42 protein-coding genes (1 of these 42 only partly in view) are annotated in these 42,003 nt (G+C 50.8%); 14 read left to right on the forward strand and 28 right to left on the reverse strand.

What is annotated here, in order from left to right:
- The 3 genes in view from BLQ16_RS01520 to BLQ16_RS01530 are tightly spaced (at most 14 nt apart) and all read left to right on the forward strand, a layout consistent with a single transcriptional unit that may run on beyond the window.
- On the forward strand, window positions 1-1,459 hold the 3' portion of the coding sequence (locus BLQ16_RS01520) for an Rqc2 family fibronectin-binding protein (RefSeq protein ID WP_159427935.1). Its footprint begins 320 nt before the window's first position; the window shows 1,459 of its 1,779 coding nt (coding positions 321-1,779); its start codon lies off the left edge, out of view; its stop codon occupies window positions 1,457-1,459.
- A 6-nt stretch (window positions 1,460-1,465) separates the two neighbouring features.
- On the forward strand, window positions 1,466-1,945 hold the full coding sequence (gene rlmH / locus BLQ16_RS01525) for a 23S rRNA (pseudouridine(1915)-N(3))-methyltransferase RlmH (RefSeq protein ID WP_091790986.1): 480 nt from the start codon (window positions 1,466-1,468) through the stop codon (window positions 1,943-1,945).
- Window positions 1,946-1,959: 14 nt separating this feature from the next.
- Window positions 1,960-2,610: a DsbA family oxidoreductase gene (locus BLQ16_RS01530; RefSeq protein WP_091790987.1), complete on the forward strand. Its 651-nt coding sequence runs from the start codon at window positions 1,960-1,962 to the stop codon at window positions 2,608-2,610.
- An 80-nt stretch (window positions 2,611-2,690) separates the two neighbouring features.
- Here the strand turns inward: BLQ16_RS01530 and BLQ16_RS01535 are convergent, their stop codons facing one another.
- From BLQ16_RS01535 to BLQ16_RS01565, 7 genes are all read right to left on the reverse strand, one after another.
- Window positions 2,691-4,112 (reverse strand): DASS family sodium-coupled anion symporter, encoded by a 1,422-nt coding sequence (locus tag BLQ16_RS01535; protein ID WP_091790988.1) that lies wholly within the window; start codon window positions 4,110-4,112, stop codon window positions 2,691-2,693.
- On the reverse strand, window positions 4,099-4,485 hold the full coding sequence (locus BLQ16_RS01540; RefSeq protein ID WP_091790989.1) for a PaaI family thioesterase: 387 nt from the start codon (window positions 4,483-4,485) through the stop codon (window positions 4,099-4,101). The genes BLQ16_RS01535 and BLQ16_RS01540 overlap by 14 nt, the downstream gene beginning before the upstream one ends.
- A gap of 49 nt (window positions 4,486-4,534) precedes the next feature.
- Window positions 4,535-6,022 carry an o-succinylbenzoate--CoA ligase gene (gene menE / locus BLQ16_RS01545; protein ID WP_091790990.1) on the reverse strand — a complete coding sequence of 496 codons (1,488 nt, stop codon included), beginning with the start codon at window positions 6,020-6,022 and terminating at the stop codon, window positions 4,535-4,537.
- A gap of 11 nt (window positions 6,023-6,033) precedes the next feature.
- On the reverse strand, window positions 6,034-6,852 hold the full coding sequence (menB, locus tag BLQ16_RS01550) for a 1,4-dihydroxy-2-naphthoyl-CoA synthase (RefSeq protein WP_200781852.1): 819 nt from the start codon (window positions 6,850-6,852) through the stop codon (window positions 6,034-6,036).
- 159 nt (window positions 6,853-7,011) lie between these two features.
- The gene (locus BLQ16_RS01555) at window positions 7,012-8,220 is read right to left on the reverse strand and encodes a cofactor-independent phosphoglycerate mutase (protein WP_091790992.1); all 1,209 of its coding nucleotides are present in this window, start codon (window positions 8,218-8,220) and stop codon (window positions 7,012-7,014) included.
- A gap of 80 nt (window positions 8,221-8,300) precedes the next feature.
- Window positions 8,301-8,957 (reverse strand): HAD family hydrolase, encoded by a 657-nt coding sequence (locus BLQ16_RS01560; protein WP_091790993.1) that lies wholly within the window; start codon window positions 8,955-8,957, stop codon window positions 8,301-8,303.
- 13 nt (window positions 8,958-8,970) lie between these two features.
- Window positions 8,971-9,978, reverse strand: coding sequence for a type IV pilus twitching motility protein PilT (locus BLQ16_RS01565; protein WP_091790994.1), 1,008 nt, complete (start codon window positions 9,976-9,978; stop codon window positions 8,971-8,973).
- 32 nt (window positions 9,979-10,010) lie between these two features.
- On the opposite strand from BLQ16_RS01565, the gene BLQ16_RS01570 reads away from it, so the two are divergent.
- Window positions 10,011-10,655 carry a hypothetical protein gene (locus BLQ16_RS01570; protein WP_091790995.1) on the forward strand — a complete coding sequence of 215 codons (645 nt, stop codon included), beginning with the start codon at window positions 10,011-10,013 and terminating at the stop codon, window positions 10,653-10,655.
- Here BLQ16_RS01570 and BLQ16_RS01575 read toward each other — a convergent pair.
- The 5 genes from BLQ16_RS01575 to dnaB all read right to left on the reverse strand — a co-directional run bounded on the left by BLQ16_RS01575 (window position 10,652) and on the right by dnaB (window position 16,725).
- Window positions 10,652-11,521 carry a ComEC/Rec2 family competence protein gene (locus BLQ16_RS01575; protein WP_091790996.1) on the reverse strand — a complete coding sequence of 290 codons (870 nt, stop codon included), beginning with the start codon at window positions 11,519-11,521 and terminating at the stop codon, window positions 10,652-10,654. The genes BLQ16_RS01570 and BLQ16_RS01575 overlap by 4 nt on opposite strands.
- A 92-nt stretch (window positions 11,522-11,613) precedes the next feature.
- The gene (locus BLQ16_RS01580) at window positions 11,614-12,813 is read right to left on the reverse strand and encodes a pyridoxal phosphate-dependent aminotransferase (protein ID WP_091790997.1); all 1,200 of its coding nucleotides are present in this window, start codon (window positions 12,811-12,813) and stop codon (window positions 11,614-11,616) included.
- 199 nt (window positions 12,814-13,012) lie between these two features.
- Window positions 13,013-13,672 (reverse strand): Crp/Fnr family transcriptional regulator, encoded by a 660-nt coding sequence (locus tag BLQ16_RS01585; protein ID WP_091790998.1) that lies wholly within the window; start codon window positions 13,670-13,672, stop codon window positions 13,013-13,015.
- A 33-nt stretch (window positions 13,673-13,705) separates the two neighbouring features.
- Window positions 13,706-15,265 carry a bifunctional metallophosphatase/5'-nucleotidase gene (locus BLQ16_RS01590; protein ID WP_159427936.1) on the reverse strand — a complete coding sequence of 520 codons (1,560 nt, stop codon included), beginning with the start codon at window positions 15,263-15,265 and terminating at the stop codon, window positions 13,706-13,708.
- Window positions 15,266-15,363: 98 nt separating this feature from the next.
- Complete coding sequence (gene dnaB / locus BLQ16_RS01595) at window positions 15,364-16,725, reverse strand: replicative DNA helicase (protein ID WP_091791000.1); 1,362 nt, start codon at window positions 16,723-16,725, stop codon at window positions 15,364-15,366.
- A gap of 129 nt (window positions 16,726-16,854) precedes the next feature.
- On the opposite strand from dnaB, the gene BLQ16_RS01600 reads away from it, so the two are divergent.
- Window positions 16,855-17,238, forward strand: coding sequence for a VOC family protein (locus BLQ16_RS01600; RefSeq protein ID WP_091791001.1), 384 nt, complete (start codon window positions 16,855-16,857; stop codon window positions 17,236-17,238).
- A gap of 20 nt (window positions 17,239-17,258) precedes the next feature.
- Window positions 17,259-18,773: an IMP dehydrogenase gene (locus tag BLQ16_RS01605; RefSeq protein ID WP_091791002.1), complete on the forward strand. Its 1,515-nt coding sequence runs from the start codon at window positions 17,259-17,261 to the stop codon at window positions 18,771-18,773.
- An 87-nt stretch (window positions 18,774-18,860) separates the two neighbouring features.
- On the opposite strand, the gene BLQ16_RS01610 is transcribed toward BLQ16_RS01605, so the two are convergent.
- From BLQ16_RS01610 to BLQ16_RS01625, 4 genes are all read right to left on the reverse strand, one after another.
- Window positions 18,861-20,597, reverse strand: a complete 1,737-nt coding sequence (locus BLQ16_RS01610; protein WP_091791003.1) for an aryl-sulfate sulfotransferase — start codon at window positions 20,595-20,597, stop codon at window positions 18,861-18,863.
- Window positions 20,598-20,599: 2 nt separating this feature from the next.
- Window positions 20,600-21,166, reverse strand: a complete 567-nt coding sequence (locus BLQ16_RS01615; RefSeq protein ID WP_091791004.1) for a DUF3783 domain-containing protein — start codon at window positions 21,164-21,166, stop codon at window positions 20,600-20,602.
- A 79-nt stretch (window positions 21,167-21,245) separates the two neighbouring features.
- Complete coding sequence (locus BLQ16_RS01620) at window positions 21,246-21,926, reverse strand: thiamine diphosphokinase (protein ID WP_091791005.1); 681 nt, start codon at window positions 21,924-21,926, stop codon at window positions 21,246-21,248.
- Window positions 21,923-22,312, reverse strand: a complete 390-nt coding sequence (locus BLQ16_RS01625; RefSeq protein WP_091791006.1) for a hypothetical protein — start codon at window positions 22,310-22,312, stop codon at window positions 21,923-21,925. Before BLQ16_RS01625 ends, BLQ16_RS01620 begins: the two co-directional genes overlap by 4 nt.
- Window positions 22,313-22,443: 131 nt before the next feature.
- Here BLQ16_RS01625 and BLQ16_RS01630 point away from each other — a divergent pair, with 131 nt between their 5' ends.
- Together BLQ16_RS01630 and BLQ16_RS01635 are read left to right on the forward strand one after the other, a co-directional pair.
- Complete coding sequence (locus BLQ16_RS01630; protein WP_159427937.1) at window positions 22,444-23,109, forward strand: HAD family hydrolase; 666 nt, start codon at window positions 22,444-22,446, stop codon at window positions 23,107-23,109.
- Complete coding sequence (locus BLQ16_RS01635) at window positions 23,102-23,353, forward strand: hypothetical protein (RefSeq protein ID WP_091791008.1); 252 nt, start codon at window positions 23,102-23,104, stop codon at window positions 23,351-23,353. The genes BLQ16_RS01630 and BLQ16_RS01635 overlap by 8 nt, the downstream gene beginning before the upstream one ends.
- 61 nt (window positions 23,354-23,414) lie before the next feature.
- Here the strand turns inward: BLQ16_RS01635 and BLQ16_RS01640 are convergent, their stop codons facing one another.
- Entirely contained in the window at window positions 23,415-24,062 is a 648-nt protein-coding gene (locus tag BLQ16_RS01640) for a C39 family peptidase (RefSeq protein WP_159427938.1), read from the reverse strand.
- Between the two features lie 125 nt (window positions 24,063-24,187).
- Here BLQ16_RS01640 and BLQ16_RS01645 point away from each other — a divergent pair, with 125 nt between their 5' ends.
- Window positions 24,188-24,931 (forward strand): SanA/YdcF family protein, encoded by a 744-nt coding sequence (locus BLQ16_RS01645; protein WP_159427939.1) that lies wholly within the window; start codon window positions 24,188-24,190, stop codon window positions 24,929-24,931.
- 73 nt (window positions 24,932-25,004) lie between these two features.
- Here the strand turns inward: BLQ16_RS01645 and BLQ16_RS01650 are convergent, their stop codons facing one another.
- From BLQ16_RS01650 to BLQ16_RS01660, 3 genes are all read right to left on the reverse strand, one after another.
- Window positions 25,005-25,679 (reverse strand): DUF554 domain-containing protein, encoded by a 675-nt coding sequence (locus BLQ16_RS01650; RefSeq protein ID WP_091791011.1) that lies wholly within the window; start codon window positions 25,677-25,679, stop codon window positions 25,005-25,007.
- Window positions 25,680-25,750: 71 nt separating this feature from the next.
- The gene (locus BLQ16_RS01655; protein WP_091791012.1) at window positions 25,751-26,410 is read right to left on the reverse strand and encodes an epoxyqueuosine reductase QueH; all 660 of its coding nucleotides are present in this window, start codon (window positions 26,408-26,410) and stop codon (window positions 25,751-25,753) included.
- Window positions 26,411-26,413: 3 nt separating this feature from the next.
- The gene (locus BLQ16_RS01660) at window positions 26,414-26,839 is read right to left on the reverse strand and encodes a GNAT family N-acetyltransferase (protein ID WP_091791013.1); all 426 of its coding nucleotides are present in this window, start codon (window positions 26,837-26,839) and stop codon (window positions 26,414-26,416) included.
- A gap of 157 nt (window positions 26,840-26,996) precedes the next feature.
- On the opposite strand from BLQ16_RS01660, the gene BLQ16_RS01665 reads away from it, so the two are divergent.
- Window positions 26,997-28,379 (forward strand): citrate synthase, encoded by a 1,383-nt coding sequence (locus BLQ16_RS01665; protein WP_091791014.1) that lies wholly within the window; start codon window positions 26,997-26,999, stop codon window positions 28,377-28,379.
- An 88-nt stretch (window positions 28,380-28,467) separates the two neighbouring features.
- Here BLQ16_RS01665 and BLQ16_RS01670 read toward each other — a convergent pair whose 3' ends face one another.
- The 7 genes from BLQ16_RS01670 to BLQ16_RS01700 all read right to left on the reverse strand — a co-directional run bounded on the left by BLQ16_RS01670 (window position 28,468) and on the right by BLQ16_RS01700 (window position 35,286).
- Window positions 28,468-29,301 carry an Mrp/NBP35 family ATP-binding protein gene (locus tag BLQ16_RS01670; protein ID WP_091791015.1) on the reverse strand — a complete coding sequence of 278 codons (834 nt, stop codon included), beginning with the start codon at window positions 29,299-29,301 and terminating at the stop codon, window positions 28,468-28,470.
- Window positions 29,294-29,704, reverse strand: a complete 411-nt coding sequence (locus BLQ16_RS01675) for a NifB/NifX family molybdenum-iron cluster-binding protein (RefSeq protein ID WP_091791016.1) — start codon at window positions 29,702-29,704, stop codon at window positions 29,294-29,296. The genes BLQ16_RS01670 and BLQ16_RS01675 overlap by 8 nt, the downstream gene beginning before the upstream one ends.
- 184 nt (window positions 29,705-29,888) lie before the next feature.
- On the reverse strand, window positions 29,889-31,373 hold the full coding sequence (locus BLQ16_RS01680; RefSeq protein ID WP_242868925.1) for an SLC13 family permease: 1,485 nt from the start codon (window positions 31,371-31,373) through the stop codon (window positions 29,889-29,891).
- Window positions 31,374-31,500: 127 nt separating this feature from the next.
- The gene (locus BLQ16_RS01685) at window positions 31,501-32,079 is read right to left on the reverse strand and encodes a FumA C-terminus/TtdB family hydratase beta subunit (protein WP_091791017.1); all 579 of its coding nucleotides are present in this window, start codon (window positions 32,077-32,079) and stop codon (window positions 31,501-31,503) included.
- A complete protein-coding gene (locus BLQ16_RS01690) occupies window positions 32,072-32,947 on the reverse strand; it encodes a fumarate hydratase (protein ID WP_091791018.1) in 876 nt (291 codons plus the stop codon). Before BLQ16_RS01690 ends, BLQ16_RS01685 begins: the two co-directional genes overlap by 8 nt.
- Complete coding sequence (locus BLQ16_RS01695; RefSeq protein ID WP_091791019.1) at window positions 32,944-33,873, reverse strand: manganese-dependent inorganic pyrophosphatase; 930 nt, start codon at window positions 33,871-33,873, stop codon at window positions 32,944-32,946. The genes BLQ16_RS01690 and BLQ16_RS01695 overlap by 4 nt, the downstream gene beginning before the upstream one ends.
- Window positions 33,874-33,900: 27 nt before the next feature.
- On the reverse strand, window positions 33,901-35,286 hold the full coding sequence (locus BLQ16_RS01700; protein WP_200781853.1) for a chloride channel protein: 1,386 nt from the start codon (window positions 35,284-35,286) through the stop codon (window positions 33,901-33,903).
- Window positions 35,287-35,527: 241 nt separating this feature from the next.
- Here BLQ16_RS01700 and BLQ16_RS01705 point away from each other — a divergent pair, with 241 nt between their 5' ends.
- The 4 genes from BLQ16_RS01705 to BLQ16_RS01720 all read left to right on the forward strand — a co-directional run bounded on the left by BLQ16_RS01705 (window position 35,528) and on the right by BLQ16_RS01720 (window position 40,876).
- Window positions 35,528-36,871 carry a hemolysin family protein gene (locus BLQ16_RS01705; RefSeq protein ID WP_091791021.1) on the forward strand — a complete coding sequence of 448 codons (1,344 nt, stop codon included), beginning with the start codon at window positions 35,528-35,530 and terminating at the stop codon, window positions 36,869-36,871.
- Window positions 36,872-36,969: 98 nt separating this feature from the next.
- Window positions 36,970-38,280: a replication-associated recombination protein A gene (locus BLQ16_RS01710; protein WP_091791022.1), complete on the forward strand. Its 1,311-nt coding sequence runs from the start codon at window positions 36,970-36,972 to the stop codon at window positions 38,278-38,280.
- On the forward strand, window positions 38,277-39,308 hold the full coding sequence (gene mnmA, locus BLQ16_RS01715) for a tRNA 2-thiouridine(34) synthase MnmA (protein WP_091791023.1): 1,032 nt from the start codon (window positions 38,277-38,279) through the stop codon (window positions 39,306-39,308). The genes BLQ16_RS01710 and mnmA overlap by 4 nt, the downstream gene beginning before the upstream one ends.
- A 32-nt stretch (window positions 39,309-39,340) precedes the next feature.
- Window positions 39,341-40,876 carry a DUF3825 domain-containing protein gene (locus BLQ16_RS01720; RefSeq protein ID WP_242868927.1) on the forward strand — a complete coding sequence of 512 codons (1,536 nt, stop codon included), beginning with the start codon at window positions 39,341-39,343 and terminating at the stop codon, window positions 40,874-40,876.
- 125 nt (window positions 40,877-41,001) lie between these two features.
- On the opposite strand, the gene BLQ16_RS01725 is transcribed toward BLQ16_RS01720, so the two are convergent.
- A partial coding sequence (locus BLQ16_RS01725) for an S-layer homology domain-containing protein (RefSeq protein ID WP_144019642.1) occupies window positions 41,002-42,003 on the reverse strand: 1,002 nt, incomplete at its 5' end.

Raw genomic sequence — 42,003 nt, forward strand, 5'->3', positions numbered from 1 at the left:
CAACGAAATCGGTGACGAAACACAGCTCACCCTCATTGCCGAATTAATGGGCCGCTCCAGCAATATCATCCTGGTCAATTCGGAGGGCCTTATTTTAGATGCCATGCGCCGAGTGGGCAGCGGCACCAACAAATACCGGCAGATCCAGCCCGGATTGGCCTACGTTCCGCCGCCAGCGCAAGATAAAAAAGCCATTGATGACCTGGCCGATGGCGACCTCAGCGCCCTTATTTTAGCAAACGAATCCAATAAAAATATGCGAAACCTGCTGGTCCAAACTTTGGCCGGCATCGGTCCGCAAACGGCTGAAGACTTGCTCCTAAAATCAAGCATCGATCCGGACGGCACCGCTGATTATTTGGGCGCCGTAGATTACGCCCGTTTGGAAGCGGCGGTGGGCAACCTGGCGGCCATGGCCCGCCAGAATAGCTGGACCCCGACCATCTTGTGGAATGGCGGAGAGCCGGTTGCTTTCGCCCCCTTCAGCTTAGCGGCAGACGGCGGCTTTAGCGAAAAAAAATACGACAGCATGAGCCAAGCCGTCGATCTGTTTTATACCTACAAAGTTCGCCACGAGCGTTTTTTACAAAAGCAGGGGAACTTATTGCGCACCGTGCAAAAAGAAACAGAGCGCTGTGAAAAAAAATTGTCGCTGCAACTGGAAAAATTGGATGAGGCCCAATACGCCGAACGTGACCGCCTCTACGGCGAGCTTTTAACGGCCCAACTCTACCGCTTAAAGCAAGGCTCTGAAGCCATTGTGCCGAATTTTTACGATCCGGAGCAAGCCAACATCACCATTCCCATGGACCCGACGAAATCGCCCAATGAAAATGCTCAGCGCTATTTCAAACGCTACAACCGCGCCAAAAGCGGCGCCGAAAAGGCCGCCGTCCAAGCCGAGCAAACGCGCCAGGAAATCGCCTATTTGGCAAGCATCCGTGAAAGTTTGGACTTGAGCGAGGAATTGGCACAAATCAAAGAAATCCGTTCTGAACTGGAAGATGCCGGTTACTTAAAGCGGCAAGCCCAAAAGAAAGGCAGCAAAGCAGAAGCGCCGGCACCACCTCTAACCGTCCAGTACAAGGGCTATACCATTATGATCGGCCGCAACAACAAGCAAAATGATCGGTTGACCTTGCGTACCGCCAACGGCGGCGACCTCTGGCTACATACCAAAGAGATTCATGGCGCACACGTCATCGTCCGCCATCAAAGAGAGGCCTCCTTTCCTGACGACGTGAAAACCAAGGCAGCAGAATTGGCCGCCTGGTTTTCAAAAGCCCGCTACAGTGCCCAAGTCCCTGTTGACGCCACCTTAAAAAAATACGTTCACAAACCCAAAGGCGCCAAACCGGGGATGGTAATTTACACCGACCAGGAAACCTTGTACGTCACCCCTGATGAAGGGGCCTTGAAACCACTCCTTACCGCTGCAGAAAAAGATAAGGAAGCGTAATGCCCTATGTATATTGATCTGATTGTGGTGGGCAAATTAAAAGAGCGCCATTGGCGGGAGGCCTGTAGCGAATATGAAAAACGCCTGTCGCGCTACCACCGTCTTCGCCTGATTGCCGTGGCCGATGAAAAAGACCCACCCGACCAAAGCGCCAAAGCCATTGGCCAAGTTTGCCAAAGGGAAGGCCTCCGTATTAAAGAAAAAATAGCCCCGCACACTTATGTCATTGCCTTAGCCGTTGACGGTAAGCGCTATTCATCGGAAACATTCGCCCGTCATTTGGCCGACCTGGACGGCCGCGGACACACCCACCTGACCCTCATCATTGGCGGCAGTCACGGTTTATCCGATGATATTTTACAAATGGCAGATGAGAAGCTTTCCTTTTCAGACTTCACTTTTCCCCACCAGCTTATGCGGGTAATTTTATTGGAGCAGCTTTATCGTGCCGCCAGGATCAACGCCGGCGAACCCTACCACAAATAGGAAAGAGGTATTGCATGAAAATAGAAATTTACAGTGATTTTGCCTGCCCCTACTGCTACATCGGCAAACGCCACCTGGAGCAGGCCCTTAAGGAAATGAACCTGACCGAGAAAACAACCGTCCTCCACCGGGCCTTTATCCTTGACCCCGGGAAAATCAGTCATCCGGAGCGTACCTTTAAAGAGGGCTTAAACCTTCAAACAGCGGAAGAGCAGAAACGGATCGATGACTTGTTTGCCAGTATTACAAAACTGGCAGCAGAAATCGGTCTTTCCTACCACATGGACGGCATAAAAGACATTGCCACAGAAAAGGCACAACGGTTAACCCTCTGGGTTCAGGACCTAGAACCTGCCCTAACCCAGCAAGTAATTGATGCCATATTCCATGCGCATTTTATTGACAACCGAGACATTTCCGATACAAGCGTCTTGCTGGATGTCATCAAAGACCTGCCGCTTGACAGCCAGGCCGCTCAAGGCATCTTAGATGACCCGAAAGCCTATTTGGATCAGCTTTTTGCCGATGATGAAAAGGCCCATGCCCTGGACGTGGATTACATTCCGTATTTTGTGGTGAACGATGACGATCGCATTAGCGGTGTGGTCAATACAGAAAAGCTGAAAAATATTCTTGCCAGAAATATCTCCTCTTCAGACCAATAGCAAAAAATCCGGTCCACAGATTAAAGGCCCCTGCGAATGCCATTACATTCGCAGGGGCCTTTATCTTAGGTAAAAACAAACTAGGCGCCTACAAGGAAAGATATCCATAAGTAACCGATGCCGGCAATGCAAATAATTTCCACAACAGAAACCCAGAAGCCTGTTGCCCACCATTGCTTTTGGGTCGTATAGCCAGCTGCGTAATAAATCGATGCGGTACCTGTTCCGTAATGAGTCGTTCCAGGCGATACACAAGTCAATAGGGCAAAAATCATCCCGATGACCAGGGGATCTTGACCAATGGCCACCAACAAACCGACGCAAGGCAAGAAAAATGCCTGCATGTGCACAAAAAGGCTTGTCAGAAGGTAGTGGACATAAAAATATGCCAACACCAATGCCAGGTAAACCAAGAGAACAGGTTGATCGGCGAGCAGTGTTTGCAGCAATTCAACCAACCAACTAATCACACCATTTTCGTTCAGATAGGCCGTTATGGCAATGAGCGGCGCCAGCCACAAAAGAATATCCCAGGCCTTGTACTCTCGCACAATATCCTGATAGGAAACAATCCGGGTCAACAGAAGCGCCACAACGCCCATTAGCGCAACAGTTGCTGCATGCATCTGAATCAAATTGCCGACGCCCCACAAAATAATCATCACCAAGAAAATCACCGACATCATTTTTTCCTGCACACTGACAGCACCCATCCGCTTCAATTCCTGTTTGGCAAAGTTCGGAGCAATCTTCATCTCTTCTGCCGTCATATCTGGTTTGTTCATAAAATAAACCACCCACGGCACCGTTACCAAGGTCAGGAGAACCGGCACAGCGGCATAGCTAAACCAATCGGTCCAGCTGATCTCAACCTTGAAGCTTTTGGCCAACATTTCCGTTGCCAAGGGGTTCGTAGACATGGCGGTCAAAAATAAGGCACCGATGATTAAGTTCAGCTGAAAACTTGCGATAAACAAAAATGTACCGATTTTTTTCTCCGTATGCTTCTCCGGTGAAGACCCCACCGCCTCTGCCAATGCCTTGGTAATCGGGTACAATATTCCCGCCCCTCTGGCATTAGTATTGGGAACAAAAGGAGCTATCAGGCAATCACAAAAGCTGATGGCATAGACCAAGGCCACCGGATGATGACCGGCTTTGGCAATAAACTGATAAGCAATCCGATGCCCTAAAGCTGTATTTTTAAAGCCAATGGCCGCAAAAAAAGCAAATAAAACCAGCCAAACTGCCGGATTCGCAAAACCATTCAACAAGTTTTCAATCGGCATGGCGCCACTGACCAAAAGCCCGCAGATTAAAATTAAGGCCAATTCACCGATGCTGCCCGCAGAAACCAGACAGGCTAAAATAAAGCCGACAAAAAAAGCAAATGTTTTCCAACCTTCAGGAGAAACACCAGCGGGTGGCGTCAAGAGGGCCATACCAAGGCTAATAAAAATAACGATAAGTAGCCGCGGTAGTTTTATGCTATTTGTCGTCATAAGTCATCTTCTTGATGTATATCGTTACGGTAGAAACATTAAAAAGTTCTTCTGTCGGTAGGATGCACTGCTCCACCCGCCAAACCTGAAGCTTACCGCCAACCGTTTCGGGCATCGCGCGGGTTTCGCATTGGCTGCCCATGGGCACTGCTTTTAAATGATGGGATTCAAGACTTGTACCGACAGCTGCATAACCTTCCTGAATAAGCTGTACCGCCCCCATACCGGCCCCCTGCTCGGCAATAGCGGCAGACAGTCCACCATGGAGAATGCCGTTAATTTGTGTCATATTTTCTTTAACAGTCCATTTCTGAACCGTCAGCTCGCTGCTGACCTCAGTAAAATGAACACCACATTGTTCAAGAACATTCATCACAATCACCTCTCAATCCTACTATTTTTTAATTTACTCCACCAGGAAGTCAATCGTCCATCAATTTAAATTTCTGGATTTTTCCCAGCGAAGTCTTGGGTAAGGCGTCAAGATAAATAAACCGTTTGGGAATTTTATAGCCGGCCAAATGAGCCCGACAATGGTCTACCAAGGCTTGCGCCGTTGGTAACGGCCTCGTCGCCTTCTCTTCCATGACAAGATAAGCCCAGGGCACGTAGCCCCATTGGGTATCTGCATGACCGACAACCGCCACTTCAGCAACCCCCGGGTAGGTCATCAGGCAGCGTTCAATTTCCACAGCATAGATATTTTCCCCACCGGAAATAATCACATCTGTTAACCGGCTTTTCACATAGAGGTATCCGTCGCTATCCATAAGCCCGATGTCACCCGTTTTATACCAACCGTCAGCCGTAAAAGAGCGGGCATATTTTTCAGGCTGGTTAAGATATCCGCCGCAAAGCGCCGGTGACTGTATTTGAATCTCACCTGGATGACCTGTCGGCAAGTTGCCCTCACCAATGCGCAGCCTGTTCGGTAAAAGTACAAGGCCTGATGCCTCCGGTTTTCGTTCCGTGTCCGATAGACGCGTTGCAATGATTTGTGAGCAGGTTTCCGTCATTCCAAATGAACGAATGACAGGAATGCCCCGTTCTGCACATGTTTGTAAGAGGCCTTTATCAAAAAATCCGCCGCCTAAAAGCATATAACGAAAAGTCGGCGGATAGCTGCCTTCAGCTAAGTTTTCCAGTAGCGCCGCCAGTGTATAAGCCACGACCGAAACAATTCGCCCAGCTCCGCTGCATAAAAGGTCGTTCACGCGCTCTGCATCAAACTTCCGCAACAAATAAACCGGACAACCGTATACCAAGCCCCTGATTAAAATAGACAGTCCGCTGATGTGAAATAGGGGCATCGTGCAAACCCAGGCATCGTCCTCAACCACACCTGTGTTAAGGGCACCGGCAAGGGCTGAAGCATAGTGATTTCCATACGTTTGCATTACCCCTTTGGGATGCCCGGTCGTACCTGACGTGTAAAGAATACTCATGACGCGTTCAAGATCATAGGTTGGAGTACCGCATCCGCTACCGACAGGCATCTCTTGCGCCTGTTTTCTGATTTCCTCCAGGCACAAAGGCAAGAGCACTGAACCTGCTCTTTGCTGCAAGCAGCTGACAGTTTCTGTAAAAGGGCCTTCATAAATCAAGACCTCTATCTCCGCATCTTGAATTTGATACTGCAGCTCTTCAGGGGACAGTCGCGTATTTAGCAACACCATTTCAACATCTGTTTGCATAAGCGCCAAAATCATCAGATAAAAATCATCCGAATTATTGGCCAAAAGCCCCATACGACGAGGAGCCAGATCTGCGGTATGGCTCATGAGTGCCTGAAGATACCGGCAGGCATCCTCATACAGGGCGGCAAAAGTCCAAGACCTGTCTTCAAAAACCAAGGCTAAGGCATCTGGTGTCTGCTGAGCGCGTTTCATTAACCAATTGTCATGTAGCATGTAACTGTTCCTCAAGGAAACTTGGGAAAGGCATCAAAATCCGGATCTCTTTTTTCTAAAAAGGCATTTTTCCCTTCCTTGCCTTCATCTGTGGTGTAATACAGCATGGTGCAGTCGCCACCCAATTGCTGAAGCCCAGCCAAGCCATCCGTATCTGCATTCATTGACGCTTTGATAAAACGTAAAGCCGTCGGCGACATCATAAGCATGCGTTCGCACCATTGCAGGGTCACATCTTCTACCTCCGCCAGAGGCACAACGGTATTGACCCAGCCCATTTGGCAAGCCTCTTCAGCTGTATACTGACGGCACATAAACCAAACTTCTTTAGCTTTTTTGTGACCAATCACTCTGGCCAAATAGCCGGAACCATAGCCGGCATCAAAAGAGCCGACTTTCGGACCGGTTTGCCCAAAACGGGCGTTATCCGCAGCAATGGTAATGTCACAAACCAGCTGTAAAATATTTCCGCCGCCGATGGACCAGCCTTTAACCATGGCAACAACCGGTTTCGGCAAAATACGAATCAAATGTTGCAAATCCAGCACGTTTAACCGGGCAATCCCATCTTGGCCCACATAGCCACCATTACCTCGGACTTTTTGATCACCGCCGGAACAAAAAGCTTTATCACCTGCCCCGGTTAGGATGACGATGCCGATGCTCGCATCATCACGACAAATGGTCATGGCCTCAATCATTTCCTGTATGGTGAGGGGCGTAAAGGCATTGTGGACCTCCGGCCGATTAATGGTAATCTTGGCAATTTTTCCGGCACGCTCAAAAACAATCTCTTGATAGCTCTTAATTTCCATCCACTGCTTGTCCATAAGGTCTCCTTTCATAGAAACAAAAAATGGCTCTTATTATAATAATCTAACCTATCGAAATTCTACCACAATTTTACTTAATATACACTGCAAAAAATATTTTTCATAAAAAAACAGAGGTCACCAAAAAATGGCAACCATCTGTTTATAATGGTTATTTTATTCTGCCAGCAGCAGGCGCATAAGCGTATGCCCTTCAGGCACAACCCAGCCCGTTTCCTGCGCATGTTTTTCAGTATAACCTTTTGCCGGATGTGTCGGTTCCTGGTTGGATCGGTACAGGGTAAAGGGAATTGGGTCTGCTGTATGGGTGCGTTCAACAATGGGGGTGGCATGGTCCGGCATAAGGAGCAAGTGATAGGGCTCACCGGCTTCTGCCAGGGCCGCCATCAGCGGTTGTAAAACACGCTGGTCCAACCGTTCTATGGCCGTTATTTTTTCCACCGGGTTCCCATGATGACCGGCTTCATCCGGTCCTTCAAAATGCAGGTAAACAAAGTCATTGTCCTTTAAAATGGTCAAGGCGGCCGCCAGTTTGCCTTCATAATTGGTATCCAGGGTTCCGGTGGCCCCTTCCACTTCCGGTGCCGTCAAACCTGCTGACAGCCCCAAGCCTTTCAGGAGGTCCACTGCGCTGACCACCCCGCCGGTTTTACCATATAATTCCTTAAAGGAGGTAAGCGCCGGGCTGGTGCCTTCTCCCCAGAACCAAGCCAAGTTTGCCGGTCGTTTGCCATCTGCAATACGCTTGCGATTAACCGGATGATCTTTTAAAATCGGCATAGACGCACGCATAAGTTGATTGAAATAGTCCGCTTGTACGCCTTTCGGCAGATAGGCGCCGATTTTTTGCTCTAAAATATCATGAGGCGGTGTTTGGTCGGCCCCTGTCTGCCCACCATGAACCACCAGGCAGTGCCGATAACTGGTGCCGGTATAAATTTCATTCTCGGCCAGGGGCAAGGCTTCGTTAAGGGCCTGAACCAAGGCATCCGCTTCAGCTGTGGTTATTTCACCGGCTGAATGATCCACCATGGTCAAGTCTTCAAAGGCCCCATCTTCCGTTACCGTCACCAAGTTCATGCGATAAGTCACATCATCAGCTGCCAAGGGCACCCCAATGCTGACCGCTTCCAGGGGCGAACGCCCGCTGTAAAATTGAACCGGGTCATAGCCCATAACACAAAGATTTGCCACGTCAGAACCGGGCGGAAACCCTTCCGGAATGGTATGCACCAAGCCTGTATCCCCTTCTTGGGCCAATTTATCAAAAGTCGGAATATGAGCCGCCTCCAAGGGCGTCTTGCCATCTAAATCCGGCACCGGATAGTCGGCCATGCCGTCACCTAAAAGAACGATGTATTTCATCGAATCACCACTTTCCATGAGATAGAATTATGCTACCATAGACCTGCGTCCATATCGAGGGGGCAGGTGTCCATGTCTTATCAATAAATTTTATCAGACAGTATTATTCCCTGGATCTCTGCCCATGAATATTGCGGGAAGCCGGCTGCCGAGTAAAGGTTTTTCATGTCGCCATTGCGCATATCCTGCAAGGCATAGGCGGTCATACCCGAAGCCCGCATGGCCTCTAAAGCCGACAGGTCATCGTCAAACCCGATGCAAGCAGCGGCCGGAATGGCCAATTCACGACAAACCGCATCGTATAGAAACCGATCTTTGCCCTGCTCATGGGCCTTGGGCACGGTCATTTTCAATTGAAAAAGGTCCAGGACGCCGTGACGTTTTAAGGCCGCTTCGTACAAGACAGCCGGTGATAAGGTCACCAGGGCCAAAGGGACCTGCGCCTCTGCAAGGGCGGTCAAGACCTCTCTGGCCCCTTCTTTCATGGGAATTTGCTGGGCGTAAGCCTCTAAAGACAAGGCTTCCCACTCTGCCATAATCTCTTGTGGGCTCATGTCCAAATGGTATTTTTCAGCGACAAAGACCGCAGAAGCGCTGTACTCCATTTGGGTCACTGCCCGTGTGTACTCTGCATCTTTGGTCAAATGATGGCGTGCTAAAAAAACGTCATCCACTTGTTTCCATACGCCATTGGAATCCAAGAGGGTTCCGTCTAAATCAAAAATCGCTCCCTGCATAACATCTCCTGGTTTATGACATGCCTAACAGTATCGTCAATCGCTCCGGATGGCGGGCCAATTGAAAGGCATCCGCCGCATCCAATAAACCCCTTTGAACGTGATTGGCCAAATGGGCTTCAAAGCTCAATCCGCCGCCCTGGTTTTCAAGACTTTGCGCAATCAGGGACCAGGCCCCGTCTCTAATTTGACGGGCCAGCCCTTCAGATTGAAGCAAGACTTCCGCAACCGGTAAGAGCCCGTCTGTCAGCGGACTGGATATCAAGGTTTGGGCAACGACACCACGCAATACTTCCGCTAAAATGCCTTGCCACAAGGGGCGCTCTTCGGCATCAATCAAGTGCACCAACCGCATCAGCGCCTGAACCACATCTGCACTGTGCAGGGTCGTCATCACCAGGTGCCCGGTTTCGGCCAAATACAAGACGCCCTTTGCCGCTTCTGCTGTGCGAATTTCGCCAACCATGATGACATCCGGATCCGCCCGCAAGGCAGCTGCCAACAGAGGGGCCAGGGCCTCATCTGCTGTCAGCTCAGTTTGCGTAATAAGCGCCTCATCCGACGCCAGCAAATACTCCACCGGCCGTTCAAAGGTCATCAGGTGACCGCCGGCAGCAGCCCGGTGCTTCAGCATCGCAGCCAAGCTGGTAGACTTGCCGCTGCCTGTCGGTCCGGTTAGTAAAATCAAACCGCTTTTTTCTGTGGCCAGTCGCGCCAGCTGATCCGGCAAATGAAGCTCTTGAATATCCGGCACCTGGCCGGGTAAAAATCGCAAGGCCCAAGCTGAGCCGTGGTAGGTTTGGTAGCGATGCACCCGGACCCGGCGGCCGAACAAGGAAACTGCAAAATCATCTTGAACGGCTAGGCCTTGATGCTGAAAAAAGGCCAACAGGTCAGCTGCTGTCCATTGGACACCAGCTACCTTGTCAAGCTTTCCGTTTTTTCTCACGTAAACGCCGTCATGGGTAAAGTGAACATCTGTAACGCCGCTCTCCATGGCAGCCTGCAAAAATTCATTCATGTTATACTCCCTATATTCCTGGAGGGTCTACCTTGTCCAATTCTACAAACACCTTACTCTTACCCCTTATTTTTTTATCCGTTTGGGCCGTCTGCAGCGGCTTGGCGCTTTTTGCCTTGCGGCGCAGGCAAGAGGCCATTGCCCTATCGGCCAAATATATCGTCCTGCCGGCCATCTTTCCCGCCTTTTGGTCCATCGCTATTTTTAGTCGCACAGCCGATGCCCGGTTGGCGGCCTGGTATGTCCTCTTGGGCTGCCTGCTCTTCCTGCTCGCTTATGATGATTTTGCCTATCGGTCCATCCTAACCGTTGATTTACTGGCCCTTGCCGGCTTAATTGGGGTAGAAGTCCTTGTCTGGCAGACGCCGATCATGACCTCACGGCTGATTATGGTTGCCCTCGCCCTTGTCATCATCTTACCCGTCCTATACTTCTATCCGCAAGGGTTTGGGGAGGGCGACGGATGGGTCATCGGCCTGTCCGCCTTCTTATGCGGTGCCGGTTTTTATCCGCGCATCTTCCTCATCAGCATTATTTTAGCGCTTCTACAAGGAATCATCGATAGCATCTGGGTCGGTGCCGTCAGCCGCAAACCGATCCCCCTGGTCTCCTGGTTGGCCATCGGTTTGCTGATTGGCCTGCTCATTTGGCCCGATGCCCTGCTAAATTTTATTTAGGCCGCCAAGGCTGTATTGGTTTTCTGGGTGGATAGGTACAAGTTTTGGCCGTCGCTTTCTAAGGCAATATGCCCGCTTTGCTCCGTACTATAAACCTCTGCACCAAGCTTTTGCCAGCGATGAATCACCAATTGATCCGGATGACCATAACTGTTTGCCCCAACAGAAATAACCGCCAGCTTGGGCTTTACCGCCTGGACAAATGCCGGCGAACTGGACGTGGTACTGCCGTGATGACCAACTTTAATCACCGTTGAACGAATACCCTTGCCATATTTCGCCAAAACATCATCCTCTTCAGCCTTTTCAGCATCGCCGGTAAACAGGAAGTGATGGCGCCCGTAAGTTATCCGCATGATAATGCTCGCACTATTTCCGTCAGCCCCGCTGGCATCTCTCGGCCCCACCACCTCACAGGCAAGGCCTTTGGAAAAATTAATCCGATCTCCAGCCTGCAAGGCAACCGGGGTCAATCCCTGGACTTGCGCAGCGCTTAAATACGCAGAAAATATCCGGCTATCCGAATAGCCATTGCCGTAAAGGGCGGTCACCTGATATTTATTTAAAATGCCTACCAGGCCACCCATATGGTCCTCGTGGGCATGCGTTGCCACCACCGCCTCAAGCTGCCGAACACCATAGGCCGACAAAACATTGTCAACCGTCTGAAAAGCGGAAGGAACGCCAGCATCAATCAGCATTGCCTTGCCATCAGGAGCGATGATTAATGCGCTGTCCCCTTCGCCAACGTCAATAAAAATAATTTTCAACAGGCCATCTGTAGCCGTCGGTGTTTCCTCTTCAGCCGGTGCACATCCACCGATAAAGCAGACCATAATAATCCATAAAGCAATAACTTTCTTCAATGATTGTTCCTCCTGTGCTAGCCTTAAAGGCCCCTCTATTATACAAAAAAATCGCCCAACATAAAATGTTGAGCGATTTTTTCCTGTTCAGGTTAAATGACCTGACGTCCGGGATAAGCTTTCAAGGCTTCTTCTAAAACTTTCATGGCTTTTTCCAGCTCGCCGGTTTCTAAAATATAAGCAATCCGGGCTTCGTTTTTCCCTAAGCCCTGACTTGCATAGAACCCTTCTAAAGGCGCCATCATAAGGGTCTCTCCCTGGTAGTCAAAATCGGAAAGCATCCAAATAATGAATTTTTCCGCATCATCAACCGGTAATTTAACGGCCACATAAAAAGCACCCTTCGGTTCTTCACAGATAACGCCATCCATTTTTTTCAGGGCGTTAAAGACCGTATCACGACGCTTACGGTATTCATCATTGACCTCTTTAAAGTAGTCAACCGGCGTCCGGTACAATTCTGTAGCACCAATCATTTCAATGGTCGGTACGCATAGACGTCCTTGGCAAAGTTTTAGGACACCGCCCATAAAGTCTTTATTTTTAGATGCCAGGCTCCCGATGCGCGCACCACAGGCACTGTAGCGCTTGGAGACCGAGTCAACAATCACAACGCGGTCCTCAGCTTCCGGGAAGTTACCGAAGCTCTTATAGTCTAAACCGTCATAGACAAATTCACGATACACCTCATCGGCCACAATAAAGATGTCTTTATCAATGGCAATGTCAACAATCATTTTAATTTCTTCAGCGGTATAGACCACCCCGGTCGGGTTGCCCGGGTTGTTTAAAATAAAGGCGCGTGTTTTGTCGTCCAGCACTTTTTCAATTTCTTCGCGGGCCGGAAAATGGAAGCCGTCTTCCGCTTTGGTGGTAATCCCACGCACTTCAACATTGACCGCAGAAGCAAAGCCGTTGTAGTTGGTATAGAAGGGCTCAGCCACCACAATATTGTCACCCGGATCACACAGGGTAATGATTGCAAAAAGCAAGGCTTCACTGCCGCCATTGGTGATGATGATTTCATCTTGGTCAAAATCCATATCATAGGTTTTATAGTAAGCCTGAATGGCCTCAATTAATGTCGCATCACCGGCAGAATCGGCATAAGCTAAAACTTCCAAATCAACATCACGAATGGCATTAAAAAAGCCTTTCGGGGTTTTAATGTCCGGTTGGCCGATATTTAAAGGATAAACTTTTTTGCCCGCTTTCCGTGCCGCATTAGCATAGGGCACCAGGCGACGAATCGGAGAAGATTGCATATGTGATACGCGACTAGACATTTCCATTTTTCTTGTCACACTCCATTTCAAAAAATCAAATAATACAAGCAATTCAAATTGCTACAATTGTCAGTAACATCATACCATGTCGAATATTAAAATACTATGATTTAAATGAACTACCTCTTTATAAACAAAGGCGACCTGGCTTGCAATCCCGCTTCTAGCAAGGGATTGCAAGGTCCAAGGTCGCCGATTAGCTTTTTTAATAGATGAGTTGGCGCCCATTCATAATATATTCCAGCATTAAATCCGTGTCCGTAATAAACACGCGACGCCCTTCCGTGACAATGGCACCTTGCTCACGAAGTGCCCGCATCATTTTTGAAATGGTGACCTTATGCACACCGAGTTTCTGGGACAAGCGAATAAAGCTGGAGTAATCCGGGCTAACGCGCCGCCGCCCCTCTTCCGTTAAGTAGGAATTAAAGTACAGAAGCTTGCACAATTGATTGGGAACGCGCCCTTCCTGGCGTGCTGCAAAGAGCCAGCTGATTTGCCGCTGTTTTTCAATGCTTACCGCTAATAAGCCTTTTAATAGGTCAGCGTCTTCACTGAAATAGGCCATGGCCACATCCACAGGAATGCGATAAGCACACACCGGCTCTGTGGCGATAAAGTTGCATTCACTGACCTGGTCATTTGAAAACATGGCCAAAACCCCAACCAGGGCATCATAAAATGAGCCGAAAGCGGTTTTAAAGTCAAAGAATACTTCATTGCCGCCTTCCGTCTTTGCGCCACGATAGCACCGTCCTGTTTCCAGATAATAAATATTATCTACCGGTTCGCCTTGACGAATGATATAATCGCCACGATAAAAAATAACGCGTTTGACACCACTGCGATTAAGTAAGTCTTCCATACTCTTTTACCTCTTTCATGATTCGTGACATGCTCAGTACAGTACTTGCAAGTTGTTGCTTTGCTGTGCTTTTATAACCGGATTGTGGACGATATATTCAACAATCAGGTCCGCCATATCCACCTGAATATCCTGAACGACCTTCTCTTTGCCGTACATTGGATATTCACCGCCGCCTACAGCCCGATAATTGTTCATAACAATTTTTAGCCGCTGGTCGGCATGCACAGGTTCACCGTGGTAGAGCAATTGAACAATCCGCTCACCCACCGGTTTACGTATATCCATGGTGTAGTCAATTCCTGAATACATATCGTAATTGTAGTATTGGATAAACGGCTTTGCAAAGGCATCGCTAATCCCCAATGAACCGCCTTCATTTATTTTATAAAAAGCTGCACATCTTTCAAGTGCTTTTTTTAAATCTTCACCACTAACGTCCAATACGGCAAGCGTATTGGCATAAACATAATTATTGACAATATTGCGCACCGTTACGGTTTCCGGCAAGCCCGAAGATTGGGCATTAAAAATAGCGGTACAGGAAATATCCACGCCGGACACCTGCATTTGCAGGCGGTTGACAAAGTCAACATAGGGGTGCATATGGCTGCGGGCAAAAATCGGATCGCGAATCTCCATATCGCCCTCGACCCTACCAATGGGCTGGTCCAGCCACTCTTCTACCTCTTGCGCCAAGGGCCCTATGGCCGCCATAATGTCGGGGTTGGGCTCCACATGACCGCTGTTTAACAAGCAAGCATCATGACAGGCCACCTGGTAGGAACCGTCTGCTCCCTTTTCCAGGCACAAATGAATGAGCCCCAGCGCTTCAGCCCGCCAACCGGGCATCACAAAGGGAACATTTTTATAAATTCCGCACATCTGACGGTGTTGATGACCGGTGATCAGGGCATCAATGCCCGGCACTTCATCCACCAGCGCGCAAGCCACATTTTCCCCTTTTTGTAAGCTGATGGACTCACCGGTTTCTGGATCTCGTTCAAATCCGCCATGATAGGAAACGATAACGATATCCGCTTTTTCTCGAATAATCGGCACCCACCGGGCCGCCGTTTCAATCGGGTTGGCAAAGCGCAAGCCCTTAATGTGTGCACTTTTTTCCCAGCGGGGAACGAACTCGGTCACAAGTCCTAAGACACCGATACGTATACCCTGCCGTTCAATAATGGCATAGGGTTGAAAAGCCGGCTCGCCTGTGCTTTCCTTTAATATATTTGCACCAAGGATTGGAAAGGTGGCATCGTGCAGGCCTTTATCCATATAGGCTCGGCCAAAGTTAAATTCATGGTTGCCGATAACGCCCACATCACAACCCATGCGGTTTAAGCAATCAACCAAGGCATGAGGGCCTTTTTCCGGATAATAGAGGGCAAGGTATTGTGCCAACGCCGATCCTTGAATCAGGTCGCCATTATCGATATAAATAACATGCTCATGCTGTTGACGCACAGATTCAATAACGCCGGCTGCTTTTGCCAGCCCTAGGTTCGTAGACTTGCTGTTGGCCAAATAATCCGTCGGACCAATATAGCCATGAACATCACTGGTCGCAAAGACATAAAGATCCATACACACCACCTTCTTGCAAAAGAATATCATATTAAAGTCCCTTAAACAACAAAAGATGGTTGAAATTCAAAAGTAAATGTTGAAATTCAAAAAGTAAATTATGAAAGGTCCCTTGGCGGTTCTGCGTATTGTGCCAGATTACCAAACTTGGTGAATTCCTTTTGAAAAGACAGGGCTACAGAGCCGGTTGCGCCATTTCTATGTTTGGCGATGATGATGTCTGCAATGCCTTGTCTTTCCGTTTCTTCAGGGAAATAATACTCTTCCCGGTAGATGAAGAGCACCAGGTCAGCATCTTGCTCCAAAGAACCGGATTCCCGTAAATGAGATAAGGCCGGGCGTTTATCCTGTGTGGCCTCTACAGAACGGGAAAGCTGGGATAGGGCGATCACCGGGACATCCAGCTCGCGGGCTAAGGCTTTTAGCGAACGGGATATCTCAGAAACTTCCTGCTGTCGGTTTTCGCTTTTACCGCTACCGCCCATCAGTTGCAGATAGTCAATGATGATCAGGCCCAAATCCGGGTGTTCCGCCTGTAACCGCCGGGCCTTGGCCCGCAATTCACGGATGCTGATGGCCGGTGTATCATCAATATAAATCGGCGCTTCAGCCAGGGGGCCTATGGCCGCCACCAAGGGCGCCCAGTCTTCTTCCGGCAATGAGCCAGTGCGCAAGTAAGATTGGTCCACCTGGGCGGTGGCTGAAATCAAGCGCTGAACCAATTGCTCTTTACTCATTTCCAAAGAAAAGATCGCCACCGGCACCCCCTTATCGCCCATGGCCGCATTTGACGCCATGTTCAAACAAAGGGCAGTTTTCCCCATGGCTGGCCGGGCTGCAATGATGATAAAATCACTCTTCTGCCAGCCGGATGTAATATGGTCTAAGTCTACGAAGCCTGAAGGGGTACCCGTCAAATCACCGGTCTGTTGGGAAAGTTTTTCCAACCGCTCCAAATTGGCATCGACAATTTCGCCAACCGGCACCAAACCGCCACGCGCCCGGTCCTGTGAAATATCCAGCACCAATTTTTCCGCTTCATCCAAAATTTCTTCCACCGGGTCTGCGTCCTCAAAGGACCGATCCGAAATGTGCCCGGTGGCATGGATCAATTTGCGCAAAACGCTTTTTTCACGAATAATTTTCGCGTAATGCGCACAGTTGTAAACAGAACCGATGGCACCAGCGACTTGTGCCACTCGCTTTAAACCGCCGGCTTTTTCCAGCAAGTTCATTTTACGAAGCCGTTCGGTAACGGTGATCAAGTCAATGGGCTCTGCGGCTTCATTCATCTCCACCATGACCCGAAACATAATACCGTTTTCAGGAAGGTAAAAATCCTCTTCTTTAATCAATTGCACAACTTCATGAATGCTGTCGCGCTCTCGAAACATCGCAGCCAATACGGCACTTTCCGCTTCTTCACTGTGTGGCGGCAAATTTTGCGCCCATTCGCTCATAACTTTCCCTCCTTCAGCTACAGTTATTATACCATACCCGGTCGACCTTTTGATGGATAAAAGAATGACCTCTGTTGAAATCGCACGGCTTGTGCTACAATTAGGAAAACCACTATGAGGAGGGCACTTATGCAATTTCGTTTTTTACACAACAACATCAATGTCACCGATTTGGAAAATTCGATGGCCTTCTACGAAACAACCCTGGGCCTTAAAGAGGTCCGCCGGATCAATTCTGATGACGGAAGTTTTACCATTGTTTATTTGGGCGATGGTGAAAGTCGCCACCAGCTTGAGTTAACATGGCTGCGGGACCACCCGGGTCCTTATGACTTAGGCGAAAATGAATTTCACTTGGCCTTTGAAGTAGACGATTTTGCTCGAGCTTACGTTTTACACAAGCAGCTGGATTGCATCGTTTTTGAAAATCCTGCCATGGGCATTTATTTCATTGCCGACCCGGACGGTTATTGGATCGAAATTTTACCGGAAAATCACGGTGTTGAACTTTAATTTTGAAAGGAGCGCATGATATGGCTTTTATTTACGATGAACCGTCTCATACTTTCAGTGAGTACTTACTCTTGCCCGGTTATACTTCAGCTGAACACATTCCAAATCAAGTATCCCTTAAAGCACCCCTGTGCCGTTTTAAAAAGGGCGACACCCCTAGACTGTCCGTCAATATTCCGCTGACATCTGCTGTAATGCAGGCGGTTTCAAACGATACCCTGGCCATCGCCCTGGCTCAAGAAGGGGGCATTTCTTTTATCTTCGGCTCCCAGTCTATTGAAAATCAGGCTGACATGGTCCGCCGGGTGAAGAAACATAAAGCCGGCTTCGTCACCAGCGATTCCAATTTGCGCCCGGAAGACACGCTGGCCCATGTGCTCTCCTTGCGGCAAAAAACCGGTCATTCAACCATGGCCGTAACCGATGACGGGGGACCGAACGGCAAGCTCCTGGGAATCGTAACCAGTCGTGACTACCGCCTTTCACGCACACCGCGCGATATGCAGGTCAAGGACTTCATGACCCCTTTTAAAGACTTAATCGTTGGCCGGGAAGATACAACGCTTCCGATGGCAAACGATTTGATTTGGAAACATAAATTAAACCAGCTGCCGATTATCGATAAAGACGGCCACCTCCTCTATTTGATTTTCCGTAAGGACTATGACACCAACAAGGATAATCCTTTAGAGCTTTTAGACGACCGTAAGCGCTATATTTGCGGCGCCGGTATCAACACCCGTGATTACGAAGACCGTATTCCGGCCTTGGTTGAAGCCGGAGCAGATGCGCTGGTCATCGACTCCTCTGAAGGGTTCAGCGAATGGCAGGCGCGTACGCTCCAATGGGCACGTGAACACTATGGGAACGATGTCATCATCGGTGCCGGCAATGTTGTTGACGCTGAAGGCTTTCGCTTCCTGGCAGATGCCGGCGCCGACTTTGTCAAAGTCGGGATTGGCGGCGGTTCCATCTGCATTACCCGGGAGCAAAAGGGCATTGGCCGGGGGCAAGCAACGGCGGTCATTGAGGTGGCAGAGGCGCGTCAAAAATACTACGAAGAAACGGGCATTTACATCCCCATTTGCTCAGATGGCGGAATTGTTTACGATTACCACATCACCCTGGCCTTGGCCATGGGCGCAGACTTCGTCATGTTGGGACGTTACTTTGCCCGCTTTGACGAAAGCCCGTCAAATAAGGTGCACATCGGCAACAGCTATATGAAAGAATATTGGGGAGAAGGGTCTGCCCGTGCGCGCAATTGGCAGCGCTACGACATGGGCGGCGACGGCAAGCTTTCATTCGAAGAAGGGGTTGACTCCTACGTTCCCTATGCCGGTGCCCTAAAAGATAATGTCCAGCTTTCCTTAAGCAAAATTCGCTCAACCATGTGCAATTGCGGCGCCATGTCCATTCAGGAATTACAGGACAAGGCCAAATTAACCTTGGTGAGCGCCACCTCTATCGTTGAAGGCGGCGCCCATGACGTCACCCTCCGCAATACAGACATGGATGGGTCTAACCACTTATAATCACTAGCCGCTCCATAATCTAAAATAGGCTTTGCGTGAAATCATCACGCAAAGCCTATTTTTATGAGCTTAACCGCTTAAAATGACTTAACCCTTACCCGGTGCCTCCGCATATAGGTCAATCGGCCTATCGTGGAGCAGGGTGCCGTCAACCCATAACGCCAGGGTCCAGCGGCCGGTTTTGTCTGCCAGGGGCACCCGCCAAATAATAGGGCGTTCAATCCCTTCATTCACGCTGTAGCGCCATTCGCTGCCATAAGGACGGCGATTGGTTGGCAGGTAATACCACTCTGTGTGGTCCTCTTGTGCCAATCGCAAGGCCACCGCCTCGCCTTGGTAAAAGCTGGCCTTAACATATAGGGCATCTCCGTATTGAAAAATCGTCCCATGACAGTCATCCAAGCCTTCTTCCTCAGCGCTGACCGGCAGGGCAACATCCACCTGAAGTGGCATTTGCCAGCTACCGAGTATGCCCACGGCCTCTTCATTCAGGGCTTTTAAGGTCATCGGTGCAAAGAGGCGCAGGTCAGCAGCGGCCTCTGCCAAGCTATATTCCAGCAGGACCTTTCCATCCGGCCTCATCAGGCAACCTTCACTGGTAACGGCTGCCTTCTCCATGGCCCGATAAATGGCCGGCGGATGATTGTCTTTTGCAACAGCCCCCAGGTGGACCAGAAAAGCGTCATCCACCGGGCGCAAACGGTTGAGAACCGGAGAACTGTTCTGACCCTGCCAAAGGGACTGACAGGTCAAGCCTGTGCAAAGACGCACCTCCGGCAAGCCCTGCCCCTCCGCCAAACGATGGGACAGCAAGTGTACCGTTCCGCTGGGCACCGGAAGCAAGGCCGCCGGGTCATATTCGTCGGCCGGGTAGGTTACCTGACAAAAAGCTGGCTCCGGAAAGGTCCCCTGTAACCGGCGCTCAGCAAAAATTTGCCGGCAAGCAGCGGTGACCGGATCCAGCACAAAACTCATGCCCAAGGCGGCTGCACTCACCCAGATGTAGCCCTCCTCCGGGTCTTCATAAAGAGAGGTCAATTGAACCGGGTCACTGCCGCTTTGTCCGGTACGCTGCGACAATTGACGCAGCTGGTCGTCCGGTTGCCAAAAAATCTGCGCATGACCATCCGGCAAAAGTTTCCAAAGCGTATTGCGGACCGTTCCTTGGCCCGGGTCGCCGCCGATGACCAATAAGCTGCCATCCGCTATTTCAAGTAAATCATCAGAAAAGCCGGCGCCAAACCGCCATTCTCGGTAAAGGTATCCCAACGGATCTATTTCCCAGATGGCGGTCCCCGCATGCGGCGGTGCCGGATTGAGCGGGGCCCCGGTCAAAAAATGCCCCCGCCGGTTGATGGCCAGGACATGGCTGCAGGGATCTGTGAGGCACCACCGCAGACGCCCTGCTGCATCATAAGCCAGCGGACCTTTTTCACCGTCTGCGAAGACAACCCCAAAAAAGTCAGCCCTGTCACCATCACAGGAAAATGCCGGGCCCTGGATTGACGGCGTCTCAGCGAACAACACGGTGCGGTCACCTGCTCCGTCATGAAGGACAACCGGCGTTCTTTCACCGGCAGGCAGCCCCCAGACCCCAATCAAATGCCGTTTAGCCCTAGGCGTCTGCCGGCATAAACCGGCCACTTCAAGGGTAAAGGACCGGGGCCAATCCGTATGAAAGCAGACCACCGCCGATAAGGGGGCCCGCCCAAAGGGGTCCATCACCAGGCAGGGGTCCTCAAACGAATGGGCGGCGGCCAGCTGCATCAGCCGGTCTCGCTGAGCCGCTTGGGTGGCCCAGGGAGACGGCGTATAGCGCGCCATCTTTACGCCTGTCCAATCAAATTTAAGACACTCATATTAAAATTTTTTAAGATGGCTTCCGCTTCATCAGGCGTCATATCGCCGGTCTTTGCCCGTTGTAAGGCATCTTCGGCTTCTTGATAAACCGCTTGAAAGGCCTGCCAGGAGGCCGCATCATAATCTTTTTCCTCAAAAGCGGTGGTCCCTTTCATGAGCCGCTGAAGTTTGACCAGTGCCCGAACCTCCCGGTCTTCTTCTTGGATGTGGCGGACCAGGTCTCCCAGCAAATAGGTCCGATTATTATCAGTCACCATGGCCTTATAGGGCAGGTCAATTTCTCGGTCACGCAAGCCGGCCAGGAGTTGATCCAGCAGGGGGTCATCCAGGTCCATCAACATAAAGGGAACATCCGGCGCATCATCAGGCTCTTTGTTCAATTGCCCCTGGCCGTTGTCCAATATTTCCTGCACCGTTAACAATAAATCGCCGGGGCTCAACTGCCGCCAGGGTTCATTTAAACCGTTCAATACATTCATCAATTGCACCCGATCCTTATCTGATAGGGCGTCCATATTATACATCCAGATCATATATCCTCCTTGGGTTCAGCTGTAAGTTGCTATGTCCTCTATTGTGATTATCGCAGGCAGTGGAGCCTACCGCACCGCCTCAAGCGTCACGGCTGACAAAAAGCCAGGCATCGCCGCGCATCAGCTCAATGCTGGCATAGGGCTCAGAAAATTCATTGCTGATTAAGAGGCTTTGGCCAAAAGGGACATCCGCCCCTTCCAGCGGATAATATAAGCCCGACAGGCTCAAGCCTATCCCTGCATCATCTGTCGGTACCAGGCTCAGGCGGTGGTCCGAAGCGGGCACCCGGTAGTGTCCCGGCGAAATATAGCGCATGGCATTGACCGCATCCCACATCACAATGGGCTTGTTCCGTCGGCCAAAGCCGGTCAGCAAAAAGCCGTTGCCGGCACTATGGTCCCAACGGCTGCCCGTACCGCCCAACAGCACCACTTCTTCATAGTCATGGTCAAAGAGCCATTCGAGCGCCACTTGGGTATCCGTGTAATCCTTTTCTGTCGGCAAAACCACCGTTTGACAATGTGATTTCTGCAGCTCCGCATAAATATCCGGCGCCAGTGAATCCATATCGCCGATGATCAGGTCGGGAAAAATTCCCATACGAAACAAGCAGGCCGCACCGCTGTCAGCACAAAGGGTAAAATGACAGCATTGGCGGGCCTGGTCAATAAGCGGTGGCGACGGTGGCCTTCCACCGGTAATCAGCAAGCCCCGCCGAGTCACCTCAGGGTTTAATAGGGTTTCTGTCAGCTGGATCATTTGCGTACCATTTTTACATCAATTACGCCTTTGCCGTAATCGACGATCAGCCCCTTATAAGGTCCTTCTACCGCATCTAAATCATAAATCAAGTGTCGGCGGAAGACCGCCATCCGGTCGCGGGAAGAAATTTCAGCCACGATGGCCGTATGCGGACCAAGGGGCAGGTCGGTCAAGAGAAAGGTCGCTTCCTGACCGGGGTCAAGCCCTTTTTGCTCCAATAAATGAGCTGCCGTATCGGTGCCCAGGTAGACATCCAGGCTTTCTTCTGTGGCGTTGATCAGGGTCAGCGTCATCGATTCTTTTGCTGCCTTGACCTGGCGGCCTCCCAAACCGATGACCGCCAATGCCAGCAGGGCAAGCCGTATCAATCGTTTACTGTTCATACGCATTCCTCCTAACTGAATAATAGCACATGCCCCCAACCGGGCGCAATCCGTATGTTTGCAGCCGCCCGTCTGCATGGTATACTGGTCTTGGCAATATTATTTTAAGGCAGAGAAGATGGAGGGGTACCATGCAGGCAGCTATTTTTGACATGGACGGAACATTGGTGGATTCCATGCCCTATTGGCGACATCATTTGGCCTGTATTTTAGCCGAAAACGGTGTCGACTACGGGGCAGAGATGGACCGGCTGGTCAATCGGCACGGGGCTTTTGATTTGTTGATGGAAGCCCTCTTGCCCAAGCATCCGGACATTACCCGGACCGAGGTCATTGACCTATACCAGGGCCGGATGCAGGCGGATTACCTGACCCGGATACAGCCTAAAGAAGGGGCCCTGGCTTACTTATCCTTTTTACGGGAACGAGGCATTGCCTGCTGCATCGCCACCGCTACGCCGCGCTACCTTTACGAACCCATGTTGACCCGTACCGGCTTAGCCGATCTGGTTGATTTTTCCATCACGGTTGCGGAAATCGGTAAGGGCAAGCGCGAACCGGATATCTTTTTATATTGCGCCAAGCGTTATGGCTTGACAGCCGGTGATTGTGCTGTTTTTGAAGACACCCTATCGGCACTGCGCACCGCAGCCCAAGCGGACTTTTACACCGTTGGCGTGGCCGATCCCTCTGCCGTCGGCGATGAGGAGGCCATTGAAACCTGCTGCAACCGTTACATTCATTCCTTTAGCGAGCTGGCAGAAGCCCCCCTGCCCTTTAGGAGGCACCATGGATAAACCGCCTTTACACACCCATTATTACGCCTTGGACGTGGCTGAAGACTGGCAGTCCTTCACCTATATTTGCAAGGAAAATGTCATGGACCAAATGGACCGCTATAATTTTGCCGCTGCCAATTGGGCTTATACCTTAGAAGACCTGGAAGAAAAAACCTTCAGCATCCTGCTCTTTATTACCGGCGGCGATGAAGCGACCGTAGCCCAAATGATTCTGGATGCCGAGGCAGAAAAAAACGACTGAACCGCATGCTGACTTTAAAAAGGCTCCCCTTCCAAAGTCAGCATGGCACCAGTCGTTTTTTCTAATGGGTCACGATTACCGCCCGCATCCCCATCAGGACATAATTTTTCAAAAAAAGCCAGAGCGGCATTTCCCGCGCGCCATTCTGCGGATCGGACAAGTGGACAGACCGCCAATTGATGCCGTCAAGAACGGCCACGTGCAAGTTGGTATAGGGCGAATAGGATTTATCGCCCAGCTGCCAGGTCACGTTAGGATCGCGGCGCGGATTTTTATCGTCCACCGTAATCCAAACCAGGGACGGCTCTCCCCGTTGCAAATGAAAGGCCAGCCGCCAAGGGTCTGTTACCAGCGGTGCCTTGGCCTTTAAGGGCAGGTGACAATCGTCAAAGTAAGCCTGCGCCGTTCGCGCAATGACCGCCTGGTAGGCGTAATAGCCGTCACCGTAGGGGTCTCCGACATAGGCCTCATGCGGATCGGTAGTCCCAATCGGGCCCTTGTCCAAATAGTTGTTGACAAGGCTTGCCCCGTCAATGGGGGCCATATAATAAGACGATACCATGGCTAAAGATACCGCTTCACAGCCATTGGGCAAGGTCGGCAATTGACTTTCATAAGGGACTTCCAATTGCACCGGTCGCAAGACAAAAATTGTTCCTAAAATAATCAAAAGCGCCAAGAGGCGCACGATCCATTTCAAGCCACTCACACCTTTCTTCCTAAATATCACTGTCATGCTAACATGCTAAGGATTCTGTGTCAAAAGGCGGTTGGCTGTTTAAAAATACAACGGTTTATTGTATAATCTGACACAGACCATAAAGGAGGATGCTTATGTCTCAAGACAGTAAAGCCGGCCGCTTGATCACCGGTTTATTTTCAAAACTATGGCACCTATTTGCAACGATCCTCATTTTAATTTTACTCATTACCACTATTTTTATCGGTATTAACATCTACGTTTTAGCGCAAGGCAGCAATAATCTTTGGGCCCCAAACGAATTGGCCGACAAAAATACAGACCTCATCCTGGTCCTGGGGGCCGGTTTAAATGCCGACGGCAAGCCCAGTCCAATGCTTGCAGAACGGCTGGATACCGCAGCGGCCTTATACAAAAATAAAGCCGGTCGAAAGCTTCTCCTGTCCGGCGATACCGACCAAAATTATTACGATGAAACAAAGGCCATGCAGACCTATTTAAAAGAGGCCGGCATTCCTGAAAAGGCCATGGAAATTGATCCGGACGGCACCAACACCTACAATTCCGTCTTGCGCGCTAAAAATAAATTTAACGCCCATAGGGTCATCGTCGTCAGCCAGCAGTACCATCTCTACCGGGCTTTAAATATCGCCAAGACCCTAGACCTAAAAGCTTACGGGGTCCCGGCTGATCAACATCCCTGGGAGGGTCGCCAGGTCTACGAAAGTCGTGAGTTCTGGGCCCGCATCAAAGATGTCCTGCAAAGCCACAGCGAAAATTGGCCCCTCCTCATTAAAGACGGACTGAACGCCGGCATTGACTGGTCGCGCGACCACGTTGCCCAACCGATTTTCAATTTTGATGCCAAGAAAAAATAATGACCAAAGCAATCAGCGCCCTAGAGGAAGGCTTCTGCCAGCCAGCGGAAGCTTCCTCTAGGGCGCTCTTTCTTTAAACGAAATAACCCAGCAAGCCGCAAATAAACATGCCGGGCAATAAATTTGCTGTCTTAAATTCCTTAATGCCCGCCACCGATAAGCCAATGGCCACAATTAAAAGCCCACCGGACGAAGACATGTAAGCAATCACCTGGTCGGTTAAGACCGGCTCTAAAACCCCTGCCAAGAGGGTCAAGCCCCCCTGGTAAAGGAAGACCGCCGCCCCGGAAAAAGCCACGCCGACACCCAGAGTCGATGCTAGGACAATCGACATAATGCCGTCAATGGTGGCTTTCACAAACAATACGTCATAATTATGATTGACACCGGCTTCAAAAGAACCGACGATGGCCATGGCCCCAATGCAAAAAATCAGCGATGCGGACACAAACCCATCTACAAAATTCGAATCTTGCACCCGCAGGCGGGCCTTAATCGTCATGCCCAAATGGTTTAGGCGGTCATCCAGCCGCAAGGCCGTGCCGATAAGGGCACCAATGGATAAGCCCACCACCAGCACCACATCATTCGGTGATTCGAGGGCCATTTTCAAGCCAATCATCATCACCACCAAACCGTTTACCTGCATGACCAGGTTGCGCACTTCCGTCGGCAGTCCCCGCTTCAAGAGGAGCCCCAAGAGGGCCCCTAAAACGATGGCCCCCGCATTTACAAGCGTTCCCGGCATCCTATCCTCCCCTTCTATACCGCTGCCCGCAACGATTTGTGGGCTCCCCCTAGGGTCTTCATTGACGAACTCTACTCACGGCCCGCCTCTGCTTGCGCCGCCAACCGCTCCTGCCATTCCCGGTATGAATAGGGACAGCCGCAATAGGACTGGCGGTAAATGCCTTCTGCTTTACAAAAGGCAATGCTTTTCTGATAGCCAGCTTTTTTCTTAAAGTCATTCGGCAAGTGGGCAATCCCCAGCTGTTCGCCGATGCTTTCCCCGATGGCGTTGATCTTCTCAGCGTTTTTATAGGGGCTGATGGAAAGTGTTGAAGCAAAATAATCAGCCCCGGCTTTTTTCGCCGCTTCTGCCGCCGCCCGCATGCGGAAGGCATAGCAGTGGAAGCAGCGTTCACTGCCCTCACCCAAGTGGGTATAGCCTGCCACTGCCTGTTGGAAGCGGGTTGGATCATACAGCCCCGTTGCCAGCTGGATGTCATATTCCTCCGGCAAGGCATCGATGACTTTTTGTTGATAGAACAGCCGCTTGTCATACTCTGCCCGCGGCGAAATGTTCGGGTTATCAAAATAAACCGTGATCTGAAAAAAAGGCGCCAAATAGGCTAAAATGGCCGATGAGCACGGTCCGCAGCAGGAATGCAAATACAATAAGGGCCGGCTGCCCCCAAGCCCTTCAATCAACCGCGACAGCTCCTGATCATACCGACGTTTGGATAGATTTGCTGACATAGCTCACCTCAAGACCAATTCTTTAACCATCAGCACATGCGGGCAATCCTCTTCCATGAAACCCGGCCCCTGCTGCTGATAGCCACATTTTTCATAAAAGCCCTTGGCCTGGGCCTGGGCATGTAATTCAACACGCTGGCCGCCTTGGGCCAGTATTAAGGCTTCCGCCAGCGCCATCACCCGCCGTCCGGCACCGCTTTTCCGCGACCGCTTGGATACCGCAACACGCCCAATCCGGTAAATCTCCGGCTCATCCGGATTCGAAAAAACACGCGCTGTCCCCACCGGCACATCATCATCGTAAACGACAAGATGCAAGGCCAGGTCATCCAGCGCATCAAACTCTTCAACAAAAGCCTGTTCTTCTATAAAAACCGTCCGGCGAATTGCCTCCGCCTCCGCTGGCATTCCCCATTGTACTTTCACCATAAAAAACGCCCCCCTTTTATCTCTACTTTAAAGGGTAGGCGTCCCCTTCTCCCTTGTCAAGTTTCTTTTCTATGCATTAGTTGAATTGTAAAAAGACTTTTCAGAAAACATTTTCCATGCTATACTGCCCTTATGCGTGAAAGGAAGGATGATCAATATGGCACACGATTTACATTACGATGAATTGCGCAAACAGATCAGCGATTTGATTGCCTATGTACGCCAAAATAACGCAATCGAACCCTCTGTTTTTGAAAAATACAATGTCAAACGAGGGCTTCGTAATAAAAACGGCACCGGGGTTCTGGTGGGCATGACGCGCATCTCGGATGTTGTCGGCTATGCCATTGAAGACGGAAAGAAAATCCCTGTCAAAGGCCAGCTGAAATACCGCGGCATCCCACTCGATGATTTGATCAACGGTTTTATCGATGAAGAACGCTACGGCTATGAAGAAGTGGCCTACCTGCTCCTCTTCGGCCTTTTACCGACGGAAAAATCCTTGCTGCATTTTAATCAATTGCTCAGCCAGCGCCGTAATTTTCCGGCAACCTTTAAAGAAGACGTCATTTTAAAAACGCCTTCGCAGAACATCATGAACAAATTGCAGAGCATTATTTTGGCCCTCTACACCTATGATGACAATCCGGATGACGTATCCTTAGACAAGCTTTTAGCCCAATCCATCGACTTAATCGCAAAAGTCCCCCTGATGCTGGCCTACGCCTATCAAGCCAAACGACATTATTTTGATAATAAGAGTTTGATCCTCCACCAGCCCTTGATTGACGGCGGTACCGCTGAAAATATCCTGCACTTGACACGTCCGGACTCTCATTTTACCCGTCAAGAGGCAGAAATGCTGGACCTTTTGCTGTGTGTTCAGGCAGACCACGGCGGTGGTAACAACTCCGCCTTTGCCACCCACGTCGTCTCCTCCAGCGGCACCGACACCTATTCCGCCATCACCACCGCCATCGGCTCTTTAAAAGGCCCCCGCCACGGCGGTGCCAACCAACGGGTACACCAAATGGTTGAAGACATCAAAGGCCACGTCAAAGATTGGAAAAACGAAAAAGAACTGCGCGCCTACCTGGAAAAAATCATTGACGGCAAGGCCTTTGACGGCAGCGGTTTGATTTACGGGATGGGCCACGCCGTTTACACCAAAACTGACCCGCGGGCAGAATTATTGCAAGACAAGGCCCGGGCCTTGGCAGAAAAAACCGGTCATGTTCCTGAATATGAATTGATTACAGATATTGCCCGCCTGACTCAAGCCATTTTGAAAGATCGGAAGGGTCCGGATTACGATATCTGCGCCAACGTGGACTTGTACACAGGCGTTATTTTCGATATGCTCGGTATTGATGAGGACCTCTATACCCCCCTCTTTGCCGCAGCCCGTATGGTTGGCTGGTGCGCCCACCGCATGGAGCAGGTCATGGACAGCAAAATCATGCGCCCGGCCTATGTCTACCTGCCAAGCAACAACCTCACCTACACCCCCATCGCAGACCGCCACAGCATGAGCCGATAAGCTTAATTTTACAGCCTATAAGAAGAGGGTCCCGCATACTACTGCGGGGCCCTCTTCTTATATGGGCTCAAAACTCTCAAAAAAACAATTATAAGGCCTCTAACCCAACCACCAGGTCCTTCAACCAGGGGGCGTCAACCGTATGGATATTGCCCCGGTCACAGGCTTGTGCCAAGGCCGGATCAATGGGCACTTGGCCGCTAAGTTCGACCTGGTAGTCGCGGCACCATTGCTCAAGATGGCTCTCGCCAAAGATGGCGTGTTGATCACCGCAGGAGGGGCATTGAAAATAGGCCATGTTCTCTACAAGACCGAGCACGGGAATGTGGACCATGTCTGCCATTTTAACGGCTTTTTCTACAATCATCCCCACCAAGTCTTGGGGTGAGCTGACGACAATAATACCGTCCACCGGCAAGGATTGAAAAACCGTTTGCGCCACATCGCCTGTTCCCGGTGGCATGTCCACAAACAAGTAGTCAATATCGCCCCAGCAGACATCCGTCCAAAATTGCTCTACAGCACCGCCAATCATCGGGCCGCGCCATACGACCGGATCGGTATCCTTTGCCAAGAGCAAGTTAACAGACATGATTTTAATGTGATTCGCTGCTTCCACCGGCAGGATCTCTTGTCCATATATTTTTGCCTTTTCAGAAAGGCCAAACATACGGGGAATTGACGGGCCGGTGATGTCTGCATCCAAGATGGCGCATTGGTGGCCCTTTTTCTGCATGGCCGTTGCTAAAAGGGCGGTTACCAAGGACTTGCCCACGCCCCCCTTACCACTGATGACGCCAACCACCTTTTTAATTTTTGAATGTTGGTTGGCCGGTTTTAAAAGACTTTTGGGCCCCTGTCCGGAAGGGCAACCGCTAGCGCAAGAGCTGCAATTGTGCGAGCAATTGTTGTGGTCACTCATGCCACCCGCCTCCAGACCGGTCGTCCTGCTGATGATTGGCGCAAAAGTGACCTTGACCATGGCCGTGGTCATGGTCCGAGCAGCACACGTTCGGATTATAAGCGAGTTGGCCGGCCAGAAAATCCTCTGCGGCCTTATCCACCGAACCGGTGACGCCTCCATAAAAGTCAATGCCGGCATTATTTAAGGCCTCCTGAGCTCCGGGCCCAATATTGCCACAAATCACAAGATCAACCTTTAAGCCTTTTAAAAAGTCTGCCAGGGCACCATGGCCATGGCCTGCCGTATCCACCACTTCTGACGATTTAACGACCTGGTGGTCAACATCAAAAAGCTTAAAATGAGATGTCCTTCCAAAGTGTTGAAAGATTTGACCCTCATCATAAGTAATTGCGATTCTCATAAGTCCTCCCTCGTTGAAATCTGCAAAGGCTGTCTTTTACTTGACTGGAAAACAGCCTATCTGTCCATAAATACATACCGTAATCCATGCAATTTTATAGCTGGTCCTAAGGCAAATAAAGCCCTCGTTTAAATTCCATCCATAAGAATTTAAACGAGGGCTTTTATTCTATATTGCAGGTCACTTAACCGAGGAAAAGAAGCTTGGCCAAGGGATAGCCGATGAAGCTATAAACAAGCAAGGCCACCAGGCACATTGGGAAACCGTAGGCATAGATGTCTCGTGCTGCCAAGAGGTCCTTATTCCCGTGCATCATTCCGGCATGGGGAGAGGCGGCAGGTGTGAGCATGGCTACAAAGACCAACATGCCGACGCCGACCATCAGCGGTTCGCTGTTTAAACCCAGTTTTTCTGAGAAGCCCAAAATAACCGGCATCAGGACGACAGCCATGGCAGCGTTATTGGCAAAGTTGGTGATGACCAAGGCCACGGCAAACATGATGAACATAAAGGCAAACTCTGAACGGCCGCCTAGGACCGGTTCTAAAACCGTTACCAAAAAGGGTTTAATACCGGTGATATCCTGGGACAAGGCATTGCCCGCATAGACAGCGGAGATAATCAGGAACAAAACGCCCCAGTTGAACTGGCTGCTGGCCGCTTGCTGGAAGGGCAAGACCGGTTTGCCGTCAACCCGTAAAATCATCAAGACCACAATGACAAAGCCGGTTACCCCGATGACACCGGCACGGGCCAAAAGACCAATAACCGGCCAGGTTTTCGGTAAGAAGCCGGGCAGCAAGACCAAGGCGATAAAGACAAAAAGGGAAATGATGACATATTTTTGCTGTTTTGTCATCGCCGGCAAGGGGTGCTGGTTAAAATAATCCGTGTTGATATTTTTAATATTGGAAATATCCACCCGGATCACAAAGCGCATAAATGCCATGTAGATGAGGACAATCAGCATGCCCATGCTGAAGTTGACCACAATCCAGCTCAGCATGTCAATGGTAATGCCGGTGGCCTTTTCATAAGCCCCTAAAACGACGAGAATAGCGCCTTTAAAGGGCAACATCGGTTGGCCCAGCGTTGAGGACAGGAAGATACCGAAATTAAAGGTCGTCCAGAGCTTGTCCCCTTTTTTTACGCCAAAAGAAGACAGCATATCCATCCCGATGTTCCATACGATCAATAATGAAATGACCGGAGAGGTCATGGCCGCTAAAACAAAGCAGGCCAGGAAAAACATAAAAATAAAGACATAAGGTCTGCCGTTGATGATTTTACGGGTCACAAACCAGCGGGCAATGTACTTGGTCGCCCCCACGTGTTCAATAGCACCAAATAAAACCATGGCCAGCATAATCAGCACAACCGTATCGCTACCGAAGGCTTGTAGGCAGACTTGCTTAACCCCGGCATAGCCTTCAAATTCTTCGCCGGCCACACCGGATAGTCCTAAAAGAATAATACCTAAAATACTTGGCCAAATGGACCCGACGGTGGACCACAGGTAAACCATGCCTAAAAACACACCGGCCACGCGCATCCCCACAGGGGTGACCGTTAACACCGGGTTCAGCACGAACCAAAATAAGGCCATAATGCCAATCCCGATGGCCGCATGGATATAGGGCATCATCGATTGTTTTCTTGCTTGGGACATATCGTTCTCCTTTCAAATGAATACAAAAAAGCCATGACTGCTAACGACTTGAGTATATCACAATCATGGCTTAATACCTATATTATTTTTAAGCTATATAGAAGTCCAATATTCCCATAGACACCGCCTATAGGCGCCGATAAGCGGCCGGTCCGGAAACGTATATGTTGCCGCCATAAGCATCTGTTGCGACAATCAAGGGGAACCGTTCCACCTCCAGCCGTCTGATGGCTTCTGTCCCTAGATCGGCAAAGGCCACCACTTCTGCGGAGCGAATGCATTGGCCAATCAAGGCCCCTGCCCCACCCACGGCTGCAAAATAAAGGGCACCGGTCTCCGCCATTGCCGACAGGACCGCTTCATTCCGCGGTCCCTTGCCAATCATCCCGGCCAAGTGGGCTTGCCGCAAAAGCTGGGGGCTGAAAGCATCCATGCGCCCGGCGGTGGTTGGCCCGATGGACCCTACCACTGCACCCGGTTTAGCCGGCGTCGGCCCGGCAAAGTAGATAATTTGACCCTCCAGGTCCAGTGGCAAGGGTTGACCCGCATCCAAAAGTTGGCAAAGCCGTTGATGCGCCTTGTCGCGACCTGTGTAAATCGTCCCGGTCAGCATCAGGCAATCGCCCGCCCGTAAGGGCGCCAGCAAGTCGCCGGCCCGAGCCGGATCCCAGACCAGCTCCTGGATTTTTTGCTGGGCATTAGTCATGGTCAGCCACCCCTTCCAAGGTCACCGAAGCGTGGCGCACCGCATGGCAATTCAGGTTGACCGCCACCGGCAACATGGCAATGTGGGCGGGAAAGGTCTTAATGTGGACCGCCAGGGCGGTTGTCGCACCGCCGAAACCCTGGGGCCCGATGCCCAATTGATTGATGTCTTTAAGCAAGCGGTTTTCCAAGGCAGCGTAGCGCGGATCCGGGTGGGCGGCTTCCACCGGTTCCAAAAGGGCCTCTTTGGCCAAGAGCGTTGCCTTTTCCATAGAACCGCCAATGCCCACACCAACGGTAATCGGCGGGCAGGGGTTGCCGCCGGCTCGACGAACCGCCTCCATAACAAAACGGTAGACCCCTTCTTCGCCCTGCGTCGGCTTGAGCAAGCCTAAAGCCCCCATATTTTCAGCACCACCGCCCTTGGGCATCAGGGTGATGGTCAACCGGTCACCCGGCACCAATCGCCAATGCAGCACGGCCGGCAAATTATTACCGGTATTCTTCCGGTCAAACACCGGCTCCTCCACCATGGAAGCCCGACAATAAGCCGCCTGATAGCCTTCTGCAATACCCGCTTGGATGGCTTTTTCCGCCTCTCCGCCTATAAGGCGCAGGTCCTGTCCCAGGTCTAGAAAGACGACCACCAGCCCGGTATCTTGGCACATGGGTACCTCATCAGCTGCCGCCAAACGCGCATTATCACAAATTTGCTCCAGGGCATACCGCCCCAATGGCGATGGTTCCGTTGCGGCCGCATCGGTCAAGGCCGACGACACATCTGCCGGCAAGTGACTGTTGACCGCCTGCGCCAATTGACGCACCGCTGCCTGAATGACCTCAACGGAAATAACTTTTGTCCCGGTCATTTGGCTTCAATGGCCTTGGTCAAGGGGGGAACCACCTGCTTCTTCCGCGACACAACGCCCGGCAGCTGAATCACCTGGTCTGCCACTTTCCCACCGAAGGCAGCTTCCACTTCCGCCAAGCCGTCACCGGCGACCAGGGCAACCGAATTGTTTTCCAGGATATCGGTCATTAAGAGCAAGAAGAGGTCATAACCGTCTTTTGCATTGCTTTCTGCCATCAGGTCCAGGAGCTGGGCCTTGCGCGCCAACAATTCATCTGTGTCAACCGTATTGACTTGCCCAATGCGCACGGTGCGGCTGCCCATGGGGAAGCTTTTGGCATCCATGGTCAAAAGGTCTGCATCAGATTTGGCGGACAAGTCTGTACCGGCTTTAAGCAGGGCCAGGCCATAGGTCTGGACGTCCACACCGGCAATATCAGCCAGGGCAGCCAGGGCTTTTTCATCCTCCGGTGTGCAGGTCGGCGATTTTAACAGCAGGGTATCGCTGATAATGGCCGACAGCATCAAGCCGGCAATATTTTTTGGAATGGCCACGCCGGCTTCCTGGTAAAGTTTATAGATGATGGTATTGCTGCAGCCAACCGGTTCTGCCCGGTACATCAGCGGTTCTGCCGTTTCAAAATTGGCAATCCGGTGGTGGTCAATGACCGATATAATCGTAGCCTGGTCCCGTCCCGGAACGCTTTGCTGGGCTTCATTGTGATCCACCAGGGCCAATTGGTCTCCTTCTGTAACCCCCTCAATGATTTCCGGCGCCTCAAAGCCAAATTCTTTCAATGCATAGGCGGTTTCTTCATTTGGGCTGCCGAGCGCCACAGGTTTGGCGCTTTTTCCGGTGCTGTTTAAGAGATTGGCATAGCTGATAGCAGATACAATAGAGTCCGTATCCGGATTGCGGTGTCCTGAAACAAGAATGGTTGACATATTTTTCCTCTTTTCTTTTAAACTTCCCTACAAACGACTGTTGTGTTCTGAACCTTTAAAGGATAAAAGCTGGGATAAGTCTTTTTGGGCGGTATAAATACTCTCCTGACCCGCCACCACATGCGCCGTTACACAGACAATAAAAAAGTACGGCAGGGCCTCCGGTCCGAAGAGTTCCACCCCTAAAAATACAGGGGCTAAAAAAGTCCGCGTAGCCGCGCCAAAGACTGAACAAGCGCCACAAGCGGCGACCAGAGCCGGTGTCACCCCGACCGCCTCTCCCAGGATAACGCCCAAGCTGGCACCGATAACAAAGCAGGGCGCCAGTTCCCCACCTTGAAAGCCGGCAGAAAGCGTCAGCACGGTCAGGACCAGCTTGAGCGCCCAATCCCAGGGATAAACCCGGCCGCCGGTAAAGGCGCTGTAAAACAAATCATTCGACAGGCCACTGTAGCGACCGGTCCCCAAGGCCAAAAAGACGATGCCCAAAAGGGTCCCGATGATAAAAATACGCAAAACCGGATTGGGAATCCAATCGGCAAAAACCATCCGACATTTGATCAATCCAATGGCAAAAAAGCGACCGACTAGGCCGAAGGCAAGGCCAAAACCGATCAGGCACACCAGCAAATGAAAGTCAATGCCCAGCATCTCAATATGACCGAGATTAAAGCTCTGAAGTCCCAGGGTCCGCGCCGTAAAATCCGCCGTCCAGGCCGCCACAATAGCCGGCACCAAGGCATCGTAAAAAATTGAGCCGACCACCAGCACTTCCAGGGCAAAAAAGGTCCCCGCCATCGGCGTGCCGAAAAGCCCGCCAAAACCGGCCGCCATACCTGCCAAGACCAGCACCCGAGGGTGGACCTGTAGGGGCAGCACATTGCCGATGTTGTTGGCAACGGTCGCCCCAATCTGGACCGCCACCCCTTCCCGTCCGGCGCTGCCGCCAAAAAGATGGGTCAACCAGGTGGCAATAACGGTCAGCGGAATCATGCGGATGGGGATATGTTCATCTTCTTCATACCCAACCGCAAAAATAAGCGCCATACCCCGTTGGGCCCGTCCGCCGAACCGCAAGTATACGGTCATAATGGCGATGCCGACCACCCCCAGGAAGGGCATAAAATACAGCGGATGCTGGTCGCGACAGGCATTCAGCCAAATAAGTCCCCGGCCGAAAACCGCATCCAAAATACCGACGACCAAGCCAATGAGCGCAGCGATTGCCGCATAAAAAAAGACGCGACCCATAGCGCGCGCATATCGCTTGAGCCATTCGCCGAATGCCTGCGGATTCCACGGATGAATGCCCTGCCAGTGCGCGCGGTTGTAGCCAAGCCGTCGTTTTAAATTTTTCGTATGCCTCCCCTCCCCTTTATCGCCTTCTAGTCTATGGCATATTTTATCATTCACAGCGCCCGCTTTCAACACTCAGCCGCTGGGGCCCTGGCCACAGCCACCGCTTCCAGTCTAAGCGGCAGGCCTTTGCCTGCCGCCCGGGGGCTAACCCGGTAAAATTTTACTTTTTTCGTAAAATTTGGCCCAAAGATTGTCTGATAAAAAGCAAGGCTCTTGAACGTTTATTTTAAATGAGATATACTATTTTAAAAATATTATTGTCAGTTGATTTTCATTTTTTGAGGAGTGTCGTTTTATGGGTGATGATCCTGGGAGTCCCCAGTTGGCTTACTGGCTGGTACTCATTATTTTATTTGTAATTCATGTTTTTCTGGCCGCTTCAGAAATGGCTATTGTATCCTCTGATAAGGGGAAACTGCAAGACCAGGCCGAAGATGGGGACCGGCGTGCCCAACGGCTCTTGACCCTTTTAGGGACACCGTCCCGGTTGATCACAGCCATTCACATGACGATGAACGTCATCAGTTTAGGCATTGCGGCCTTGTTAACCGTTCATTTTTCGCCACTGGTGGGCGTCTGGTTGGCGGCTAAAACAGGCATCCCTTATCTTTATAACATCACACTTATGCTGATGCTATTTATCATAAGTTTTTTGATGCTGACCTTTGGCGAGTCCATCCCCAAGCGGATTGTGCTACAAGCACCTGAACGATTTGCCTTTACCGCCAATTGGTTTTTAGCCATGTTAGCCCTGGTAACAAAACCTTTTCTCCGCTGCATGTCAGGCACAACCAATACCGCCCTGCGTCTCCTCGGCTTTGACGCCACACGGACAGAAGAACGCGTCACCCGTGAAGAAATTCGTTCTATTGTCGAAGTCGGTCAAGAGCAAGGGGTCATCAACCCCCACGAGCGTGAGATGATCGATTCGGTCATTTCTTTTGATGACAAACAGGCTGAAGAAGTCATGACCGCGCGGACAGAAGTCTTTATGATTGATATTACCGACCCGCTGGAGCACTACATTTCTGAGATGCTGTCTTTGAAATATTCCCGGATTCCTGTCTATGAGGACAACCCGGATAACATCATCGGCATCCTGTATTTAAAAGACTTCTTCATTCAGGCCTATAAAAAGCGTTCCTTTAGCGATGTCAACATCCGGGGCATCCTCCGGCCGGCCTATCTCATTCCTGAACGGAAAAATATCAACGACCTCTTTTGCGAAATGCAGGACAACCAGCGTCATATGGCGCTTTTAATTGATGAGTACGGCGGTTTTTCAGGTTTGGTCACCATGGAGGACCTGATTGAAGAAATTGTCGGCGATATTGATGATGAATACGACCACGATGAACCGGATATTTACCCCACCGGTGAAAATACCTATCACGTTCACGGCACGATTTCCATTAAGGAATTTAACAGCGAAATCGGGTCAGATATTGATGAGGACTCGGATGATTTTGATACCATCGGCGGTTTTTTAATCAATATGCTGGATTATATTCCTGAAGATGGCGAACGCCCGGTGGTGGAAGTCGATAACCTTATTTTTCATATTTTGCGCGTTGAAGAAAAGCGAATCAAGGATATCCGCGTGCGAATCCTGCCGGACAGCCACGAGGATGAAGCATAAACAAAAGCACGCAGGATTTTTTCTGCGTGCTTTTGCGCATTGTTTTGTAAGGAAGCCAGTAACTCTTAGCCACTGATGGACGAATGGAGGGGGCCTTTATGCCGCAACAAACCAATCTCTTTTCACAAATAGGCAATGCCGCCCGACAAAAAATGGCGCCCTTGGCAGACCGTATGCGGCCGTCAACCTTGAACGAGATCCTCGGTCAAGAGCACATTTTGGCACCGGGCAAACTCTTGCGCCGGGCCATCGAAACGGACCGGCTCTCTTCGCTGATTTTCTGGGGACCTCCGGGAACCGGCAAGACAACCCTAGCCCGGGTGATTGCCGGCGTCAACGACCGGCCTTTTGAACAATTAAACGCCGTGACCGACGGTATCGGGGACTTGCGGAAATTGATTGCCGAAGCTGAAGACAGGCTCAACTTGTACGGCAAACAGACCCTTCTTTTTATTGACGAAATCCACCGCTTTAATAAGGCCCAGCAAGACGGCCTCTTACCGGCGGTGGAAAAAGGAACGGTGGTCTTAATCGGCGCAACCACACAAAATCCTTACTTCAGCTTAAATGCCGCCCTCTTATCCCGCTCAATGATTTTTGCTTTGGCCGCCTTGGATGAAACTGCCATCATCAGCTTGCTGAAACGGGCCTTGACCGACCGGGAAAAAGGCCTGGGCAATTTTCAAACCGATGTGTCGGAAGAAGCCCTGGCCCATTTGGCCCATTACGCCCAAGGAGATGCCCGCAGCGCTTTAAACGGCTTGGAATTGGCCGTGCTCTCCACCCCGCCCGATCAGGCAGGCATTCGCCGAGTAGATTTGGCTGCAGCTGAAGAAAGCATCCAGCGCCCGGCTGTGGTCTATGACGGTACCGGCGATGAACATTACGACATTATTTCCGCCTTTATCAAAAGCGTACGGGGCAGCGATGTGCAGGCCGCCCTTCATTATATGGCCCGGATGCTGGACGCCGGCGAAGACCCGCTCTTCATCGCCCGCCGGTTAATTATTCTCTCTTGCGAGGACATCGGCATGGCCGATCCTCAGGCCCTGGTCATTGCCCAAAGCGCCGCCGATGCGCTGCAATTCATCGGGATGCCGGAAGGGCGGATTATTTTAAGCCAGGCCTGCGTCTACCTTTGTGAAGCGCCCAAATCCAACGCAGCTTATCTGGCCATTGATGCGGCCTTGTCGGATGTCCGCCAGGGACGCACCGGCCCGGTTCCCCTGCACTTAAAAGACAGCCACTACAAAGGGGCCAAGCAAATGGGCTACGGCCAGGGCTACCTGTACCCGCACGATTATCCCCAGCACCAGGTGGCCCAAGCCTATCTGCCGGAAGCCGTCCGAGACGCTGTCTACTATACGCCTGATGATACCGTGCCTAAAAGAAAGGACAAGCCATCTTGAACACCATTGCACTCGGAATGAGCGGCGGCGTGGACAGCTCCGTTGCCGTCCACCTGTTACAAAAAGCCGGCTGGAAGGTCGTCGGCCTACACTTAAAACTCACGGCCCATACGGGGCGTGATGACAGCGCCGCTGCTGATGCCCGCCGGGTAGCGGATTTCTTCGGCATCCCGCTGCACATCATCGATGCACAAGCGGATTTTGAAAGCCTGGTCACCAGCCCCTTTGCGGAGGCTTACCTCAAGGGCCAAACCCCAAACCCCTGCATCCGCTGCAACCGCCTGATTAAATTCGGGCGGCTATGGCAAGAAGCTCAGGCCCTTGGCGCGACCCATTTGGCCACCGGTCACTATGCCCGCATAAGAACCCTGAACGGTGACACCGGCTTATTCCGTGGCGCTGACCACCAAAAGGACCAGAGTTATTTTTTATACGGCATCAACCGGACCCTTTTGCCGCAAGTCCGCTTTCCCTTAGGCGATTACACCAAGCCGGAAATCCGGGCCATTGCGGCAGACCTAAACCTGCCTGTGGCCTCTAAAAGTGACAGCCAGGAAATTTGTTTTATTGATGACGATGACTATGCCCGCTGGTTGGAAAGAAATTGTGACGATTTACCCCACCAGGGAACCTTTGTTGCCTCTGACGGCAGCCTTCTCGGCCACCATCAAGGGGCCTGGCGCTTTACCATTGGCCAGCGCAAAGGGCTGGGCTTGGCCCTCGGTTATCCGGCCTATGTGGAAAAGATTGATGCCGCATCTGGCCAGGTTGTCATTGGAGACGGCACCGCCCTCTATCGGCAAGAGTTAACGGCCCATGATTTAAATTGGCTCTTGCCCCTTAACCCTGAAAGCGGCCGGGCTACCGTTAAAATACGGTCACGCGGCGAAGGCGCACCGGCCAAGTGGCAGGTTGAAAACAAGCGGCTGACCGTTCACTTTCAGCAACCCATCCGCGCCATCACCCCCGGGCAAAGCGTCGTCTTATATGACGGGGACCGGGTCATCGGCGGCGGCATTATTGATTGAGATCTTTGTAAAGGAGGTTTTTACTATTGGATATGACAGCAAAGCAAAAACTCTACCGCCTTTTTTTGGAGAACTTCAAACATGGGGAAGTCAGTTTGCAAGACATTAACAGCTGTTTAAAGGAGCAACATATTTCGGTAAAAAAATACGGCTACGCCAGCCTGCCCGACCTGCTCTTCGATTTGCCCGAATTCATTGAAGGCCGGGCCACCAAGCCCACTGAAACCGTCCGCTTTTTTTCCTGGAACCAGCATAAAAATAGCCGAGGGCCGCAACAAAGCAGCGGACAGGCAGAAGAGGCCCGGAGCCTGGCCCCCAGCATGATTCCGGACCGGCTTCTCCCGGTAGCCCGGCTAGAAGACAAGACCATGGCGGTCCTATCCGATAAGGTGCGCAAGGCAGACGCCGCCCTTCCCTATTTAATTGAAGCCGCCTACCAGCAAGCCAAGGCCACCAACCGGCTGGATACCAAGAACAACACCTTACGCTTTTTCATGGACTCCTACAACATGCTGGAACCCTCCCTCCTACTTACCTTTAAACGCATCCGCCCGGATGAAGACGGACACCACCTGACCTTTCAGTATGTGGACGACAGCGGCCTTTCCTTTGACCTGGCCGGCAGCCTATCGGCTCAAAACCCTGTGAAAGCCTTGGAAAATTTTGCCTTTCTCGGGCGCTGGGAAGATTTTTTACAGGAATTGGCAGACTTGGCCATTCCGGAAGAATGGGACTTTTGCGGCAGCCGCAATCGAAATTATTATATTCTTAAAAAATACATCCAGTACACCTTTTACCGTCTGCTTCTGGAAGAAAAAGTCGCCATTTCCAAGGACCGTCGGTTTGCAGCCTTTAACACCGGTTTGGTAACCGTCCACTACGATGACATTTATGCCTGCTTTGAGCCCAACAGCGCCGGGTCATCGCCCTGGCTCTTCAAGGAATTCACCACCGCCGGCCATCGCGGCCTGGGCAAAGATTTGGTACACCGCTTTAACCCCCTGCCGCAAACGGTCACCTACTTTACCCGCAAAGAAGACCTCCTCTTTGATTTGGATAAAACCTTAATTATTGATTTTGACCACATCATCTTAGAGAACTTAAACCGCTTTGACCACCAATTCCTGGTCAACGAGTGCAGCAGCAACGCACAAGCTGAAGCCCTCTTGAAAAAAATCCGCCACACCGGCGATTACGACACCCGCAACCAGCTCTACAGTGACCTGCGGACGGTGATTGAATCCCACACCGCAATCTACAATCGCTTAAAGAACCGCCTGGATGACGCCACCGAACTGGCCCGCCGGCAGGTCCGCTGGAATTTCAAGACAGCCGTCCCCTCCTACTATCCCTCCCGCAACACCATGAACCTCATGCTTCCCCTACACCTCAGCCAGCCCGGCATTGTCGACAACGTCCTCGTCGTCGAATTAACCCCCGCCGGCAACTACCAGGGCCAGACCATCCTGACCTTAGAACAGGCCTACATTGATGCCCGGTTGGTCACCTCACCGGAAGCCAATTGGCTAAGCACCAGCTCCGTTATGAATTGCCAGTTGGAAGACTGACCTCACGCTCAGGAATGACGTTCCCTCAAAGAAAAATTCAAATAAAAATCCCCTCTTTACTGTAAATAATTCAGTAAAGAGGGGATTTCTCACATTAGCACCTAGTCCAGTTTTGTCAAACCTTCTTACCAATTAATAACCGATGCCATAATATTGGTATAGGCCCAATGATCCGGAGATAGATCTGTATACTGTTTAAATCGCTCTTGGTTATCCTTTACAAAGGATTGGTCTGCAACGCGACCTGTGAGACGATTAACAATACAAACTGCCTCCGCCCTGGTGATACGCTTATCAGGCCCAAAGCTACCATCTGGATAGCCAAAAATAAATCCAGCCTCTGAACATTGGCGTATAGGCAGAGCCGCCCAGTTATCATTAGGCACATCAGGAAAATAAGTTGCTCGCTGATTATTCAACTTCATATTTTTTTGAAGGGCAAATCGGTAACATAAGGATGTAAATTCCGCTCTAGTAATTTCCCCTTGTGGCTTAAAGGTACCGTCCGGATAGCCGGTCAAAAAACCTAGAGCATTCATCCGATTAACAGCCCCACTATACCAGGCACTACTATCAACATCCGAATAAGGAGCCTGCTGAGCATCATTCTTTAAAGCGAACAAACGATCAAATAAAGCGACTGCTTCAGCGCGGGTAATTGAAAAATCAGGGCGGAAAGTTCTATCCGGATAACCCTCCATATACGCAGCAAAGCGAATTTCTTTAAGGCCTTGAATAGCAGCCACAACTCGCTTGTTCATATCCTCATAATCTTTTTTCACAGCATCTGAACGCTCCATAAGCTGGCGTCCTTCGTTTAGAACAGTTTTTCCTTCAATATGAGCCTCTGAATTTTCATTTTGATCTTTATTAAGTTTTTGCTCCAATTGATCAAGGTTATCCTTTAGAACCTTTTTTTCTGTATCCGGACCTGGTGTAGGAAGCACTATTCCACCGCCACCAGGGGTTCCACCCATATGACCGCCCGTTCCACCGCCCGGATTATTTTGTTTATCCTGTTCTTTTTCAGCGCTAGCGGTAAACTCATGCTGGTCTGCACTAATGGCTGTATTTTCTGCCGGATTCCAGCCGGGGTTCTTGTAACCGTCTTTTACGGTAATTTTAGG

The sequence above is a fragment of the Peptococcus niger genome, from assembly GCF_900101835.1.
GTDB lineage: Bacteria > Bacillota > Peptococcia > Peptococcales > Peptococcaceae > Peptococcus > Peptococcus niger.

Excerpts from the sequence above, each read along its gene's own strand:
- rlmH (WP_091790986.1), top strand. The coding sequence starts at position 1,466 with ATGTATATTGATCTGATTGTGGTGGGCAAATTAAAAGAGCGCCATTGG.
- BLQ16_RS01530 (WP_091790987.1), top strand. The coding sequence starts at position 1,960 with ATGAAAATAGAAATTTACAGTGATTTTGCCTGCCCCTACTGCTACATC.
- BLQ16_RS01535 (WP_091790988.1), bottom strand. The coding sequence starts at position 4,112 with ATGACGACAAATAGCATAAAACTACCGCGGCTACTTATCGTTATTTTT.
- BLQ16_RS01540 (WP_091790989.1), bottom strand. The coding sequence starts at position 4,485 with ATGAATGTTCTTGAACAATGTGGTGTTCATTTTACTGAGGTCAGCAGC.
- menE (WP_091790990.1), bottom strand. The coding sequence starts at position 6,022 with ATGCTACATGACAATTGGTTAATGAAACGCGCTCAGCAGACACCAGAT.
- menB (WP_200781852.1), bottom strand. The coding sequence starts at position 6,852 with ATGGACAAGCAGTGGATGGAAATTAAGAGCTATCAAGAGATTGTTTTT.
- BLQ16_RS01555 (WP_091790992.1), bottom strand. The coding sequence starts at position 8,220 with ATGAAATACATCGTTCTTTTAGGTGACGGCATGGCCGACTATCCGGTG.
- BLQ16_RS01560 (WP_091790993.1), bottom strand. The coding sequence starts at position 8,957 with ATGCAGGGAGCGATTTTTGATTTAGACGGAACCCTCTTGGATTCCAAT.
- BLQ16_RS01565 (WP_091790994.1), bottom strand. The coding sequence starts at position 9,978 with ATGAATGAATTTTTGCAGGCTGCCATGGAGAGCGGCGTTACAGATGTT.
- BLQ16_RS01580 (WP_091790997.1), bottom strand. The coding sequence starts at position 12,813 with ATGGAAATGTCTAGTCGCGTATCACATATGCAATCTTCTCCGATTCGT.
- BLQ16_RS01585 (WP_091790998.1), bottom strand. The coding sequence starts at position 13,672 with ATGGAAGACTTACTTAATCGCAGTGGTGTCAAACGCGTTATTTTTTAT.
- BLQ16_RS01590 (WP_159427936.1), bottom strand. The coding sequence starts at position 15,265 with ATGGATCTTTATGTCTTTGCGACCAGTGATGTTCATGGCTATATTGGT.
- dnaB (WP_091791000.1), bottom strand. The coding sequence starts at position 16,725 with ATGAGCGAATGGGCGCAAAATTTGCCGCCACACAGTGAAGAAGCGGAA.
- BLQ16_RS01600 (WP_091791001.1), top strand. The coding sequence starts at position 16,855 with ATGCAATTTCGTTTTTTACACAACAACATCAATGTCACCGATTTGGAA.
- BLQ16_RS01605 (WP_091791002.1), top strand. The coding sequence starts at position 17,259 with ATGGCTTTTATTTACGATGAACCGTCTCATACTTTCAGTGAGTACTTA.
- BLQ16_RS01610 (WP_091791003.1), bottom strand. The coding sequence starts at position 20,597 with ATGGCGCGCTATACGCCGTCTCCCTGGGCCACCCAAGCGGCTCAGCGA.
- BLQ16_RS01615 (WP_091791004.1), bottom strand. The coding sequence starts at position 21,166 with ATGATCTGGATGTATAATATGGACGCCCTATCAGATAAGGATCGGGTG.
- BLQ16_RS01620 (WP_091791005.1), bottom strand. The coding sequence starts at position 21,926 with ATGATCCAGCTGACAGAAACCCTATTAAACCCTGAGGTGACTCGGCGG.
- BLQ16_RS01625 (WP_091791006.1), bottom strand. The coding sequence starts at position 22,312 with ATGAACAGTAAACGATTGATACGGCTTGCCCTGCTGGCATTGGCGGTC.
- BLQ16_RS01630 (WP_159427937.1), top strand. The coding sequence starts at position 22,444 with ATGCAGGCAGCTATTTTTGACATGGACGGAACATTGGTGGATTCCATG.
- BLQ16_RS01635 (WP_091791008.1), top strand. The coding sequence starts at position 23,102 with ATGGATAAACCGCCTTTACACACCCATTATTACGCCTTGGACGTGGCT.
- BLQ16_RS01645 (WP_159427939.1), top strand. The coding sequence starts at position 24,188 with ATGTCTCAAGACAGTAAAGCCGGCCGCTTGATCACCGGTTTATTTTCA.
- BLQ16_RS01650 (WP_091791011.1), bottom strand. The coding sequence starts at position 25,679 with ATGCCGGGAACGCTTGTAAATGCGGGGGCCATCGTTTTAGGGGCCCTC.
- BLQ16_RS01655 (WP_091791012.1), bottom strand. The coding sequence starts at position 26,410 with ATGTCAGCAAATCTATCCAAACGTCGGTATGATCAGGAGCTGTCGCGG.
- BLQ16_RS01660 (WP_091791013.1), bottom strand. The coding sequence starts at position 26,839 with ATGGTGAAAGTACAATGGGGAATGCCAGCGGAGGCGGAGGCAATTCGC.
- BLQ16_RS01665 (WP_091791014.1), top strand. The coding sequence starts at position 26,997 with ATGGCACACGATTTACATTACGATGAATTGCGCAAACAGATCAGCGAT.
- BLQ16_RS01670 (WP_091791015.1), bottom strand. The coding sequence starts at position 29,301 with ATGAGTGACCACAACAATTGCTCGCACAATTGCAGCTCTTGCGCTAGC.
- BLQ16_RS01675 (WP_091791016.1), bottom strand. The coding sequence starts at position 29,704 with ATGAGAATCGCAATTACTTATGATGAGGGTCAAATCTTTCAACACTTT.
- BLQ16_RS01680 (WP_242868925.1), bottom strand. The coding sequence starts at position 31,373 with ATGTCCCAAGCAAGAAAACAATCGATGATGCCCTATATCCATGCGGCC.
- BLQ16_RS01685 (WP_091791017.1), bottom strand. The coding sequence starts at position 32,079 with ATGACTAATGCCCAGCAAAAAATCCAGGAGCTGGTCTGGGATCCGGCT.
- BLQ16_RS01690 (WP_091791018.1), bottom strand. The coding sequence starts at position 32,947 with ATGACCGGGACAAAAGTTATTTCCGTTGAGGTCATTCAGGCAGCGGTG.
- BLQ16_RS01695 (WP_091791019.1), bottom strand. The coding sequence starts at position 33,873 with ATGTCAACCATTCTTGTTTCAGGACACCGCAATCCGGATACGGACTCT.
- BLQ16_RS01705 (WP_091791021.1), top strand. The coding sequence starts at position 35,528 with ATGGGTGATGATCCTGGGAGTCCCCAGTTGGCTTACTGGCTGGTACTC.
- BLQ16_RS01710 (WP_091791022.1), top strand. The coding sequence starts at position 36,970 with ATGCCGCAACAAACCAATCTCTTTTCACAAATAGGCAATGCCGCCCGA.
- BLQ16_RS01720 (WP_242868927.1), top strand. The coding sequence starts at position 39,341 with ATGACAGCAAAGCAAAAACTCTACCGCCTTTTTTTGGAGAACTTCAAA.